The 57,671-nt window shown below is 39.8% G+C and carries 47 protein-coding genes and 1 pseudogene (1 of these 48 running past the window's edge); 23 read left to right on the plus strand and 25 right to left on the minus strand.

What is annotated here, in order from left to right; all coding sequences use genetic code 11:
• Both ACE1B6_RS29270 and nblR read right to left on the minus strand, forming a co-directional pair.
• A protein-coding gene (locus tag ACE1B6_RS29270; protein WP_413260830.1) for a DUF192 domain-containing protein crosses the window boundary here: on the minus strand, positions 1–619 show its 5' portion. Its footprint begins 68 nt before the window's first position; only the first 619 of its 687 coding nucleotides appear in the window; its start codon is at positions 617–619; the stop codon falls past the left edge of the window.
• 28 nt (positions 620–647) lie between these two features.
• Positions 648–1,343 carry a response regulator transcription factor NblR gene (gene nblR / locus ACE1B6_RS29275; RefSeq protein WP_413260981.1) on the minus strand — a complete coding sequence of 232 codons (696 nt, stop codon included), beginning with the start codon at positions 1,341–1,343 and terminating at the stop codon, positions 648–650.
• A gap of 139 nt (positions 1,344–1,482) precedes the next feature.
• Here nblR and ACE1B6_RS29280 point away from each other — a divergent pair, with 139 nt between their 5' ends.
• The 6 genes from ACE1B6_RS29280 (at position 1,483) to ACE1B6_RS29305 (ending at position 11,671) form a co-directional block, all read left to right on the plus strand.
• A complete protein-coding gene (locus tag ACE1B6_RS29280; protein WP_413260831.1) occupies positions 1,483–3,087 on the plus strand; it encodes an NB-ARC domain-containing protein in 1,605 nt (534 codons plus the stop codon).
• Positions 3,088–3,182: 95 nt separating this feature from the next.
• The gene (locus tag ACE1B6_RS29285; protein WP_413260832.1) at positions 3,183–6,029 is read left to right on the plus strand and encodes a tetratricopeptide repeat protein; all 2,847 of its coding nucleotides are present in this window, start codon (positions 3,183–3,185) and stop codon (positions 6,027–6,029) included.
• A gap of 55 nt (positions 6,030–6,084) precedes the next feature.
• On the plus strand, positions 6,085–6,834 hold the full coding sequence (locus ACE1B6_RS29290; protein ID WP_413260833.1) for a hypothetical protein: 750 nt from the start codon (positions 6,085–6,087) through the stop codon (positions 6,832–6,834).
• Between the two features lie 303 nt (positions 6,835–7,137).
• Positions 7,138–8,046, plus strand: coding sequence for a peptidoglycan-binding domain-containing protein (locus ACE1B6_RS29295; RefSeq protein ID WP_413260834.1), 909 nt, complete (start codon positions 7,138–7,140; stop codon positions 8,044–8,046).
• A gap of 141 nt (positions 8,047–8,187) precedes the next feature.
• Complete coding sequence (locus ACE1B6_RS29300; RefSeq protein ID WP_413260835.1) at positions 8,188–8,796, plus strand: DUF4231 domain-containing protein; 609 nt, start codon at positions 8,188–8,190, stop codon at positions 8,794–8,796.
• A gap of 61 nt (positions 8,797–8,857) precedes the next feature.
• Positions 8,858–11,671 carry a WD40 domain-containing protein gene (locus ACE1B6_RS29305; RefSeq protein ID WP_413260836.1) on the plus strand — a complete coding sequence of 938 codons (2,814 nt, stop codon included), beginning with the start codon at positions 8,858–8,860 and terminating at the stop codon, positions 11,669–11,671.
• Positions 11,672–11,737: 66 nt separating this feature from the next.
• Here the strand turns inward: ACE1B6_RS29305 and ACE1B6_RS29310 are convergent, their stop codons facing one another.
• The 3 genes from ACE1B6_RS29310 to petM form a co-directional block, all read right to left on the minus strand.
• Positions 11,738–12,655 carry an NAD(+) kinase gene (locus ACE1B6_RS29310; protein WP_413260837.1) on the minus strand — a complete coding sequence of 306 codons (918 nt, stop codon included), beginning with the start codon at positions 12,653–12,655 and terminating at the stop codon, positions 11,738–11,740.
• 50 nt (positions 12,656–12,705) lie between these two features.
• On the minus strand, positions 12,706–13,680 hold the full coding sequence (locus ACE1B6_RS29315; RefSeq protein ID WP_413260838.1) for an SDR family oxidoreductase: 975 nt from the start codon (positions 13,678–13,680) through the stop codon (positions 12,706–12,708).
• Positions 13,681–13,932: 252 nt separating this feature from the next.
• Positions 13,933–14,037, minus strand: a complete 105-nt coding sequence (gene petM, locus ACE1B6_RS29320) for a cytochrome b6-f complex subunit PetM (RefSeq protein ID WP_413260839.1) — start codon at positions 14,035–14,037, stop codon at positions 13,933–13,935.
• Between the two features lie 103 nt (positions 14,038–14,140).
• Between petM and pdxA the strand changes: the two genes are divergently transcribed.
• Positions 14,141–15,232, plus strand: coding sequence for a 4-hydroxythreonine-4-phosphate dehydrogenase PdxA (gene pdxA, locus ACE1B6_RS29325; RefSeq protein ID WP_413260840.1), 1,092 nt, complete (start codon positions 14,141–14,143; stop codon positions 15,230–15,232).
• A gap of 282 nt (positions 15,233–15,514) precedes the next feature.
• On the opposite strand, the gene upp is transcribed toward pdxA, so the two are convergent.
• The 3 genes from upp to ACE1B6_RS29340 all read right to left on the minus strand — a co-directional run bounded on the left by upp (position 15,515) and on the right by ACE1B6_RS29340 (position 18,815).
• On the minus strand, positions 15,515–16,147 hold the full coding sequence (gene upp, locus ACE1B6_RS29330; protein WP_413260841.1) for a uracil phosphoribosyltransferase: 633 nt from the start codon (positions 16,145–16,147) through the stop codon (positions 15,515–15,517).
• Between the two features lie 10 nt (positions 16,148–16,157).
• Positions 16,158–17,378 (minus strand): URC4/urg3 family protein, encoded by a 1,221-nt coding sequence (locus ACE1B6_RS29335; RefSeq protein WP_413260842.1) that lies wholly within the window; start codon positions 17,376–17,378, stop codon positions 16,158–16,160.
• Between the two features lie 171 nt (positions 17,379–17,549).
• A complete protein-coding gene (locus ACE1B6_RS29340; protein WP_413260843.1) occupies positions 17,550–18,815 on the minus strand; it encodes a GTP cyclohydrolase II in 1,266 nt (421 codons plus the stop codon).
• A gap of 307 nt (positions 18,816–19,122) precedes the next feature.
• On the opposite strand from ACE1B6_RS29340, the gene ACE1B6_RS29345 reads away from it, so the two are divergent.
• Together ACE1B6_RS29345 and ACE1B6_RS29350 are read left to right on the plus strand one after the other, a co-directional pair.
• The gene (locus tag ACE1B6_RS29345) at positions 19,123–19,854 is read left to right on the plus strand and encodes a gamma-glutamyl-gamma-aminobutyrate hydrolase family protein (RefSeq protein ID WP_413260844.1); all 732 of its coding nucleotides are present in this window, start codon (positions 19,123–19,125) and stop codon (positions 19,852–19,854) included.
• A 239-nt stretch (positions 19,855–20,093) separates the two neighbouring features.
• A complete protein-coding gene (locus ACE1B6_RS29350; protein WP_413260845.1) occupies positions 20,094–22,859 on the plus strand; it encodes an adenylate/guanylate cyclase domain-containing protein in 2,766 nt (921 codons plus the stop codon).
• A gap of 55 nt (positions 22,860–22,914) precedes the next feature.
• Here ACE1B6_RS29350 and ACE1B6_RS29355 read toward each other — a convergent pair whose 3' ends face one another.
• From ACE1B6_RS29355 to ACE1B6_RS29370, 4 genes are all read right to left on the minus strand, one after another.
• A complete protein-coding gene (locus ACE1B6_RS29355) occupies positions 22,915–24,354 on the minus strand; it encodes a bifunctional orotidine-5'-phosphate decarboxylase/orotate phosphoribosyltransferase (protein WP_413260846.1) in 1,440 nt (479 codons plus the stop codon).
• A gap of 304 nt (positions 24,355–24,658) precedes the next feature.
• Positions 24,659–25,039 carry a response regulator gene (locus ACE1B6_RS29360; protein WP_413260847.1) on the minus strand — a complete coding sequence of 127 codons (381 nt, stop codon included), beginning with the start codon at positions 25,037–25,039 and terminating at the stop codon, positions 24,659–24,661.
• Positions 25,029–30,296 carry a PAS domain S-box protein gene (locus ACE1B6_RS29365; protein WP_413260848.1) on the minus strand — a complete coding sequence of 1,756 codons (5,268 nt, stop codon included), beginning with the start codon at positions 30,294–30,296 and terminating at the stop codon, positions 25,029–25,031. The genes ACE1B6_RS29360 and ACE1B6_RS29365 overlap by 11 nt, the downstream gene beginning before the upstream one ends.
• Before the next feature lie 70 nt (positions 30,297–30,366).
• Positions 30,367–32,805, minus strand: coding sequence for a response regulator (locus ACE1B6_RS29370; RefSeq protein WP_413260849.1), 2,439 nt, complete (start codon positions 32,803–32,805; stop codon positions 30,367–30,369).
• A 445-nt stretch (positions 32,806–33,250) separates the two neighbouring features.
• Here ACE1B6_RS29370 and ACE1B6_RS29375 point away from each other — a divergent pair, with 445 nt between their 5' ends.
• On the plus strand, positions 33,251–33,445 hold the full coding sequence (locus ACE1B6_RS29375) for a hypothetical protein (RefSeq protein ID WP_413260850.1): 195 nt from the start codon (positions 33,251–33,253) through the stop codon (positions 33,443–33,445).
• Positions 33,446–33,512: 67 nt separating this feature from the next.
• Here ACE1B6_RS29375 and ACE1B6_RS29380 read toward each other — a convergent pair whose 3' ends face one another.
• Positions 33,513–33,635: a hypothetical protein gene (locus ACE1B6_RS29380; protein ID WP_413260851.1), complete on the minus strand. Its 123-nt coding sequence runs from the start codon at positions 33,633–33,635 to the stop codon at positions 33,513–33,515.
• A gap of 448 nt (positions 33,636–34,083) precedes the next feature.
• On the opposite strand from ACE1B6_RS29380, the gene aroF reads away from it, so the two are divergent.
• Positions 34,084–34,938 (plus strand): 3-deoxy-7-phosphoheptulonate synthase, encoded by an 855-nt coding sequence (aroF, locus tag ACE1B6_RS29385; RefSeq protein ID WP_413260852.1) that lies wholly within the window; start codon positions 34,084–34,086, stop codon positions 34,936–34,938.
• Positions 34,939–35,189: 251 nt separating this feature from the next.
• Here the strand turns inward: aroF and ACE1B6_RS29390 are convergent, their stop codons facing one another.
• The 4 genes from ACE1B6_RS29390 to ACE1B6_RS29405 form a co-directional block, all read right to left on the minus strand.
• On the minus strand, positions 35,190–35,873 hold the full coding sequence (locus ACE1B6_RS29390; protein WP_413260853.1) for a Uma2 family endonuclease: 684 nt from the start codon (positions 35,871–35,873) through the stop codon (positions 35,190–35,192).
• 106 nt (positions 35,874–35,979) lie between these two features.
• Positions 35,980–36,561, minus strand: a complete 582-nt coding sequence (locus ACE1B6_RS29395) for an NADPH-dependent FMN reductase (protein WP_413260854.1) — start codon at positions 36,559–36,561, stop codon at positions 35,980–35,982.
• Positions 36,562–36,635: 74 nt separating this feature from the next.
• Positions 36,636–37,016 (minus strand): hypothetical protein, encoded by a 381-nt coding sequence (locus tag ACE1B6_RS29400; RefSeq protein WP_413260855.1) that lies wholly within the window; start codon positions 37,014–37,016, stop codon positions 36,636–36,638.
• Between the two features lie 79 nt (positions 37,017–37,095).
• A complete protein-coding gene (locus ACE1B6_RS29405) occupies positions 37,096–37,794 on the minus strand; it encodes a pirin family protein (RefSeq protein ID WP_413260856.1) in 699 nt (232 codons plus the stop codon).
• Positions 37,795–37,903: 109 nt separating this feature from the next.
• Between ACE1B6_RS29405 and ACE1B6_RS29410 the strand changes: the two genes are divergently transcribed.
• Positions 37,904–38,233 carry a winged helix-turn-helix transcriptional regulator gene (locus ACE1B6_RS29410; protein WP_413260857.1) on the plus strand — a complete coding sequence of 110 codons (330 nt, stop codon included), beginning with the start codon at positions 37,904–37,906 and terminating at the stop codon, positions 38,231–38,233.
• A 106-nt stretch (positions 38,234–38,339) separates the two neighbouring features.
• On the opposite strand, the gene ACE1B6_RS29415 is transcribed toward ACE1B6_RS29410, so the two are convergent.
• Entirely contained in the window at positions 38,340–39,050 is a 711-nt protein-coding gene (locus tag ACE1B6_RS29415) for a hypothetical protein (protein WP_413260858.1), read from the minus strand.
• Positions 39,051–39,747: 697 nt separating this feature from the next.
• On the opposite strand from ACE1B6_RS29415, the gene ACE1B6_RS29420 reads away from it, so the two are divergent.
• A complete protein-coding gene (locus ACE1B6_RS29420; protein ID WP_413260859.1) occupies positions 39,748–40,653 on the plus strand; it encodes a pentapeptide repeat-containing protein in 906 nt (301 codons plus the stop codon).
• Positions 40,654–40,659: 6 nt separating this feature from the next.
• Here the strand turns inward: ACE1B6_RS29420 and ACE1B6_RS29425 are convergent, their stop codons facing one another.
• Positions 40,660–40,869 carry a DUF433 domain-containing protein gene (locus ACE1B6_RS29425; protein ID WP_413260860.1) on the minus strand — a complete coding sequence of 70 codons (210 nt, stop codon included), beginning with the start codon at positions 40,867–40,869 and terminating at the stop codon, positions 40,660–40,662.
• Between the two features lie 226 nt (positions 40,870–41,095).
• Here ACE1B6_RS29425 and ACE1B6_RS29430 point away from each other — a divergent pair, with 226 nt between their 5' ends.
• A complete protein-coding gene (locus ACE1B6_RS29430) occupies positions 41,096–43,573 on the plus strand; it encodes an ATP-dependent Clp protease ATP-binding subunit (protein ID WP_413260861.1) in 2,478 nt (825 codons plus the stop codon).
• Positions 43,574–43,808: 235 nt separating this feature from the next.
• On the opposite strand, the gene ACE1B6_RS29435 is transcribed toward ACE1B6_RS29430, so the two are convergent.
• Positions 43,809–44,834: a DMT family transporter gene (locus tag ACE1B6_RS29435; protein WP_413260982.1), complete on the minus strand. Its 1,026-nt coding sequence runs from the start codon at positions 44,832–44,834 to the stop codon at positions 43,809–43,811.
• Positions 44,835–45,324: 490 nt separating this feature from the next.
• Here ACE1B6_RS29435 and sppA point away from each other — a divergent pair, with 490 nt between their 5' ends.
• The 3 genes from sppA (at position 45,325) to ftsH2 (ending at position 49,098) form a co-directional block, all read left to right on the plus strand.
• On the plus strand, positions 45,325–46,146 hold the full coding sequence (gene sppA, locus ACE1B6_RS29440) for a signal peptide peptidase SppA (RefSeq protein ID WP_413260862.1): 822 nt from the start codon (positions 45,325–45,327) through the stop codon (positions 46,144–46,146).
• 189 nt (positions 46,147–46,335) lie between these two features.
• Complete coding sequence (gene aroH, locus ACE1B6_RS29445) at positions 46,336–46,731, plus strand: chorismate mutase (protein WP_413260863.1); 396 nt, start codon at positions 46,336–46,338, stop codon at positions 46,729–46,731.
• 474 nt (positions 46,732–47,205) lie between these two features.
• Positions 47,206–49,098: an ATP-dependent zinc metalloprotease FtsH2 gene (gene ftsH2, locus ACE1B6_RS29450; protein WP_413260864.1), complete on the plus strand. Its 1,893-nt coding sequence runs from the start codon at positions 47,206–47,208 to the stop codon at positions 49,096–49,098.
• Positions 49,099–49,221: 123 nt separating this feature from the next.
• Here ftsH2 and ACE1B6_RS29455 read toward each other — a convergent pair whose 3' ends face one another.
• Entirely contained in the window at positions 49,222–49,497 is a 276-nt protein-coding gene (locus ACE1B6_RS29455; protein WP_413260865.1) for a DUF6464 family protein, read from the minus strand.
• Positions 49,498–49,708: 211 nt separating this feature from the next.
• Between ACE1B6_RS29455 and ACE1B6_RS29460 the strand changes: the two genes are divergently transcribed.
• The 3 genes from ACE1B6_RS29460 to ACE1B6_RS29470 all read left to right on the plus strand — a co-directional run bounded on the left by ACE1B6_RS29460 (position 49,709) and on the right by ACE1B6_RS29470 (position 51,060).
• Positions 49,709–50,014 carry an RNA recognition motif domain-containing protein gene (locus ACE1B6_RS29460; protein WP_413260866.1) on the plus strand — a complete coding sequence of 102 codons (306 nt, stop codon included), beginning with the start codon at positions 49,709–49,711 and terminating at the stop codon, positions 50,012–50,014.
• Positions 50,015–50,251: 237 nt separating this feature from the next.
• A complete protein-coding gene (rpsU, locus tag ACE1B6_RS29465) occupies positions 50,252–50,428 on the plus strand; it encodes a 30S ribosomal protein S21 (RefSeq protein WP_413260867.1) in 177 nt (58 codons plus the stop codon).
• A gap of 155 nt (positions 50,429–50,583) precedes the next feature.
• Positions 50,584–51,060, plus strand: coding sequence for a DUF29 domain-containing protein (locus ACE1B6_RS29470; RefSeq protein WP_413260868.1), 477 nt, complete (start codon positions 50,584–50,586; stop codon positions 51,058–51,060).
• An 86-nt stretch (positions 51,061–51,146) separates the two neighbouring features.
• On the opposite strand, the gene ACE1B6_RS29475 is transcribed toward ACE1B6_RS29470, so the two are convergent.
• Entirely contained in the window at positions 51,147–51,542 is a 396-nt protein-coding gene (locus ACE1B6_RS29475; protein ID WP_413260869.1) for a helix-turn-helix domain-containing protein, read from the minus strand.
• A 167-nt stretch (positions 51,543–51,709) separates the two neighbouring features.
• On the opposite strand from ACE1B6_RS29475, the gene ACE1B6_RS29480 reads away from it, so the two are divergent.
• The 3 genes and pseudogenes from ACE1B6_RS29480 to ACE1B6_RS30195 all read left to right on the plus strand — a co-directional run.
• On the plus strand, positions 51,710–53,122 hold the full coding sequence (locus ACE1B6_RS29480; RefSeq protein WP_413260870.1) for a hypothetical protein: 1,413 nt from the start codon (positions 51,710–51,712) through the stop codon (positions 53,120–53,122).
• A gap of 235 nt (positions 53,123–53,357) precedes the next feature.
• Positions 53,358–53,861, plus strand: a complete 504-nt coding sequence (locus tag ACE1B6_RS29485; RefSeq protein WP_413260871.1) for a hypothetical protein — start codon at positions 53,358–53,360, stop codon at positions 53,859–53,861.
• Positions 53,862–53,875: 14 nt separating this feature from the next.
• Positions 53,876–53,998 (plus strand): annotated as a pseudogene (locus tag ACE1B6_RS30195) (DUF427 domain-containing protein); the annotation flags it as partial.
• A 37-nt stretch (positions 53,999–54,035) separates the two neighbouring features.
• Here the strand turns inward: ACE1B6_RS30195 and ACE1B6_RS29490 are convergent.
• The 3 genes from ACE1B6_RS29490 to ACE1B6_RS29500 form a co-directional block, all read right to left on the minus strand.
• Complete coding sequence (locus tag ACE1B6_RS29490; protein WP_413260872.1) at positions 54,036–54,800, minus strand: Uma2 family endonuclease; 765 nt, start codon at positions 54,798–54,800, stop codon at positions 54,036–54,038.
• 188 nt (positions 54,801–54,988) lie between these two features.
• Positions 54,989–56,776 (minus strand): aspartate--tRNA ligase, encoded by a 1,788-nt coding sequence (aspS, locus tag ACE1B6_RS29495; RefSeq protein WP_413260873.1) that lies wholly within the window; start codon positions 56,774–56,776, stop codon positions 54,989–54,991.
• 250 nt (positions 56,777–57,026) lie between these two features.
• Positions 57,027–57,617 (minus strand): hypothetical protein, encoded by a 591-nt coding sequence (locus tag ACE1B6_RS29500; RefSeq protein WP_413260874.1) that lies wholly within the window; start codon positions 57,615–57,617, stop codon positions 57,027–57,029.
• Positions 57,618–57,671 lie beyond the last annotated feature (54 nt).

Here is a 57,671-nt window from a genome sequence, read left to right on the forward strand (position 1 = left end):
CTTTAATCCCCAGTTCGGCTGCTCTACCGCCACGGAGTTCAATTACTTGATCTATGGTTCCGTTTGGGCCATAAGTAGGACAGGGATCTTGTTTACAGGGGGGGACGTTGGTGGCGATCGCTCTCACCACTCCATTCTGTAAAAAAATCATGTCCAAAGGAATGACCACATTTTTCATCCAAAAGCTGACTGGTTGCGGGGGAGAGAAGGAGAATAACATTCCGCGATCGTCCGGCAAACTTTGCCGATACATCAACCCCATCGCTTGCTCAGCGGGAGTGCGAGTGACTTCCAGCTGAATAACTTCACCATTCGCCAACTGAGCTTTAGCCGAAATCGGCAACATTTGTGGTGAATTCTGAGCTAATTCCTGATTATTAGAAGTTTTTGTCCGTTCTGTTGGGGTAGTTAAAGCTATATCTCCAGAATTTGCTGGTGCAGTTGTCGAACAACCAAGCAGCCAAATTCCCAACACTAAACCTAGTACAAGTCGGCAGAAATAATTGAGTGGTTGAAAATAGGTAAAAAGCTGAATATAAAAGCCTTCTACCCTTCTGCTTTCTGCTTTCTGACTTCTGACTTCTGAAGTTAGTAACTGAGGAGTTTTCCCGTTACTCATCCTTGTGCCACTTCTCCTATTGTCTGTTTTAGGTTTCCCGCAGTACGTAACCTACGCCTCTGACGGTTTGAATTAAGCGTCTTTCGTTTTCTTGTTCAATTTTCAGACGCAAGTAACGAATATACACCTCTATGACGTTGGATTCTCCCATAAAGTTGTCACCCCAGACATTTTCCAGAATTTGTTCTCTGGTCAGAACTTCGCGGGGATGTTCCATGAGATACTTTAATAAGTCATATTCCTTCATTGTCAGATCGATGACTCTGCCGTTACGTAAGGCGCGGCGCGTACCTAAATCTAGCACTAAGTCACAGAATCGTAATTGTTCCGAGCTATAGTTATCTGGCTGGAGATAGAGGCGGACTAACTTTAAGAAAGTTTCGGAACGATAAGGTTTGAGAAAGTAATCATCTGCGCCTGCTTCTAAACAAGCAACTCGATCGTCCACGCTGTCACGCGCCATCATTAGTAATAGTGGGGCTCTATTTCCGGCGCGGCGCAGGTTTTTACATACACCTAATCCAGAATCCCCAACTAACATTCGGTCTACTACAATTAAAGCTGGTTGGCGTTCCATTGCTTGCCGCATTGCGGTATTCGCATCGTAAGCTATAACTGGTTCATAGCCTGATTCTTTTAAGTCGAGGCTGACATTTTGTGCCAGGGTTTCATCGGTTTCGATGACTAACACACAAGGGCTGTTGTTGATGGTAATAGTATTCATAATCGGGGAATAAGCATTAATACTTGAGCTTACTGTAACATCTATCTGTTGTAGCACGTTTATTTCGTATTAGATTGATGAGAAGCATGAGAAACTAGAATTTTGGGGTGGTTTCTACAATTTGGGTGTCTTTCTACTAATGACAATTGAAGAAGCTTTAGTGGTTGTTGATTCAATTCTAAAACCTGGTTACTTAAACCATGTTCAAGAGCTAGTCTTACGCCAGTCTTGGGAAGGAAAAACTTACCCAGAAATTGCGGCTAGTTCTGCTTATGATGCTGAGTATGTGAAGAATATTGGCTATCAATTGTGGCAATCTCTGTCGGATAAGTTGGGGGAGAAAGTCACAAAAAGTAACTTTCGCTCTGTGTTAAGACGGCATAAGTACTCTACGGTTTTTCCAGAGCAGAGCATGGCGAGTGATGCTGTAAATGAGGTGGCTATATCTTCAGCTTTAACTGAGGAAGCGGTAAATCAACCGGAAGTAAATTCTGCTACAAGTTCTCAGACTTGGCTGGAAGCGAATGGGGAAAAAGCTTGGGAGAAGGGGAGAGCAAAAGAGCGAGAAATTATAGTTTCTGGTGAGGTTTGGCAGGAGCAAGGTTTAGCTTCTAGTTATCAATTTCCGCTTTATTCTTCGTCTTTCTATAATTTACGCCAAGATTGGGAGAAGGCGATCGATGTTGGCGATTTTTATGGCAGAGTTGGAGAGTTGGCGATTTTGCAAAAATGGATTGTGGAGGAAAAGTGCCGTTTAGTAGCATTGTTAGGTATGGGGGGAATTGGTAAAACGGCTTTATCTTTGAAGTTGGCGGAAAAGATTTCACCTAATTTTGAGTATTTGATTTGGCGATCGCTCAGTCATGCTCCTGCAATTAGAGAGATTTTATCTCACTTGTGGCAGTTTTTCTCGCCGAAATCGGAAGAGGTTGCTACTATTGATGAGCAGATTCAGGTGTTAATTAAGTTTCTGGAAAAACACCGTTGTTTGGTGGTTTTGGATGGTGTGGAAGCTATCTTATCTAGTGGCGATAACGAACAACAACCCGCTGGAGGTTACTATCGCAAAGGTTATGAAAGTTATGGTAAATTTTTTCAGCGTTTTGGGGAAGAGTGCCATCAAAGTTGTTTACTTTTAACCAGTCGGGAACAACCAAAAGAGTTGGGGGTTTTAGTTGGTAAGAAAGTGCGATCGTTTCAGCTTAAAGGTTTAACATACACCGATGCTCAGAAACTTTTCAAACAGATGGATAACTCAGTAGCAACAGAAAGTCTCTGGCAGAAAGTTATTCAAATGTATCAGGGTAATCCTTTAGCTTTGAAGATTGCTTTTACTACTATTCAAGATTTATTTGATGGCAATGTCGCTGAGTTTTTATGCCAAAATACAGCGATTTTTGGCAGTATCCGCGATTTATTAAATCAACAATTTGAAAGGTTGTCGGAGTTGGAAAAAGAAATTATGTATTGGCTAGCCGCAGAGCAGGAAACAGTTTCAGTGCAAGAATTACAGCAAAATATCAAAGGTAATTATGCAACTTCTTTGTTACTGGAATCTTTGGAGTCTCTGAAACGTCGCTGTTTAATTGAAACTAAATTCGGTTATTTCACTCAACAGCAAGTTGTCAAAGAGTATATTAAAAATCGCTTGTTAGCTGGAAGAGTCGATCGCGAGGCTAATGTTTCTCCAGAAACTATAATTAAGCGGTTACTTCAAAGTAAAAACACAGTGATTAATATCTAGGTTTGCTACTTATTTCAGAAGTAATCAAAATTAAGTAGAAATATTTTTATTTCTACGCTAAATTTTAGTCAGGTAATGCTCAAAGGAGCTAAGTTTTGCGTTACATTGTGCGCGAGCAGGGACAGAGTTTAATGGCTGATTTTGCCAAAGCTTTGCATCAAACTGATTCGCATCCCAGAGTTTTTTATATTTCAGGTAGTCGCGGAGTTGGCAAAACTACTCTGTTGGAACATTTAGAAATTAATTATGAAAATCAAGTTAATTTTATCACACTTTCTTTGGGAAACAATGAAACTTTGGAAATGCCATTAAGTCTAATGGATAAGATTATACATAAGATTTCTAAGCAATTGTTAAATGTTAATGCTTTTCAGGTTAATTCCTTTGAGGCTCTCTATGTTAGATATAAACAAATTCTAGAAGAATTAAATTTATCTCAATTAAGTTTACAAGAGTTAGAGAGTTTTTCGCTAGGGTTAAAATCAAGTGCTAGGAGAGATTTTTGGCAAAAAAAACTGGAACAACATCCGGTAACAAAAAACAAGCTAGAATTGCAGGAGTTATTACTTCAGCCTTTAGAAAGACTTACCCAAGCATTTGGAGAAACTTTAGTTCAATTAGCCAAATCACCCATAGTAATTGTATTGGATGATTACGAGAAGGTGGCTGAGGAAACTAATTTCTGGTTTTGGAATTATTTGCTGAGTAATACTGCTTTGCGATCGGCTAAACTCCTATTCATTTTAGCGAGTACAAATTTCTTAAATGTTGACAGTAAAAAATATTCTTTTGTTTATACATATCATTTAAAAGAGTTTAATAAACAGGAGGTACAGATATATTTAGAACAAATTAATGTAGGTTTACCTACAGAAATTAGACAAATTTATAAATTAAGTAAAGGCTTACCGTATTATCTTAACTGCATTGTGAGAAAAGCTAAAGAAAATTCCGAACTTGATTTTTCTTACCCTTACCAAAACATCATCGATCTATTATTAGAAAATTTGCCGATACAGCACAAGCAATTACTCTATTCTTTAGCTTGCTGTCGTTGGTTTAATCGTTCTTTGTCACGCTTTTTGGTAGAAAGTATTCCGTTAGAATTGTCATCCGAAGCCAAGGATGAATTTAGATATTTTGATTGGTTAAAACAACAGGGTTTTGTAAAATTAAAGCAAGGGCATTATTATTTAAATGAACTGCTGAGGCATGATTTACGGTTATTATTATGGCAAGAAGATCCAGAGGAATTTTATCGAATTAATGCTAGTTTAGCTAGTTATTTTATCCAATTAGCAGAAACGGAAATATTGCCGGAGATGCCTATTGCTAGCCAATATGAAAATGCTGAATGGTGCGCTTATACAAATGAATCTTTATATTATAGTTTATTTTCCCATTCTCAAGAATACCAAGTGCAGTTAATTGATAAGTTATTAACTTCACAGTATTTAGGAAAAAGCCGGATTTTCCAGAAGGCTTTAAATGCGATCGCCTGGGAAGAAAATTTATCCGATCATCCACTATTACCTTACGGAGCAAAAAAATTTATTGCTGCGATTCAACCAGTGGTAGAATATGGTTCGGCGATCCTTGAATCAGATGAGATAGATTTTACTTACTTGCAAGAGAAAGGGATTAATCCAGCACAAGTAGAAGTAGCATTAAATCTGTGTTTCCAACAAATTCCTGCCTTAGATGGGTTGGCGAAATTTGCGGCAATTTCTTATAAAATTAAACGTTGCGTTCCCCAAGAAAGAAAAGATTGCTTGCAACTTCTGTTTGCTCAAGCAGAAAAGATTACTGGAAAATTAGAACCTGAATTTAGCAGAGATTTATTTTTAAACAAATTAGGTAAACTAGCTGATGATTTAGGCTATTATGAAGTAGCTCTTGCCAGTTATGAACGAGTATTAAAATATGCCCCTAATAGTAGTAAAGCTTGGTATAAAAGGGGTGTCGCTATGCGGAAAATGGGATTTTTCCAAGAAGCGATTTTGAGTTTTAATAAAGCTTTAGAGTTACAAAATGATGATGCAGATATTTGGTATGAAAGAGGGATTGCCCTGCGGAAACTAAAGTTTTATGAAGAAGCGATCGCTAGTTATCGCCAAGCTTTAGAATTACAACCAGATAAACAGGAAGCTTGGAATAATTGTGGCATAGCGTTACGAAAGTTAGGGCGATTAGAAGAAGCAATTTCTAGCTACAATAAAGCTTTAGAAATTCAACCAAATAATGCAGTAGTTTGGTACAACAGGGGGATTTCCCTAGATGAAATAGGGAATTGGGAGATGGCAGTTGCTAGTTACGACAAAGCTTTAGAATTGCAAGCCAATGATTACGAAGCATGGTACAACCGAGGCATAGCATTACGAAAATTAGGGCAGCTAGAAATGGCTTTATCTAGCTATGAAAAAGCTCTAGAGCTAAATCCAGAAGATGCCGCATCTTGGTACAATCGGGGCTATGTTTTGGATGATTTAAGAAGATTTACAGAGGCGATCGCTAGCTACGATAAAGCTGTAGAATTAGAACCGGAAGATTCAAGTACTTGGTACAATCGCGGTTTAGCACTAGGAAAATTAGGGTGTTTCTCAGAGGCGTTAGCTAGTTTCGATAAAGCATTGGAATTACAGCCAGATAAGTACCAAGCTTGGCACAACCGAGGTCAAATTCTACGCCAACAAGGAAATTTGCAGGAGGCGATCGCTAATTATGATATAGCTATTGAACTAAAACCAGATTATGCGATCGCTTGGTATAACAAAGCCTGTTGTTACGCTTTACAAGGTAATACGGATTTAGCTTTGTTAAATCTAGCACAAATAGTTGAGCTTAATGCTGTAGAATATCTGTCAAAGGCAAAAACTGATCCAGATTTTGAAAGTATCCGGGCTAACCAGCAATTTCAAAGTTTACTAACTGCTAACAGCTAGTAACTGGGCGAGGAAAACCAACATACCTTATAAAGATAAGTTATCAATCAGCAAGATGTGTCAGCCTTGCGTTTCCAACGTCACTCATATTTCCAGCCCTCTTGCCATTGAAATCAGTCAGGCTAGAGAGTTATCCGATGCTTTAGAGCAAATAGGATTAACAGAAACTCGCCCTACTTTAGTCATAGTCGGCGGTGCGAGTGGATTAACTCAAAATTATTTTACCCGTCTCCAGAGATTATTTGAAGAAAAAATAGTTCCTTTAGTAGAAAAATTAAAAGCTTATGTAGTAGATGGGGGTACTGATGCTGGAGTAATGCAGTTAATGGGAAAAGCGCGTTTAAAGTTAGGTGGAACATTTCCCTTAATTGGTGTAGCGGCGATCGGCACTGTCATACTTCCCGATCGGGAAAACACATTTGCTGATGCTGCACCTTTAGAACTAAATCATACCCATTTTGTATTAGTTCCAGGTAATAATTGGGGCGATGAATCTCCTTGGATCGCTGATGTAGCAAGTACTTTAGCTCAAGGTTCACCTTCGGTAACAATTTTGATTAATGGTGGAGCAATAACTTTAAGAGATGCTTGTAATAGTATCAGAGTTAATCGACCATTAATTGTAGTTGCTGGTAGTGGAAGAACAGCCGATCGAATTGTCGCAGCTTTAGAAGCAGAAGATGCCGATCGGCAAGTAAACCAAGTTGCTCAATTTGAGAAATTAAGTATTGTGGAACTAGAAAATGACTTTCATTCTATTGGCAAAGCGATCGCAGAAAAACTTTCCTCTCCATCGTCACAATAAGTTAGCCAATATTGCCTTTTAGACTTGAGAAGTTAAATTTATTTTTTATAACTAAAAAGTGACTTTTTGTTGCTTTATTGCGTAATTTCACTTATACTTTCTTCGGCAAGAATATGCAATAGAGATAACCAAGCTTTCCAAGTTAGTGGTTTTACTGAAGGTTGAGGAATTTTAGCTAAATATTGAATTTAGCTTTGAATTACTTTGTAATGACTGTCGAATATATGACATTTTAATCGCTGTCAATGCTGAATAAATCCCATAGATTGAAGATGTTCAGTTGCATCTACAGCAGGAAGAGAAATGAAATTACAATACTTGTTGCAAAACAACATTAACTGGGAATTCAGCAAAATTAACGAAGACAAAGAATTAGCAAAACAAATTCAAACCCGTCTGATCGACTTAGGAATATTAGAAGGTTCTGCGGACGGAGCATTTGGCCCGATTTCCAAATTAGCTTTAACGAAATTCCAGCAATTAACAAAAACTAATGAACCAGGTTATATTGGCTCGGTTACTGCCAGACATTTGATTCAAGTTAAACCGGAAGACCTAGCGCAACCAGTTTTAAAATTAGGTAATGATTTAGCCAGCCGAATTGTTAAATATATGCTGGCTAAGAAATACAAAGTTTTCACATATTCCCAGTACTACAACATTGTTTATGTTGAGGGAATGAATACTAGTGGAACACTTAATAATGATGCTCCTAATCGCTTCAATGATATCAGGACTGTAATTGCTTTTGAAGATGGTGTTCCAAAAATTGTAGGGATTTGGGAAGCTACTACTGAACCGGGTGCTAAATACACTTATCGCCCTATGAATTCTAAAGGTGCTGCCAGAATTCACTTTGGTCAATATAAAGCTTGGTCTGTAGGAATACATGGTAATAGTAATCCTCATGAAGCTTTAATTCAAGTTGGACCTGTTACTGTTTGGCGAGATCTAAATAAGGATTTTATTCGACCTAGCGATCGCAACGAAACTGGTTTATTTGGCATTAATCAACATTGGGGTTATGACTTTCCCAAAAACGACATTGGGGTGGCTAGTGCTGGTTGTTTAGTAGGTCGTACCATCCAAGGACATCGCCAATTTATGACTTTAATTAAGCGAGATAAACGCTACTTAACTACCAGCGGATATGTCTTCACTTCCACGATAATCCCTGGCGACGATTTAGTGAAAAGTTTTCCAGCCACTTAAAGGAAAGAGGAAAGAAAAGTAAAGGGTAAAAGGTAAAAGATCAAGGGCAAAATTCTCCACATCTCCCTTTTCTTATTACCAGTCTCCTTGTGTCAATGCAGATCGCAAACGATTAATTACGAGGAAAGAATTGGAGTAGCTATGAAGAATACATCTTCCGGTAATCAGGTATTTAAACAAGAAATGGTGGAAATCATTAATGATTTAGATATGCCTGAATCGCAAAAGCGGTTTATGAAATCCCGTTGGTTAGATCAAGTATTGTGGTTAGAAAAACGGGCAACAAGTTCTCGCGATCGCTTTTATCAATTACGCATGGCAACAATTATTGGCGGAGTAGTAATCCCAGCATTTGTTAGTTTGAATATTGGTGGTAAAGCTGGAGATACCTTGCGTTGGGCTACCTTTGGTATTAGTCAGTTAGTAGCGATTAGTGCCGCGGTGGAAGAATTTTTCCGCTATGGTGATCGTTGGCAGCAATACCGGAACACAGCAGAAGGATTAAAAATTGAAGGTTGGCAATTTTTCCAACTCAGTGGCCCTTATCGAAATTCTCAAAGCCATTCTCTTGCTTATAACGCTTTTGCTACTCGTGTAGAATACATCATCAGAAAAGATGTATCCGTTTATATTTCGGAAATTCTTGAGAAGAAAGACAAGAGCGATGATAAGGAACAGAAAGAAGAGAAAGACAAAAAAGAAGAGAAAGAAGTTGTCTTTTCAAACGGCTTAAAAGCTGGAAATTCATAGGGATTACTTGAGTTAATTAGAACAGCAGATTTTCTTACTGCTGTTCATTTTTGGAGGGTGTATGACTGACATTTTTATTTCCTATTCCCGGAAAGATAAGGAGTTCGTTAAGTCTCTACATGAAACCTTGATGAAACTCCGACGGGATGTTTGGGTAGACTGGGAAGATATTCCTTTAACAGCAGATTGGAAACAGGAAATTTATGTGGGAATTGAAGGAACTGATAATTTCCTGTTTATTTTAAGCCCAGATTCTATCAATTCTCAGTACTGTAATGAAGAGTTAGAGTACGCAATTAAAAACCACAAAAGACTAGTACCTATTCTTTATCGGGATGTTAATCCCGAAGATGTACACCCAACTTTAGCGGCGCTGAATTGGATTTTTATTCGCAATGAAGATGATTTTCACAGTAACTTTCAAAAGTTGCTAGATGCGATCGATACGGATTTAGATCATGTCCGAACTCATACTCGGTTATTGAAGCGTGCGATCGAATGGTACAGCAAAAAATATGACTCTAGTTTCTTACTGCGAGGAACAGATTTAAAAGCCGCATTAGAATGGTTAACAGAGAGTCAAGAACAACAACCATCACCAACATTTCTCCACAAGCAGTATATTATCCAAAGCAATCAAGCTGAAAGCAAACGCAACAAAAGAATTCTTACTGCCATCAGCTTTGGCATGAGCATTACCACAATATTAACCGTGCTATCTTTTGGCTTATATCAAAGAGCCGAAGAACTGCGGTTACAAGCAGAAAAAGAAAACTTATTTGCCCTCAGTAAAACTTCCGAAGCATTATTTATTTCCGAACAAAGATTTGATGCTTTAGTTGAAGCGATCAGAGCAGGTATCAAACTCAAACAAAGTACTTGGGCAATCAAAGATAAACAAGTGCAAAACTTGATTCTTACCGAACTCCAACAAGCAATCTATTGGGTAATAGAATCCAATCAAATAGAAGGACACATTGATAGTGTGCAAGCTGTCGCTTGGTCTCATGACGGCGAATTAATAGCCACAGCTAGTGAAGACAAAACAACAAAAATCTGGCGACGTAATGGTGCTTTAGTTACTACTTTAGAAGGACACAAAGGTACAATTTGGGCAGTGGATTGGTCTTATGATGGTAAATTAATTGCCACAGCTAGTGACGACAATACAGTAAAAATTTGGAACCGAAAAGGGGAACTTATCACTACCCTAAAAGAACACACTGCACCAGTATATGCTGTAGTTTTTTCTCGCAACAATATTATCGCTACTGGTGGACAAGATCGAACAGTAAAACTTTGGAACAGTGAAGGAAAACTATTGCAAACCTTGCAAGGACAAAATAGCGAAGTTTGGTGGTTAAGTTGGAGTGGCGATGGAAAAAAGTTGGCTACTGCTGGCAAAGATAAATTAGTAAGAGTTTGGGATTTATCGAATCCCAAAGCACTCAATCCTATCTTCACTTTAGCTGGGCATACGAAAGAAGTAAACGCGGTTAGCTTCTCGCCTGATGGCAAAATTTTAGCCAGTGGTAGTGCTGATAAAACTGTTAAACTCTGGAATTTAGCCGGGAAAAAACCGATTTTACTCCACACTCTTTCCGGGCATACAGAACAAGTTTATGCTATTAGTTTTGCGCCTAATGGTGAAACTATAGCCACAGGAAGTTTTGATAATACTGCCAAAATTTGGAAAAGCGATGGCACATTAGTTAAAACTCTTAAGGGACATAAAAGTGAAGTGTACGGTGTGGCTTGGTCTCCCGATAGTAAAATGTTAGTTACTGGCAGCTTTGACAGTTCTGTAAAAATTTGGCAGTTAGATAAAACTGTGCCAAAAGTTCTTTTTGGGCATGAAGATGCAGTAAGTGCAATTAGTTTTAGTCCAGATGGACAAACTATTGCTTCCGCTAGTTGGGATAAGTCCGTTAAAGTTTGGCAACGAGATGGTAAATTAATTAACACTCTCCAAGGGCATACTAAATTTGTGCGGAGAGTGAGTTTTTCGCCTGATGGTAAAGTCCTGGCTACCACCAGTTTTGATAATTTAGTTAAACTGTGGAATCAGGAAGGAAAAGAATTAAATACTCTGATTGGACATGAGGATGTTGTTAATGGTTTGGCTTGGTCGCCCAATGGCAAATTTATTGCTTCGGCTAGTAATGACAAATCAGTAAAAATTTGGGATGTTTCTGGGAATAAGCCTTTCGTAGTACATAGTATTATTGCTGCTCATAAAGCTGCTGTTTTAGATGTAGCTTTTAGCCCAGATGGAAAGACTTTAGTCACTGCTAGTGCCGATAAATTGATTAAGCATTGGACTGTTAGTGGCAAGCTTTTAGCTACGTTTACAGGACATACTGATGTGGTAAATAGCGTGAATTTTTCCCCAGATGGTCAACTTATTGTTTCCAGTAGTGATGACAAAACTGTAAAAATTTGGCAAATTCAAGGGAAGCTTTTAAGGACTATGAGAGGACATAACGATCGCGTTTGGGAAGCCATCTTTAGTCCCCAGAAAAAATCCACTCTACCTGTTGCCAAAACTCAGAAAAATACAGACAATAACTTGATTATTGCTTCAGCAAGTATCGATCGAACCATAAAAATCTGGCAACTTGATGGTACAGAATTAGTTTCGCTCAAAGGTCACAAAGATGGGGTAATCAGCTTAAGTTTTAGCCCTGATGGAAAAACGTTAGCTTCTGGAGGTTTGGACAACAATATAATTTTATGGAATTTACAGCAAATAGGAACTTTAGACAAGTTACTCGTCAAAGGTTGTCGGTGGATTGGGGATTATTTGCAGAATAATCCTAATTTGGAAAAAAGCGATCGACGATTATGTGAAAGCTTATTCACAATTAAAAACTAGAAGGCAGAGGTGGGGAAGTGGGGAGGTAGGGAGATAAGGACTCCCCACTGCCTCTGCCTAAACTAACTAAGGCAACTCTACAGAAGTAGGTTTCGCAACATGAGGCAAACCCCAACCTAATTTTTCGCGTAAAATTCGGAAAAATTCTGGTAATTGTAAACGAATAAACCGGGCGTAGTAGGGAGACTTTTCTACCTGAACACGATCGGTTGGTAAAACATAACACCCAGCATTGCCATCTACTACCATCACCAATCGTTCTAAATTTACCGGAAAAATCGTCACAGGCTCAGTGTTAGCAAACACCAAAGCACGGGAAGCCATCGAATGAGGGCAGATAGGTACTAATTGTAATACTTCTACATCAGGCGTAATTACTGGCCCACCAGCACTTAAAGCATAAGCAGTAGAACCAGTAGGAGTAGAAATAATCACCCCATCTGCGGCAACATCAACCAGTGCGTGTTTACCCACTTTAATTTCAAAGTGGCACATACTAGTCAGTGGTTCCCGATGAATCACCATTTCATTTAAACAAAGTGCTTCCCATAACAGTGAATTGTCCCGAAAGACTCGTACTGCGATCATGGTTCTCTGTTCAACTTGATATTCCCCAGCCATTACCTTTTCCATTGCTAAAGGCAAATTATTCAGGTATGTCTCGGTTAAAAATCCCATGTGACCCGTATTCACTGTCAACAGGGGAATACCAAGGGATGCCACTTGACGGGCTGCTGATAGAACTGTGCCATCTCCACCTAAGACTACGGCAAAAGATATTTCTTCGTCGAATTCTGGAGGCTTTAAAAAGTCGATCGGTGTGTGGCAAACTGGGCTTTCGGGAGTAGCATAGCCAAGAATACCGCCTGCACCTGTGGTGATGACAACATCCCACCCAGCAGCTTTTAGCTGGTCTTTTAATTCGCCAGCAACACGACAAGCTACAGGTTTAACGTCGTTATAAATAATCCCAGCTTTGGGCACGCGAAAAAGTCCGTTTTTTGGTCAATATGATAAACGATTTTAGTCAGAATCTAAAATCTTAAAGACGTTTTTTTCTTTTGATTTTTTGTTTTAGTTGCTTGGTAATCTAACTCTTTGAGCTTCTTCAAAATTCGACTAAAGTAATCTTGTAAGTAAGCTTCCAAGGTAGTTGTTTCTTCTGGATTCAAGCCAAAAACAGGATAAACTGTTTCCATTGAAGCATTTAATGGTTTATCTGTCGCTAAAACTTCGGCAAAAGCTAATCGATCGGCTAAATTCCACCCCCATTGGAAAAACCGGGCAACTCTACGGGCTGTACGCAGTAAGTTCATTGGTAAACGAGTAACTTTGGCTTCCTGTCCAGATAAACGTTCGCACAAGCGAATGATTTCCTCTGCTGTCCAGGCTTTTGTTCCCACAATGGGAAAGCTGTTTTTTTCCGTTTCGGGAACAGAGAGGGCGCGAACGGCAAATTTAGCGACATCTTGGGTATCCATGTAAGCAATGGGGGCACTTTGCTGAGTTACCCAAACTGCTTGTTTGTCTAGGATGGGAACTGCATACTGACCAATTAAACCCTGCATAAAACCACAAGGGCGGAGAATGGTGTAGTTTAAACCTGATTCTGCCAAGAATAGTTCCGTACAACGTTTAATTTCCATCAGTGGCACTTGGGGATATTTTTCCGCATCCAAGATGGAAAGGAATATGAAACGTTCTACTCCCGCAGCTTTGGCAGCTTGAATTAATGCTACTTTGCCTTGCCAGTCTACCTGTCTAATGCTTAGGGAGTCTGTAGGACGCGCCGTAGCAGCATCAATGATTGCGGTTACACCTTCTAAGGCGGGGGGTAAGCTTGCCGGGTCACACAAGTCACCAGGAACTAATTGTGCGCCCCATTCTTTTAAAAAAGCTGCTCTTTTAGAACTTCTGACTAAACAGCGAACTTGGTGTCCTTCATCTAGGGCGCGACGGGCTATCTGCCTTCCCAAGGTGCCTGTGGCACCGACGATTAATAAGCTCATCCAGAATTTTAGTAAAGAATCTTAAACTTTCTATAAGATGTTATCAGAATTTGCTCAGTAATGCTTACCCTTCTGGGGGGCAGAGGGGCAGGGGGGCAGGGGGGCAGGGGGGCAGAGGGGCAGGGGGGCAGGGGGGCAGAGGGGCAGAGGGGCATAGGAGAGTTTAACCTTTCCCCTTTCTTTCCTTCTGCGTTCTGCCTTTTACCTTTTACCTTTTACCTTTTACCTTTTGCCTTTTGCCTTTTGCCTTAATTACTCTTCTTTGCCTTGGATTTTTAATAATGCAAAGCCCATTGATAAGCCTACTAGTACTAGGACGATCGATAAGAATGCTGCATTAAAGATTTCACCGCTCATTAGTTAAGTGCTCCTTTGCCTTTGTGATGATTTCAAACCTGCAAAGTTAGTATAAAACAGCGAGGGGTATCTCTCCCTACAAGAGTTGGGGTGGATGAGAAAAATGAAAACAGAACAAAGTTTCTTTACAGAAAGTGGTACGATACTCAGAAATGATGACTTGCGTCCTTGTTTGGCGGTGACGTTGGGCGATCCTGGGGGTGTGGGGCCAGAGGTAATTTTGAAGGCTTTGGCCGATCCTTCGGTGACGGAAAGTTGTCGGGTGACTGTGGTGGGTAGTCGATCGCTACTGCTAAAAACCTATTCTCAGTTACGGGAAATTTTGCCTGGGGAATGTCTGGCAGATCCAGATTCTCTGTCTATGTTAGATGTGGAAGTTCCCAGTGTAGATGGTGAAATTACTGTTGGTTGTGGTAATGCTGCTAGTGGGGCGCTGAGTTTTGCGTTTTTGGAGACGGCGATCGGGAAAACTTTAGCGGGTGAGTTCCAAGGTATTGTGACTGGACCGATCGCAAAGTCGGCTTGGCAAGCGGCAGGACATGATTACCCGGGTCAAACTGAACTTTTGGCGGAACGGGCTGGTGTGGAACGGTTTGGGATGTTGTTTGTGGCGCGATCGCCTCACACTGGCTGGACTCTTCGCAGTTTGCTTGCTACCACACATATTCCTTTAAGTCAAGTGCCGGAACTGCTGACACCGGAATTGATGAGTCGGAAGTTGGATTTGCTGGTAGAGTGTTTGCAAAAGGATTTTGGGATTGCTAAACCAAGGGTTGCGATCGCAGGTTTGAATCCGCACAGCGGGGAACAGGGACAGTTAGGTATTGAGGAGAAGTATTGGTTGATTCCTTGGTTGGAGTGGGAGAAGAAAAGGCGATCGGATTTAGTTTTAGATGGTCCGATTCCGCCGGATACAATGTGGGTTAAACCTGGTCAAGCTTGGTTTGGTAATCATGGTAATTCATCTTTATTTACTCATGATGGATATCTGGCGCTTTACCACGATCAAGGTTTAATTCCGGTTAAGTTGATGGCGTTCGATCGAGCAATTAATACTACTATTGGTTTACCTTTTGTTCGCACTTCTCCCGATCATGGTACGGCTTTTGATATTGCTGGTAAAGGTATTGCTAATCCTACAAGTATGAAAGCTGCTTTACAGTTAGCAGTGGAGTTGGTGAAACAGCGAAGTTAACAGACAGAAGGAAAGGAAAAGGTAAGTTGTTGTGCTAAAGCGCAACAACTTATTTAGTTTTAGCGGTGATAAGATTGAATGGGTAAGCTGTTAAGCATTTAAATCACTTATTAACGAGTAGGGTGCGTCAGACGGTAAAGCCTATGTAGAAAGGAAAATATCTAAATCTGACGCACCCTACAATATGACTTTTAAATGCGTAACAGCTTATAAAGTTATCTGAGTCAGAAAGTATGAACCATTCAGATCGAGACTTGTTTAATTAAGGTGGTTTTTCTAACCCTATTTTGTGCCGTAAAGTCGATCGCCTGCGTCACCTAAACCAGGAATAATATAACCATGTTCGTCTAAATATTCATCAATTGCTGCGGTGTAAATTGGTACGTCGGGATGTTGTTCGTGAAAATGGGCAATTCCTTCGGGGGCAGCTAATAAACACAAAAATTTTATTGATAATGGATTGAGTTCTTTTAATCTATCTACTGCGGCAACTGCTGAATTTCCTGTTGCCAACATTGGATCGACAATTAATACATCTCGATGTTCAATATCATGGGGCATTTTAAAGTAATATTCTATTGCCATTAATGTTGTGGGATCTCGATATAATCCAATATGTCCGACTCTAGCTGAGGGCATTAATTCCAAAATTCCATCTAAAATTCCCTGTCCTGCCCGCATAATTGAAACAACTACCATCTTTTTTTCTGCTGCTAACATGGGTGCAGACATGGGGGAAAGAGGCGTTTTAATTTCTACATATTTTAGGGGTAAGTCTCTGGTTACTTCATAAGCTAATAATATGCCAATTTCTCTTAAAAGGTTACGAAATTTTGCGGTGCTGGTGTCTGTTTGCCGCATTAATGTTAGTTTATGTTGAATTAATGGATGGTCAATTAAAGTAACTTGTTTCATTATTTACCTTTTAAAATACGGTTCCGTCGCTGTCGATTTTGAGTGGAGGAATGCCACCAGTTCTTAATTCTAAAGCGATTTTTCTGCCAGCAGTCCAAGTTCCGCCTTGCAAAACTTTGACTAATGGTAATTCAGTTGCAGTCATGTTGAGTTTTTCTCTAATTTTGCTGGCAATGCGATCGAGTAAACTAACGGTTAACGCTCTCCATTCTACAATTAATTCCGATCCTACAGGATGAGTTTTTTGCAAATCTTCGGAATTTTTCAATTGTAATAAACCCAAATCTAAAAATAAACCGCCGTTGCGATATTCCGGTAAACCTGTTAATTGATTTAATTGAGTAATTTCTACCCCTAATTCTTGTAATGGTTCTAATAAGGAATAGGTTAACCATTGGGAGAGTTTGTGAAAGGGGATGAGGCGATCGCTTTTTTCGGTTTCTTCTAAAGCAGAATGAATCCAAACATCACCTAAATTAACACTATCAATTGTTAATCTTCCGGGCCAAATTTCGCCTAATCCTGTTAAAACTGCTTTTAATACTTGACTAGCAGTTAACTGATGATTTCCCTGATTTAATAAGTAGTTTACCATATTTCCAGGTCGGGGATTTTCTTGATCAAAAATTTCGGGTTTTTCTGTTAAAACTTTTCCCAAAGTTTGCAATAATTTTAATCTTCCCTCTCCTCCAACTAAAGGATTATTGTCAGTTACTTGAAATCCTTGTTGCAAGGTTGTTAAGCTTAAACTTTGTAATCCTTTTGCATCTGCTTGCCAAGGAAAGTTTAGGTTACTGGAAAAAGCACCTTGCATAAACATCCGAAAACTTGCTACCGCTAACCCTTCAGAACGGCGGAATACTTGTGCAGTTTCCGGTTCAAAATATTGCCAATTTGCGCCAGCGCCAGCATCTAATAAAACGCTAATAATTGCCAAATCAAATTTAACTTTCGCTTTTTCCAGAGGTGAAACTTCTGCTAAAGCTGCATCTAATTTAGAGATGCGGGAAACATTACCAACTTCAAAATGTCGCCAACGACTATGGAAGGGAATTTCTAAATTAGGATAATCATCGCGCATTACTTGGATAACATAATCAGCGCAGTTTTCCAATTTAGTTAAATCAACCCGAAAGTAAGGTAATTTATCATCTAATGCTAAATTAAAAAGGCGATCGCACCTTTCCCGAATTGCCTCTGGACTTTGCAAATAATCAATCAAATTCTTCATCTGCGTTCATCTGCGTTCATCTGCGGTTTAAAAATCAAATCCTCTACTTTCAGCAAAAACTTAATATTTCTCTTCATCTGTGTTCATCTGTGTTTATCTGTGGATATCTGTGGTTAAAAAAAATTTAGGTAGTAGCAAAGAGATTATATCTCAAAATCTACTACCTATTATTTATTCTGACAAAGTTCTACCTTTAATTTGAGAAAGAGCGATCGCATCAGGAACAGTATTAGGAGTATAGTAACCAGCAGCTTGTTTCGCCGCAATTTCTACTTGTGCATCTTCAGGAATTCGATCGTCAGGAATAGCGATTCTTTCGATTACTTGAATTCCCGAATTAACCATTGCATTGTACTTCATATCGCTCATGGAAACTAAGCGATCGATCCGGGTAATTCCTAACCAATGTAACACATCTGGCATTAATTCTTGAAAGCGCATATCTTGGACACCAGCGACACATTCAGTGCGGGTGAAATAGGCATCTGCGCGATCGCCACCTTCCTGACGTTTTCTAGCATTATAAACTAAAAATTTAGTAACTTCTCCTAATGCCCTACCTTCTTTTCTTAAATAAACAATTACTCCCACACCGCCAGCTTGTGCAGTTTGAATACAAACTTCAACTCCATGTACTAAATAAGGACGACAAGTACAAATATCCGACCCAAAAACATCCGATCCATTGCATTCATCATGTACCCGAACTGCTAATAATTTATCAGGGTCAGTAATAGCTGCGACATCGCCAATTATATAAACAGTATTGCCGCCAATTGGAGGTAAGAAAACCTGCAAATCTGGGCGAGTTACTAATTCGGGAAACATTCCACCAGTTTGTTGGAAAAGCACTTGCCGCAGATAGCTTTCTTTCACATTTAATCTTTTAGCAATTCCCGGTAAATACCAAACTGGATCGACGGCTATTTTAGTGACTACTAAATTGCCGTTTTCTTTCAAAATTTTGCCATCAACTTGCAAAATTCCTTGATTTACAGCATCCTGCAATTCTGGCATATTAATATGTGCTTTAGTAATTGCAATAGTGGGGCGAATGTCGTATTCTTTTTGATAGTATTCTTGGAAAACTTCACCGACTACTGCACCAAAAGGATCGAGAGAAACTATTTTATCTGGATCGGACCAACTGGGATAAGGACCAATATGAACTACTGGAGAAGTATTAGTAAAATCTGGACGATGATTTGCTTGCAGTGAGCCAGAAGCGATCGCCAAAGCACGATAAACTGAATAAGAACCAGAATGAGTGCCAATCACATTTTTTTGAGCAGGATTTGTTAAAGTTCCAATAATTGGACCGCGTTTCATCGCGTCAATTTCTCCCCAATGAATTGGCACAGGTTTTTGACTAGTTCTACCCGGATGAGATGTGAGAACAATATGTTTGTATTTAGATGTTGTTGTGGGTTTTTCCATAAAGCTGACTCTGAATGATAAACCAATATCATAGCAAACCAAGTTTAAAATTCGCGTGTTCTAGACAGCATAATTGATAAATTTACGATGTAATTTCCCCTAGCAGTGAAGTTTTTATTTATTCTCTTTCTTTGGAGTTGATGTTTTTAATTATTTAATTTTATTGCTGAGTATCTCTCGATACAAAAATCTCAGCAGTTGCTCATTTAGAATATACACTTTCCTAAATCCTGATGAAAATTCCCCAATTTTGGGAATACTAAACTTAAAGGAAAAAACTTAGTTACCTAACTTAAAGAAAACTTACATGAAATTTCATCCACCTTTAATTGGCGTTACTACCTCTATTCAAAGTAAAACAAATGACTATTGTCTGCGTCACGAATATATAACAGCAATTCGTTTAGCAGGTGGTTTACCGATGTTAATTCCACCGGGCGAACCTAACTTGAATAGTGTTCTAGAATGGGTTGATGGTATTCTATTTTCTGGGGGTGGCGATCTCGATCCTGCTACCTACAATGGTGTCGATCATCCAGAGATTTATAATGTAAATAGAGAACGCGATCGCTTTGAATTATCCCTAGCTCAATTTGCCTTAGAAACAGATATTCCTATTTTAGGAATTTGCCGCGGATTAGAAATATTAGTAGTTGCTAGTGGCGGTAAATTAGTATCACATTTACCCGATGAATTTGGGGAAGAAATCATTCATCGCCAAGCCCAAAGTCGCCCTGCTGAACATAACGTAGACATTCTTCCGGGAACTCATTTAGCTAACATTATTGGTGTCGGAGAAACAAAAGTTGTCTCATGGCATCATCAAGCGGCTAGTAATATACCTAGAGGTTGGCGTTTAGCAGCAACGGCAGCGGATGGAGTTATTGAAGCATTGGAACATGAAGATCATCCTTGGGCTTTTGCTATTCAATGGCATCCCGAAATTTCATTAAATGATGCCCGCCAACAGCGAATTTTTCGCGCTTTTATTCATACCGCACAGCAACGCCAAATGATGCTTTCGCAAAAAGCCAGTTAAGCGTAATTATTAAAGTTGACTAGAGATAAAAATATTGTAGAGTAGAGATGTTTAAGAAAACATCTCTGATTTTTCCTGTCATGGTCATCCATAGTTACAATTAGGTAGTTTTTCCTTTAAAATAATCGATAAATCTTTTTTTTGTAGATGAGCATAATTTAGCAAGTGTCTTAATATTTACATCCCAATCGTAGCCAAAAGTTTCATCATTCCGAGCAATCTTGAAAATCTTAATCAATATGAACCTCAACAAAAGCCGATCGCTGCGATTATCTAAATCTAGTAAAATTGGGCAATATTTAGCCAAAATTACTTTAGTTGCTGTTGCTTACTTTCTCGGAGGAAAACTGGCTGTTTCTCTTCCAGGTGTCGATCTCTTAGGTTCTTCAGTATGGCCTCCCGCAGGAATTGCTCAAGCTGCATTATTATTATTAGGAATTCGTTACTGGCCTGGAGTAGCTTTAGGAACATTTTTCTTTGAGATTTTAGGTATTAAACCCTCATTAATGCTAGCATTACCCGCTGCTTTTGGTGCTACATTACAAGCAGTATTTGCAGTTGGGGTATTACATCGCTTAGGTTTTCATACATCCCTAAGTCGCCTCAAAGATGCAATTAATTTTCTCGTTTTTGGGGTAATCATTTCTACCCAAATTAATTCCACTTTGGGGCCACTGCGAATGTGTTTAATGGGATTAGTTTCGTGGAATCAGTACTGGGAAGTGCGCTGGAATTGGTTTCTCGGAGATGCAATGGGAGTGTTAATATTTACGCCATTATTATTAGTTTTGTTTCAGTTCAAATGGGAAATAAGATATCCCAATTTAAATTTAAAATATTGCAAAAATTGCTTGGTATCGATCGCTTTACTAATTTTATTATTTACAGTAAGTTGGATTGTTTTTACCGCCAAAACAGAAGCAGCAATCTCCCGTTATCCCTTAGAATATTTACCTTTTCCGTTTATAATTTGGGCAGCAATTCAATGGGGTCAGTCTGGTGCTGTTTTGACTTCCTTTCTGATTTCTTGTATTGCTATTTTGGGAGTAATTAACGGCGGAGGCCCTTTCATTGCTAAAGGCGCGACTATTAATCAGGCTATGCTATTTTTACAAGCCTTTTTAGGAGTAATTACTACGACTTCTCTGTTATTAGCTGCTACAGTAACCGAAGGTGCTTTAGCAGAAGATTTACTGCGAAAAAGTGAAATAAAATATCGAGAATTAGTAGAAAGTGGAAACAGTATTATCCTCAAATTAGATACTCAAGCAAAAATCAGTTTTTTTAATGAATTTGCTCAACAATTCTTTGGTTTTTCCGAAAAAGAAATTCTGGGCAAAAGTCCCATTGGTACTATTCTTGAAAAGAACAGCACGGCAGAAAAAACGATCGCTGCCATGATGACGAATATCTTAAATAATCCTGAATTGTACCAGCAAATTGAGCAAGAAAATCTCCGCAAAAATGGGGAAAAAGTTTGGGTTTCTTGGTCAAATAAAATGTTAGTAGACACCCAAGGTAGTTTTATTGGGATTATAGCTATTGGGACAGATATTACCGAACGGAGAAAAGCTGAATTGGCCCTAGAAAACCTGAATGAAGAATTAGAAATTAGAGTTGCCGAAAGAACAGCTACCCTAGCAACAACTGAAGCAGAACTGAGAGCTTTATTTGCAGCAATGACTGATGTAATATTAATAGTCGATCGCCAAGGATATTGCCGCAAAATTGTTTCTACAAATCCAGCACTCTTACTCAAACCTTTATCCGAACAAGTAGGGAAAACTCTACAAGAAATTCTCCCAGCAGCACAAGCTGATATTTGTTTTCATCATGTACAAACTGCTTTAATAACGCAACAAACTGTCAATTTTGAATATAGTTTATTGATTAATAATCAACAAGTTTGCTTTTCGGCAAATATTTCACCTTTGTCTGAAGAACAAGTAATTTGGGTAGCTAGAGATATTAGCGATCGCAAAATTTTAGAAGACAAATTACGCGATTCGTACTCTCAATTAAATGCCTTTTTAGAATCAATGACTGATGTCATACTAGTAATTGATTCTCAAGCCAATAATATCAAAGTTGCACCGACAAATCCCCAACGTTTATACCCACCGGAAATTGATATTATCAGTCCCACTATAGAACAATTTTTAGTTGGGGAAAACACGGAAATTTTCTTAAGTCAAATTCACCAAGCACTAGAGACAAAAGAAATCGTAACTTTTGAGTATAATTTGCCTATTGATGAAACAGAATATTGGTTTTCTGCTAGTATTGCACCCCTTTCGGAAGATTCAGTAATTTGGGTAGCCAGGGATATTAGCGATCGCAAACAAGCCGAAGCCGAATTACGTTTAGAAAAAGAGCGATCGGAACAACTCTTACTCAATATTCTACCAGAGCCCATAGCCAACAGACTTAAACAAGATAGCAGCGTGATTGCCGAAAGCTTCAATGAAGTAACAATTATGTTTGCCGATCTTGTTGGCTTCACCTCACTTTCTACTAAACTCCAACCTATTGAATTAGTTAACTTACTCAATGAAATCTTTTCCACCTTTGACCAACTAGTAGAAGAATTAGGCTTAGAAAAAATTAAAACAATTGGTGATGCTTACATGGTAGCAGGAGGATTACCAATTCCGCGAATCGATCATGCAGAAGCGATCGCAGAGTTAGCCCTAACTATGCTCAATATAATGCAGAAATTTCAACTGCAAATCAACGAAGAATTACAAATTCGTATTGGTATAAACACTGGAATTGTTGTTGCTGGAGTCATTGGCAAGAAAAAATTTATTTATGATTTATGGGGTGACGCAGTTAACGTTGCTAGCCGGATGGAATCTCACGGAATACCCGGATACATTCAAGTTACAGAAGCCACATATCAAAGGTTGAAACATAAATATTTATTTGCAAAACGGGCGGAAATTCATGTTAAAGGCAAAGGCAAAATGACAACCTATTTTCTCAGAGGTAAAAAGCCTATTTAGACTTTAGATCCCCTCTCAGATCCCCGACTTCTTCAAGAAGTCGGGAATCTGAGAATCAGAAAAGTTCAAACTGTGAATCATCAATCCTACCAGCTTGATGTAAAGTTTCAGCTATTTCGGAAATAGTTAAAACTGCATGACTTTGATAACCATTTTCCTTTAACTTATCCTTTACTCCTTTTTCATGGTCGATAAATACTACAATATCTTCTACTTTTAAACCAGAGATTTGTAACTTTTCCGCACCTTGCATCACGCTTTTACCAGTAATCAAAATATCATCCACTACAACAACTTTTTCTCCTGGTTGGTAATAACCTTCAATTACTCTTTGAGTTCCGTGTGCTTTCACTTCTTTTCGTGGATAAATCATTGGATGGTGTAACCGCAGGGATAAACCTGTTGCAGTGGGTAAAGAACCGTAAGGAATTCCCGCTATTCTGTCAAATTCTAAAGTTTCCAAAATTTCTGAGTAGGCGCTCAAAATTTGGTGGAAAATTTGGGGTTTAGAAATAATGATTCGCAAATCAATGTAATAGGGAAAAACTGCACCGGAAGCTTGAACATGATCCCCGAAAATGATGCAACCAAGATCATAAAGTTGCAAAATTAAATCTTGATGAGGATGAGAAACAGAAGGCAAAACATCAGGAAGCCAGAGATTGCAGGCGGGGCTTTTTTGGACAATCCTTTGTCTTTCCTGATTGACTAAATCGCGTAATTCTTTTACAGATTCGCTAATATTTTGCCCAGATTCTTCAGTAATTTCTGGTGGTACAGGAATTAATAATCCTTCTCCTTGGGCATCTAAACCAGCTGCTAAAATATCCGGCAAAGCAAAATTTTCGGTTACACCTTCTTGCAATAAAATTAATCTCTCCGGCGCAGCTTGACGAATATTAGCTAAAATATCCAATTTTGCCACACCTGCTTTTAATCCCAATTGTTCGGGAGTTCCCCAATTTTTTGCTTCCTGCACTAAATGTAAATAAAAAGGACGATTCCGATCGGGAAATTCTTGCAATGCAGCTGCACTAGCATTAGCGTTAGTGCATTGGATAAACACGGCTTTGTCTGGATAAACCAAAAATGGTGCTACATGATCCATTCCCGCTAAAGGAGTCAAGGTGACAGCATCTACTTGCCATTGTTCAAACACCATTTTGGCAAACACTGTACTGGTGTGAACATCGCTGTGTTTCGCGTCCAAAATTACCGGAATTTCTGGGGGAATTTTCTTCAAAGTGCGCTTGAGTAGTTCTAATCCCAAAGTTCCTAATGCCCGGTAAAATCCTAAAATTGGCTTGTAAGCACAGACTAAATCGGCAGTTTGTTCAATAATATAGTCCAATCTTTCCCACACTTGTTCTAACAAGCGATCGTGATCCTGACCATTTTGCCCAATCACTACTTCGTCTAAATCGGGATCGAGGGTTACGTACAGTAAGCTTTGGTTCCGTTCGATCGCATACAGCAACTTATCAAAAAACTGCATTGGTTAGCCTTTCTCAACTTGGGTTCTAATAAGAATTTAATGCTACTTTGTTAGGTTTAGGTGTAGTAGCTAGCGGAATGGTAATGGCACGTCGCCGCAAAGCTGGTCAGTCAGCCTAGAATTTCGGCTAGGCACCGAAACACTTTGTCTCGGTGCCGCAGTTCTACTAAAGTAAATAGAATTGACGCACTCTACGGAATATAGGTTTCGATCGATCTAAGAACCTCCTAGTTGATTAGTTTTCTAAATTTAAGTCGTTACAGGTTAAAAGCTGTAGCGACTTACTGCTTTTGGGCTTTTTTCGCTACTCTTGCCAGTGCAACAACGATCGCATTTGCTGCACCAAATCTGAGGCTCTGAAAGGTTTAGTAATTACACCTGCTACTTGTAATTTGGCAAATTGTTTTTGTTCATTCGGTTGTGCTTTAGCAGTTAACAAAATAACTGGGATTTCTTGAATGGTAGGATTTTGTTTAATTTGCCCTAGTGTGGTGATTCCATCCATTCCTGGCATCATCACATCGAGTAAAATTGCATCTGGTTGTTGGGTTTCGGCGATCGTAATTCCTTCCATTCCCGAAGCTGCAATTAATACATCCCAACCCGCAACTGTTTCTAAAGAAATTTGCACGATTTTGCGAATTCCCAAATCATCATCAATAATCAAAACTCGTTTAGTCACCATTGCAATTTTCCTCCCCGATTGGCAAGGTAAAATAAAATGTGCTGCCTTTACCTAAAACACTTTCCACCCAAATTTTTCCCCCATGTTGCTGAATAATGCTACGGCTAATGGCTAAACCTAAACCAGTTCCACCTTTTTCGCGAGAATCAGAAGCATCTATTTGATGAAATCGCTCAAATATTGTTTCTAATTTATCAGAGGGAATTCCTCTACCTTGGTCTTTAATACTAAACTGAAGTTGAGTAGAAGATAAGGTTTTTTCGGGGGTTTGAATTCGTTTTATTTTCAGCCATACTGTACTATTCTCGATCGAGAATTTAATGGCATTACTCAATAAGTTAATTAAGACTTGCAGTAGGCGATCGCCATCAGCATAAATTGGGCAACTGTCAATTTTTGTGCTTAATTTAACTCTCTCCTGATTCGCCATTTCTTGCATTTGGTCGATCGCTATTTTCACTATTTGTGCAGGATCGCAGCAGCTTTTTTCTAAGCGAATTTTTCCAGATTCTAGTCGCTCTAAATCGAGAATATCATTCACTAACCGTACTAAACGCTCGACTCCTTCAGCGGCGATTTGAATTACGTTTTGTCCGGTTTCGGAAGTGGGATCGACAATATTTTCTGAGAGCAAACTGAGAGCAGCTTGCATAGAAGTTAAAGGAGTGCGGAGTTCATGACTGACTATTGACACGAATTCACCTTTCATCCGTTCTAGTTTATAGCGTTCCGTAACATCTTCCCCAATGCTGATCAAGCCGATCGCATTACCTTGTACATCATGCAATAAAGTGTTACTCCAAGCAATCATCCTCTCCTCACCGAGTTTTGTCAAAATGGGATTGAGCACATAACTATGAGTGTTCACTTCTTGGATAATTTCCTGAATAACTTTATGGATTTCTGATTTTCTAGTAGATGGGAGAAATTTGTCAACCCAGAGTTTTCCCAAAACTTCTGCTTCGGTATATCCAGTGAGTTTCAGGAAAAAGGGGTTAGCATATTCGATTAACCCTTGTCGATCCAAACCAATAACTATTAGTTGTATATTATCTAGAAGGGATCGCCAACGACGATTTTTTTCTTTTAAGTCTGCTTCGGTGTTTTTGCGATCGGTAATATCTTGAATTTGTCCAATAAAATATAAAGGTTTTCCTTCTTGATTTCGTAACAACGAGACACTAAGCAAACCCCAGACAGGATAACCAAGTTTGTGAAGATAGCGTTTTTCGATTTGATAAGTTTTTAACTCACCCCTGAGAGTTTGCTGCATATAATCAATATCGAGATCCAAATCATCAGGATAGGTAATCGCCTGAAAATTAGTTGCCAGTAACTCAGTTTCGGAATAGCCAACAAACTCGCAAAAAGCCGCATTAACTCGTAAAAATTGACCATCAAAAGCAGCCAGCGTGATTCCTGTAGCTGCATCATCAAAAGCACTGCGAAATCTAGCTTCACTGTTGCGTAAGGCTTGTTCTGCCTGGACATTTTCTGTAATATCTTGAGCAGTACCGTAAAGACGAATTAACTCTCCAGCGGCATTATATCCGACTCTTCCAATGGCTTGAATATAGCGAATTAAATTATCTGGCAGCACAACTCGTAAGATTAATTTGTAAGGTTCACCTGTGGTAATAGCTCGTTGCACTGCTTGATGCAATTTTCCTCGATCTTCAGGATGATAAAGCTGTAAATTTTCCTGATAGTTTGGTTCTCCTAATGTGCGATCGCGGTTATGAATTTGAAATAATTTTTCTGTCCAAGTAATTTCTCCGGTAACTAAATCGTAATCCCAATTACCGATGTGGGCTACTCGTTGGGCTTCTATTAGTCGATCTTGATTTTTTCGTAATGCTGCTTCTGTTTCTTTGCGATTGTTAATATCATTGGAAATTACAATTGCTGCGGAAATTTCCCCATCTTGCCAAATTGGAGCAATTCGCGTTTCATACCAAGCTAAATTTCTTCTTTGAGCATCTTTATAGCCTAAAACTTCAAAAGTAGTTGCTTCACCTGAGAGAAAAACTTGCTCAACTGCGGCTTTTTGAATTGGCTGATATTCGGGGATCACATAGTCATAAACACTCTGTCCAATCACAGTTTCTAGAGAAAATTCGGGTAAGACTCGATTAATAAATAAAATTTTGCCTTCGCGATCGAGCATCAGCACAAAACTAGGGGCATTTTCGACTAAACTGCGCCATTTAGCTTCACTTTCTCGTAAGGCATTTTCGATGCGTTGACGCTCTCTAATTTCTTGTAACAAATCTGCATTAACTTGAGATATTTGTGCGGTTCTTTGTGCTACTCTTTGTTCTAATTCCGCAGTGAGTTCAAAAATTTCTAATTCGATTTTTTTGCGATCGGTAATATCCAAAGTTACGCCAATCATGCGATAAGGTGTACCATCTTCTTTATAATAAGCTTGTCCTCTTGCCATTAACCAATGAACGCTACCATCTGCCCAAATACAGCGGTATTCTGCCTCGTAGCGACTATGTTGTTCTAAAGCTTGACGAACAAATGCTTGCATGATTGCTCGATCGTGCGGGTGAATCAATTCTTCAATTAATTGACGATAGCTAAGTTCATCTTCTGAAGAAAGTCCAAGATTTGCTTTATATTGATCCGAAGCAATTAATTCCTCTGTGAGCAAATTCAATTCCCAAGAACCTGCTTTTGCTGCTTCTAATGATAATTGCAAACGTTGTTGGCTTTCTTGCAGTTGCAATTCAGCTTGTTGGCGTTGCTGTAGTGTAATTTGCTGTTCGGTAATATCTAAAGCCGTACTAATTACTAACCTCCTGCCATCAGGAAGTTCGCCTAAGAAAGCTGAAGAAAAATTCCAAATGCGAGTTTTTTGAGATTTAGTAGCGATCGTATATTCGCCTTGGGAAACTCTTTTTCTTTGGTTGTAAAGTTGCTGAATTTCGGCATTAAATTGGTTACGTTGTTTTCGATAAGCTTTATTGATCCAACTAGTTATTGTGGGAATTTCGGATTTAGTATAACCAGTAATTTCTGTCCAGACTTGATTAATTAATAATACTTCGCCATCTTCAGCATGAAGCATAATTGGCATGGGAGCATTTAAAATTGCGTTACGGAAATGAGCTTCACTTTCTTGTAATGCAACTTCTGCTTCCCGACGTTCTTTAAGTTCTGTTTGTAGTTGAATAACTAGTGCTGCTTGCTGAATACCAATGCTAACTTGAGTAGCTAATTGGGATAAAAAATCGATTTCTGTATCTTTCCAATGTCTAGGTGCTGTACAATGATGAGCTATTAGTAAACCCCAAAGGTTTTCTCCAGGTAAAATCGGAACTACGAGGTTAGCTCGGACTTGAAAATTAGATAAGAATTCGATATGACATGGATGGATATTAGTAGTGGTGTAAATGTCTTCGATCGCCCGAACTCGCCCTTGACGATAAGCTTGAATCCAATGTTCTCGGAAGCAATCATCTTTAATTTCCCATCCCAACATCGAAAAGGCAGGATCGGCAACAGATTCTACTACAATAGTTCCACTAAAATCGGGTTTAAAGCGATAAATAATTACGCGATCGCAGTCGAAAATGCGTCTTACTTCATTAACTGTAGCTGCCAGAATTTCATTTAAATCTAAAAACTGACGAATATGCAAAGCTGTAGTAGAAACGAGTTGTTCCTGTTCTTGTTGCTTTGGTTGTTCTTGGCTTAATTGTATTCTTTCTAAAACACTCTTGACAGTTTTATGTAATTTTGTAGCAGTAAGTTGGCTTTTATTTAAATAATCTTGTGCGCCACTTCTCAATAATTCAACTATAATTTGTGCATGATCGTTAGCAGTAATTACAATTATTGGTAATGGTTTTTGTTTAATCCGTTTACCTAGTTCAATGAGAAATTCTTGAGCAGTCATATCTGGTAACAAATCGTCAACCAAAAGTAAATCTGGCATCAGCTGTTCGCACCTTTCTAATGCTGCTTGTGGGTGGGAAAATTCTAAAATTTGGTAGTTGTATTCTTCATCTTGATTGAGATAGTTTTGATAAAGAATGCGATCGCTTTCTTGTGGTGCAAGTAACAAAACAGTGCAAGATAATTTGGTATTGAGAACTTTGGGTAAATTTAGCGATCGATTAATCTGTTGGGTAACATCTGCTAAGAGACGATCTTGTTCGATTTGTTCTGCTAATTGCGCCCCAGTTTCTTTCACTTGTCGTTGCAATTCCCGATTACAAGTTTGTAACAACTGGATATTTTCATTTTGCAGGCGATCGACCTCTTGGCGTAATAGTTGAATCACAGTATATGCCTCAGCGGGATTCATTGCTTGCAAAATATTGCTCTGAGTTAAAATACCCTCTAAGCTACCCTCTTCATCACATACAACTAACCGCCGAATTCGATAGCGATTCATTAATTGATATGCTTGTAATAAGGAATCTTCTGAGGAAATTGGCAACAATGGCGTACTCATTACCATTGCTGCTTGAGTTTGATAAAAGTCTAGTTTTAAAGTATGAAACCTCACAATATCTCGTTCAGTGATAATTCCCACAGGTAAAACTACTTCCGTGTTATCTGTTTGAGCAATTACCACACAACTAACTTTTTCCTGTGCCATTAATCGCACAATTTGAAATAAGCTAAACTTAGGAGGTGCATAAGTTACCTGTCGTACCAACACTTCTTTAACTCGCCGCAAGCGTAACAAATCGCTTGGTTGCAGTGACTCCCGCAGAGTCTTCATCGTAATTAATCCGTACATCAACCCAAATTTATCTAATACTGGAAGATGGCGAATTTTTTGTTCTTGCATTAAGTTAAATACGCTGGCAGCATCTTGTAATTCTGTTAAAGAAATGGCAATCAACTGCCGAGTCATAACTTCAGCAATGGTTAATTTATCTAAGGAAATTCGTTGAGAAATTAGCTTGACTAAATCCCGTTCTGTAAAAATTCCCACTAGTAATTTGCGATCGACAACTAACACGCTACTAGAGTGTGTTTGCTCCATTTGCTGAATCACTATTGGAATTACTGTATCAGAAGTAACGGTGAGTGGATGACGATTAATTGCTTGATAAACTGCTCCTAATTCAGGAGATAAAGCTATTCGACAAACTTCTGGTATATCAGTTAGATCGGAGTTATCTGAGATACAAATTGGAGCAGAATTTTTTCCCTGTTTCAGGGCAGCAATTTCTGCTCTTAGTTGCTCTAATTCAGCAATTAATTGATTTTTAGTTTTATGGCGATCGCTCATCTCCTGTTTTTTCCTACATTAGACTTGAGATTTTAGATCTTTGAACTAATTAATAGAGAATTAAAAGATTTTAATTCAAAAATTGCTTTCCGAATTCAGTTGCTAATATTCGATTTCTCCCTTGAATTTTAGCTTGATAAAGTGTTCGATCGGCAGAACGGTAAAGCGTTTGTAAATCCTCTCCATCTTCTATAAGTTGAGAAATTCCAGCACTAAATGTTACTTGAAATTCACTGCCATCTCTGGCGGTAAATTTAATTTTTCTTAGGGTATTGAGCATTTTAGTTATCCGTTTTACGCCATTTTCCTTAGAAATTCCATACATTCCTACGACGAACTCTTCTCCTCCCCAGCGCCCAACCACATCTTCCCGACGAAATGATTGACTGAGCAATTGCCCAAAATAGTTAAGAACGCGATCGCCCATTTCATGTCCGTACCGATCGTTCACTAACTTGAATTGATCTAAGTCTAATACAGCTAAACTAAAAGGTTGTTGCTGACGAACCGCTAAACGCAATAAACGAGTAATATCTTGCATAGATTTGCCACGATTACTCACTCCTGTTAATGAATCTAATTCAGTTTGGCGGCGCATTTTTCCCTGTTCTAACCTTTTTCTCACCCGAATTAACAGATTTGTAGGCACAATTGGTTTATGTAGGAAATCATCTGCACCCGCCTCAAATCCCTGTAAAACTGTTTCGGAATCAGTATGAGCAGATAAAAACAGAATTGGTAAATTGTGCCATTGGGGATCGTTTCGGATAATTTGGCAAAGGTCAAAACCATTTAATTCCGCATTTTGAGAAGTTCCATTACTTGTAGGACAACCATGTAATTCTACATCGAGAATCAACAAATCAGGAACAGTTTGTTCTAAAATTTCCCAAAATCTTAAGGGATTGTCTAAGAGGATTAAATCATAACCTTCCGGTTCGAGAAAATTTTGTAATATTTTAAGGATTTGGGGATCGTCATCAACAATTAATAGTTTGGATAGAGCTTGATGGGATTGTTGCAAAGTTTGGCTGATCGCTGCTAATACTTGAGAAGGTGCGATCGGTTTTTGTAAAAAGCCCTTACTACCTAATCTAGCAGCTTGGACGCGATCGTTCAATTGATCCCTAGCCGTAAATACAACAACCGAAATCTCTGGATAATCTCTGTGCAATTCCGCCAGAAAATCTAACCCACTTTCGTCAATTTCTGCAAAGTTTAAATCCAGTAACACAACATCTGGTTCTTGCTTTAAAATTAAATTTTTCGCTTGCTGTATATTAGTTGCTACTTCCGCCTGAATTCCCCAAGTAACCGCCTCCGATGCTAAATTTTGAGCCAATATTAAATCATCATCAACTATCAGCAAATTAGCCGAAGCAGAGTCAACATAAGCAGTTTTATTTTTCGGGATTTTCTGAGTTATTTCTATCTTATAATCTCCAGTCATTTCCCCGCGTAATTTCTTCAATAATCCTCTTAATTGTTTAGCTTCAGAATTTCCTAAAGGTGATTCTTGTTGGAAAACTTGCTGGATTTGGCGAGATATTTGGGAAGCTTCTTCCAAGCCGAAACTACCTAACGAGCCAACGAAAGTATGTGCTTCTCTTTCTGCTTTCTGTTGTAATTCCTTGGTCAAATTGCCTGTTTTTAATGCTGTTACCGCTTCTTCGATAATGGTAAGGCGATCGATATAAGATTCGCGACATTCTTGCCAAATTTCCCAAAGATCTGAGGAAGGAAAATTAACAGATGCAGCCTTAGTAGCAGCAGGAATTACAGGTAAAGAATTCTGCTGATGATTATTATCGGGATGTGGTCGCAGTAATCGGTATCCTAACTTATAAATTGTTTCAATAATATCTTTAACTCCAGCTTGCTTCAACTTTTGCCGCAAACCTTTAATTTGCGCCCGTACCGCATTTTCCGTTGGCGTTTCATGCTGTCCCCAAAGTTGTTCAATCAATCTACTTTGACTAAATATTTGATCGGGATAACGTAAAAATAATTCCAACAATTGATATTCTTTCAGAGTCAGAGAAACTGGATTTCCAGCAACTCGCACATCACAGTTTTTCGGATACAACTGCAAATCTCCCCACTGTAATGTAGACGATCGCTGCACCTGACCTCGCCGCCCCAAAGCCCGAATTCGTGCTAACAACTCATCTAAATTAATCGGTTTTACCAAATAATCATCTGCCCCCGCATCTAAACCCATAACTTTATTAGTTACCGTATCTACTGCGGTCATTAATAACACTGGAGTTTCTTGATTAGGAAGATGAATCGCAAAATTTCCTCCCGTCCGTAACTGTTGGCAAAAAGTAATTCCATCAAGTTTAGGCAACATTACATCCAGTAAAATTAAATCATACTGAAACACCTCAGCTAACTCCCATCCTTGTTGACCATCAACCGCCGTATCAACTTGATACTGCTGCCAGTTTAATGTTGTTTGTAGCAAGTTAGCCAAGCTTTGATCGTCCTCTACTAAAAGAATCTTCACAAATTTATTTACTCCAATTTGTCTGCTTGATTCAGTAGCTAAAAGCTTGATTTATTAATTTTCTATGCCATAATTTTGTTTTGACGCAGATGTGGAAGCAATTTGTAAGAATGCACCAAGCTTCCAGCTTACTGAAGGTTAGTAAGAATTTGAATGATTCTAAGCTATCAAAAATATGTAAGAAATTTATGTGGTTTTTGTGAAAATTAAGAATAACTGCTAAAAACCGCTAAATCTCTGCTATTAAGTGCTTCCGCATTTTTTCGTTCGCTCGCAGTAGGTAAAATTACAGGTATTTAACTTTTGTATAAGAATGTTACAGATTCACAGATATTTCACAAATTTTTCAGACTCTAAAACCGTTATCAATTTTCTTTACAAACTTATCCAGAAAGTTCAGTTCCGACTCATTAGTTGCTTTAATTTTTTTAGGTAACAAACTACTATGAATAACTGTCCTTGTTGTTCCCACAAAATGCTTCGCCACGTCCGAAACCATCAAGTTTATTGGTTTTGTCGCCATTGCTGGAGTGAAATGCCCTTACTAGAACAAAAAGTTCCCAGTTTGATTCCATCTCTGGGTAGAGATTTGTTAGTTGCATCTTTAAAGCCTTCATTTAAAGAGTGTTTAACGGCATAAAAATTTAGTGAGTGTCTTCTACAAAAAGTAAAATCATGAGTCAGACAATCGATCGCATCTATCACAACTATTTTTTACCGAGAAAGCCTGCCTCTTGGCGTAAAATTGCCAAAAAATGGGAAACCCGACTAAAGTGGAAGTCGAGAAATGTTTGGTTAACTTTAGAGCGATCGTGAATTATTTCCATCATCCTGGGAAATTCCCGGAAAAAAACTCATTTCTAGCCAAAATGAATAAATTCCCCATAGGAGCTTGACGCTGACAAACATCTCTGCTAACTTCATAGAGTAAGCATTTATATTTCAGTTTCGAGCCAAGTATCTCAAAGCAAACAAAATGTTAAACAAATCTTATTACTTTTATTTTTGGTATCCAGCGGTTCACCGAGAGTGATCCAAGAACGCTTGGAACCAACCCGGTGAACCGCAGATCAAAAAATCTGCGGTTTTTTGTTTATTGCAGGACAGTTCAATCACAATGACTACATCACTTTTCAGTTGGTTTTATGGATTTTATTTTTGGCCCAGAAACAGTTCCGGGTAAATAAGTCCTGTCGCCAACTTGACAACCACCCCCGGAACATGAAATAAGGTTCCGGGTTTTTTATTAACCACACTTTTTCATTAAGGAGAAAACCAATGTTCAACGCAACCCTAGCATCCCAAACCGAACTCAACCAACAAACCATTGTCAAACTAACAGATGAAGTACAAATAGGCGGCAAAGAATTAATAATTATTGGTGGGCCATGTGCAGTCGAAAATTTAACCCAAATGGAACAAGTCGCCAGTCATTTAGTTAACTCAGTGCAAGCATTACGCGGTGGAGTTTACAAACCTCGCACCTCCCCCTACTCCTTCCAAGGTTTAGGTGAGGAAGGATTGAAAATATTCACGCAAATTCGAGAGCGTTATAATTTACCAGTTGTCACCGAAGTAATGTCAATTAGTCAAATTGAAACCGTCGCCGCTTATGCCGATATGCTGCAAATTGGCAGCCGAAATATGCAAAACTTCGACTTATTAAAAGCATTAGGACAAGCTGGAAAACCAATTTTATTAAAACGAGGTTTAGCCGCAACAATTGAAGAATTCATCAACGCCGCCGAATACATTTTAAGTCACGGAAACCCCGACGTAGTACTTTGTGAAAGAGGTATTCGCAGCTTCGACAATTATACGAGAAACGTCTTAGATTTAGGAGCAGTAGCCGCACTAAAACAACTAACTCACTTGCCCGTAATTGTAGACCCATCGCACGCAGTTGGAAAGCGGGAATTAGTTGCGCCTTTAGCGAAAGCTGCGATCGCTTGTGGTGCAGACGGATTAATCATAGAATGTCATCCAGAACCCGAAAAATCCGTTTCCGATGCCCGTCAAGCCCTTTCCCTAGAAGACATGGTGCAACTAGTAAAAAGTATAAGACCTGTAGCAGAAGCGATCGGCAAAAGAATCCCAACCTCAAAAAACCAACCACAACTTTTAGCAGCATAGAAATAGGATAGGCAAAGTCTATCCTATTTTTATTTCGTAACTTTCAGAAACCCGGTTTCTTCAAGAAACCGGGTTTCTTTCACTGAACCTAAATCTGTCGTAAAAAGCCAAATTTCAGACACCAACCAATAACCCCATCTGTGTTTATCTGTGTTTATCTGTGGACATCTGTGGTAAAAAAAGCCAAATCTCAGACACCAACCAAAAATCCCATCTGCGTTCATCTGCGTTCATCTGCGGTTAAAAAAAGCCTAAGCTATTTTCAAACTAGCAATTTGTTGAGCAAACCAAGCCGCAGCACTACCATTAGTTCCCTCTTTCAACCGCCCCAAAGTTTGCGCTAACAAAGAAATAGGTAAACCTGCCAAAGCCAAAGAAGAATCACATTCCCGATACTTCCCATTTGCATCCAACTGAAACGCAAAAACCCTTAAACATTGAACATCAATCACCCAATATTCAGAAATTCCCATATCAGCATAAAGCCTTTTCTTCTGATCCAAATCCGTTGCCAAAGTCGTATCAGAAACCTCGCCAATTAAATTAGGTACTCGCCACCGATTCAAATCAATTCGACGCGGTTCACCTTCTGTCCATCGCGGATAATCATCACCCAAATAAAGCACTAAATCTGGCGCACCTGCTTGTTTTGGCGCTTTTTCTAATAAGCAACCTCCTAACGAACTAAATATCTGTTCTGGTTTTTGGATAAACCAGAGAATGAATAACATAGAAAACAGTTCATTGATAGTAGCGTGATTGATTCCTTCCCAACCCATATCAATTACCAAAATATAGTTTTCATGGAAAAATAGCCGCATCCTGTTATTAGTTCGATCGTCCCGATAAAGTAAATAATCTTCCCAAGTAGCGGGTTGCCAATGATGCAGAATTTTTGCATTTTTTTCGCTGACTGTGGTAATTGATGCAGTCATGGTACTAATATTGAAATGGTTTTAGTAAATTATAGCTTATTTTATATATCAGTTCGTAGTAAACGCTTCAGCATTTTAGCACTGAAGTGCTTACTACAAACCTAAATCATGCTTTTAATTTTGCGACTACGTTGGCGACATTTGCGCCGAGTTTTTCCACTGATTCTTGTTGTTTTGGATCTACCAAACTGCCATCATAATTGAAAGCTTCATAAGCTTTTGGAACAGCGATTTGATCGGGGAGAACAATTACTTTAATGTTACCTAAGATCGATCGCACAGTCACCAACCCCCGCAAACCCCCCAAAGCACCAGGAGAAGCACTCATAATCGCCGCTACCTTATCCACAAAAGCCGCCAAAGGAGGAGTATTTTCCCCAGGACGCGAAGCCCAGTCGATCGCATTTTTCAAAACCGGAGTAATCGAACTATTATACTCAGGACAAGCAATCAAAAGCCCATCATGAGCAATCATTAACTCCTTAAACTTTCGCGCACTTTCCGGTGTTCCCTCCTCCTTTTCTAAATCTTCATCAAACAGCGGCATTGGAAAATCACGCAAATCAATATAAGTCACCTCCGCACCCACTGAACGCGCACCATTAGCAGCAACTTGGACTAATTTCTTATTATAAGAATCCGTGCGAGTGCTACCTGCAAATGCCAAAATTTTGGGCCTATAAGCCATAAATCCTATTCCTTTGCGATCGGTTTGTGAGTGAGTAATTTTAAATTACCCAGAGCAATTATACTATAATCAAATCATCGCCTTTGGCGAGAATTTTGAATAATTTGTTGCAATTGTTGTACCAACTTAGGATTCTGCTGTAACAACCGAATTAGTTGCTGATTTTGACTTCCCACCTGTTGTACAAGTTGCGGATTACTTTCAAGTTGTTCAAGCAACTGTGGGTTTGATTCTACTAATTGTTGCACCAACATTAGAACTAACTCTGGATTTTCCAGTAGTAACTGTTGTGCTTGTTGAGTTAAAGCAGGATTTTGTTGAATCAGCTGTTGTACTTCTTGTAAATCAGTAGTTTGAGCAATTAAATCAGCCTTAGCGAAATTTCCCAGAGTTAAAACACCCCAAAAACTTCCCACTAAAACAGTAGTTAAACCTAACTTAGTAAATTGCATCATTTTTGTTAATCCCGTGAAAAATAGTAGACTGAGGTACGTTGTTGCGCTTTAGCGCCAAAGCGCAACAACGTACCTAATCTTAGGCTAAATCAAATAACAAAAATTCAACAGAATTGGTTGCCTCAATAGCCACACGATTTTCCTCGCTAATAGCCGCACCATCACCAGCTTTCAAAGGTAAATCATTGAGCATAATTTGCCCTTTGATTACTTGTACCCAAGCATGGCGCTGTGGTTCCAGATTATGCACCACCTGTTCGCCCGATTCGAGTAAACTAGCGTAGAGATCCACATTTTGGTGAATGGTAACAGAACCATTTCTACCATCGCCAGAAGCAACTAAGCGCAGTTGAGCACGCTTTTCTTCATCAGCAAACATTTTTTGTTCATAACCTGGTTTTAAACCTTTTTCATTCGGCAAAATCCAAATTTGTAGAAAATGCACAGGCTCAGTTTCAGAATGATTGTACTCGCTGTGAGCAATTCCAGTGCCCGCACTCATTCTTTGCACTTCACCGGGACGAATTACCGAACTAGTACCGATCGTATCTTTGTGTTCTAATGCACCTTCAACCACATAAGAAACAATTTCCATATCTTTGTGAGGATGCGTACCAAAACCCATTCCCGGTGCAACTCGGTCTTGATTTATCACTCGTAAATGACGAAATCCCATAAAATTAGGGTCATAGTAAGAAGCGAAAGAAAAAGAGTGATAACTATCAAGCCAGCCGTGATTTGCGTGTCCTCTTTCCTCTGCTGGGCGGATGGTAATCATAGTAATTTCCTGTTACTTACTGCGTTTTATTTCTATATCTACTTTAGAACCTATAACGCTAGAATGAAAAGTATGCACTTTAAAGTAAGATAGTTCCCAAAAAGTTACTATGGAAAGTTTAGATACTTCAGAAAGGTTATCTTGTTCGGTAGAAATCACCTTAAAAGTGATAGGCGGACGTTGGAAAGTATTGATTTTACGAGAACTTTTTACTGGTATCAAAAGGTTCGGAGAACTACACCGAGCTTTGCATGGAATTACTCAGAAAATGTTGACACAGCAGTTAAGAGAATTAGAGCAAGATGGAATTATTAATCGTCATGTTTATTTACAAGTGCCGCCGAAAGTCGAGTATTCGCTGACCGAATTGGGGGAAACATTAAAGCCAATTCTTGATGCTATGCACGAGTGGGGGTTGAAGTATTTGGAGAAGAGATAGTAACGAAGATAATAAAATACTTATGTAGCATAATACTTATTTATGCCTACTTTATCGCTATCTCCTAGTAAACAACTTGAAAATTTGTAACTAGTGTCTACATTTTTCAAACTTCTGTTTGGTAAAAGATAAAACTACCATCATCATCTGAAGTTATAACGCAGAGTTCACAACCTTGGAGAGGTTTAGGAGCTAGGGGATATCGGTTTTTGGTTTTATACTGTTTGGAGCCAATTTCGTCTGTGTAAAATTCTGCTATCCAATTGTCTATAGCTGTTTCTAAACTTTGGATTTCGTCAGAATGTTGTTCTTTATTAGATACTTTGTCATAGAACTTTTTAGAAGTCTTTTCATCAACTTGAGCAAATTTAATACAGGTATTCATACCTGGAGCTACTCCCAATATAAACATTATATATAATATCCTTGACGCTTTTTCTCTAGCTCGATTATATGTAAGATACATTTTAGGATGATAAGGTTTTTCAGGTTTTGGACGGTAGCAGAACACTTCAAAGCCTGAAAAAATTATTGTAGGCTTATTATTATTGATATTGAAATCCATCAACATTTCTTTTAATTTTGAACCTTTGAAATTAATCATTTCAACATAGTTTCCTTCAGTCTCAAAATCAATTTTATGAATCCGAACCATTAGAGTTGGTTGTCCTCGGAAAACAATCAGTCCTATCTCATCACTTCTGATGATTTCGCCAACAAATATACAAAGATTATGAAGAAAACCTTGAATTGGATCAGTATCTATCAATTTGTTGAAAGCCCATTTAATGTCCGTTGCTTTTATTACTTTAGCCATAGTTCATTGTTCTGTGATGACAATTTTGAGTTACCCTTCCACACTTAGAGAGCATTGGAAGAAAAACTTTTATTACTGTTATAAGCCTAAAAACAGTCAGTGTGGGGGTAAACTGAAGGAAAGTTTTCGTTTGCGCTAATGTCCTCATCACAGGTTCCCCCTAGATCATCTCCACCGAAGAAGCACCTAACTCCACGCAAAAAGACAGAGAAAGTCTTAGCCGTAATCTTTGATCCTATTGATGTCATTGGCAAGGCTGTAATGGGAGATCTATGGAAAACTCTATGTGAATCTATACGGGATGCGATCGCACTCAGTTTGCTACTCCAGATTCCAAGCTTAATTGGAAAATGGATTCTGGGTAAGGAGTTTTCAGGGTTTGATGCTTGTATGCTCGAAAGCCCGTTAGGAGTTAATCGTTATGCGTGTTTCATTATCGTTGCTTCAGACTTTTGCCTTTGGTTCGTTCTGGCAGGTCGGATCATCAGTCGCTTTTTGACAGATTTGAACCAACTTTTTATCAAGAAGGGAGGTAAACGTGCGGGTAATCCCTAACTTACTAATGTTTCCGTGGCTTCAATCTTTAATCAGGCAGATACTCTTTGTTTTTTTAGGCTTTATAGTTCTTTTATTAGTAACCAAGGGTTCCCCACCATCTTCTTGGTTAGCTACTTACGCTTTTTTTAGTGTTTTTTTGGTGGCTCTGGATGAGTATAGGCAGAATTTTCAAGGCTCAGATACCAACGAGGAATTTGATGAATTAACAGAGGAAGAATTAGCTCAACAGAGGCGCACTCTAATAACCAAAGATGCTCAATTAGAAATTCTTCGACGAAGTGTTAGCGAATGGAATGAGTGGAAACAAGAAGCAAGTTTAGAAATAGATCTTAGTCGAGCTAACCTACGAGAAGCTAACCTCTTTGGGGTTGACCTCTCTGAGGCTAACTTGCGTGGAGCTAACTTGCGTGAAGCTAATCTTATGAGTGCAGATCTTACGTATGCAGACCTCCGACATTCACACCTTAGTAGAGCTAGCTTGCAGGAGGCTAATCTCACTGGTGCTAATCTTAGCAGAGCCAACCTTAGCGAGACTAACTTCAGCAGAGCCAATCTCAGCGAAGCTAATTTTAGTTGGTCACACCTTAGTGGAGCAGATTTCAGTGAAGCTTACCTGATTGAGATTGAGGTTAACTTTAGCAGATCTCACCTTAGCGAAGTTGACTTCAGCAGAGCCAAGCTTAATGACTCTAATTTTTTGTTGGCTGAACTTACTGGAGCTAACTTTCGCGGAGCAGACTTTAGTGGAACCAACTTTATGGGGGCTGACATTAGCGGAGCAGACCTTCAAGAAGCTAATCTCAATGGAGTTAACCTAAATAGGGCTGACCTTTGTGGGAGCAATCTTTTTAACACCATTCTTAGCTACGCTAACCTTATTGGTGCTGATCTCAGCGAAACTGACCTCAGTAGCGTGATTGTAGAAGGAGCAATCTTTGGAAACAACCGTGGGTTAAAGGAAGAAGACAAGACAAATTTACGTAGTCGTGGAGCTATTTTTCGAGACTTGCCAGACTCAGATGTTCCGGCTTCATTACAAAAATAATTAAAATTACATTCTGTCTCTGCTGTCAGCAGCAAATTCTAAACACGCTCTGATATCTTCTTCAGTCAACTCAGGAAAATCATCCAAAATTTCTGCATGAGACATCCCTGCTGCTAACCAACCTAAAACATCATAAACTGTAATTCGCATTCCTCTAATGCAGGGTTTTCCACCACGCTTGCCTGGTTCAATGGTAATGATGTTGCGATAACTCATAACAAACTTAACTTTAATTTTTTTCCTCAGTTTAGCCTTTCTTGTCTTCCCTTCTGCCTTCTGCCCTCTACCTTCTAGCTTGCGGCAACTACCCTGATAACATACGGTTCTCACGACTGCTATTCCTCAGCCCAGAGAGCTAACCTTTAATCAGTACACAAAAGTTCACACAGCAGGATGAAGATTCATCCATAATTATTGAACGCTCGGCGAGGTAAGCCCACTTATGTTTGAGTACTTTACAGACAAAGCAGTTAAAGCAGTAATGCTAGCTCAGGAAGAAGCGCGTCGCCTGGGACACAACCTCGTGGGAACCGAGCAAATTCTCCTGGGGTTGATTGGAGAAGGAACCGGAGTACCTGCTATAGTCCTGAAAGATAATGGCGTTACTCTGGAAAAAGCACGTAGAGAAGTAGAAAAAATTCTTGGTCGGGGTAGTCGTTTCGTCCCCAGAGAAATTCCCTTCACCCCAAAGGTTAAGCGGGTTTTTGAGCAAGCTTATCAAGAAGCTCGTCAATTAAGACATAATTACATTGGCCCTGAACACTTACTGCTGGCAATTATTCAGGAAGAAGCTGGAGTTGCAGTTAAAGTGTTGGAAAATTTGGGTGTTGACATTGCCATGCTTCGCAACGAGATTATCAAGATGCTGGGAGATGTAGCTACCGTTGCTCCTGGTGGTAGACAGCAAGGATTTTCTCGTGGTAGAACGAAGACTGCAACCTTGGATGAATTTGCAAGTAACCTAACGAAATTAGCCGCTGAAGGTAAGTTAGATCCGGTTGTTGGTCGGGAAAAAGAAATTGAACGCGCTGTGCAAATTTTAGGTCGTCGGACTAAGAATAATCCAGTTTTGATTGGAGAACCGGGAGTTGGTAAAACTGCGATCGCAGAAGGTTTAGCACAACGCATCGCTAACGAAGATATCCCGGAAATGCTGCAAGACAAGCAGGTTTATAGTTTGGATATGGGTTCTTTAGTTGCGGGAACTCGTTTTCGCGGTGATTTTGAAGAACGCATCAAAGCAATTCTTGATGAAGTTCGTCAAGGTGGAAATATCATTTTGGTAATTGACGAAGTTCACACTTTAGTAGGTGCAGGTGGTGTGGAAGGCGGTATGGATGCTGCTAATTTACTTAAACCTGCATTAGCAAGAGGTGAATTGCAATGTATGGGAATGACAACTTTAGATGAATATCGCAAGCATATTGAAAGAGATGCTGCTTTAGAACGTCGTTTTCAACCAATAATGGTCGGCGAACCTTCTGTAGAAGAAACGATCGAGATTTTATATGGTTTGCGTTCTGCTTATGAACAACATCATAAGGTAAAAATCTCGGATGAAGCGTTAGTTTCGGCGGCGAAATTTTCCGATCGTTATATTTCCGATCGCTTCCTTCCCGATAAAGCAATTGATTTGATTGATGAAGCTGGTTCTCGCGTTAGATTCAGAAATTCTCAATCTTCTGGAACTAAGGAATTGAAGCAAGAATTGCGGCAAGTTACCAAAGAGAAAGAAGAATTTGTCAGACAGCAAGATTTTGAGAAAGCTGGCGAATTGCGCGATCGGGAAATGGAGTTAGAAGCTCAACTAAAAGCGATCGCTGACAACAAAAATCAGCCAATTCATCCTGAAGCAATGCCGATCGTAGATGAAGAAGATATCGCCCAAATCGTAGCAGCTTGGACTGGTGTTCCGGTTAGCAAACTAACAGAAACCGAATCCGAATTGCTGTTACATTTAGAAGATACTTTGCATGAACGTTTGATCGGTCAAGATGAAGCGGTGACAGCAGTTGCGAAATCGATTCGTCGCGCTAGAGTTGGGTTGAAAAATGCTCAACGTCCGATCGCCAGTTTCATTTTCTCAGGCCCTACCGGAGTTGGCAAGACCGAATTAGCCAAAGCATTAGCCGCTTATTTATTCGGTTCTGAAGAAGCGATGATTCGCGTCGATATGTCCGAATATATGGAAGCTCACACTGTTTCTAAATTAATTGGTTCGCCTCCAGGTTTCGTCGGTTACGATGAAGGCGGTCAATTAACCGAAGCAGTACGCCGCAGACCTTACTCGGTGGTGTTGTTTGATGAGATTGAAAAAGCTCACCCCGATGTCTTCAATACCTTGTTACAACTGTTAGATGATGGTCGTTTAACCGATGCCAAAGGTCGCACGGTAGACTTCAAGAATACCTTGTTAATTATGACTTCAAACATCGGTTCTAAGGTGATTGAAAAAGGTGGTGGTGGAATAGGTTTTGAGTTTGCCGAAAATCTAGGTGAAGCGAATTATAATCGAGTTCGCAATTTGGTAAATGATGAACTTAAGCAATATTTCCGTCCTGAATTTCTCAACCGAATTGATGAAATTATCGTCTTCCGTCAGTTAACTAAGGATGAAATTAAGCAAGTTGCTGGCATTATGTTGCGCGAGATTTCTTCTCGGTTAAGCGAACAGGGAATTAGCTTGAATGTGACTGAGAGATTTAGCGATCGCTTAGTCCTAGAAGGTTACAATCCTGGTTACGGTGCCAGAGAATTAAGACGGGTAATTATGCGACTTTTAGAAGATAGTTTAGCGGAAGCAATGCTATCAGGTCGCGTTCAAGACGGTGATACTGCTGTTATTGATATTGGCGAAGATGGCGAGGTAGTTGTCACCGCAGAGAAACAGCGTAATTTAGTTCTGCAACCTGTTGGTTAAAGCTTTGCACTGTTAGTTTCCCCCTGGTAGTAGTACTGGGGGATTTTTTGTACAAATAATTATCCCATCTGTGTTCATCTGGGTTTATTTGTGGTAAAAATTCAGTCTTATTTTGAACCGCAAAGAACGCAAAGAACGCGAAGAGAAGAAGAAGAAGGGGATAAAATCACCAAGAAAGGCAAAAAAAGATGACCTCTTTACTAGATAATTTACTGGATTTAGCAGGAAGTACGGGTTAAAAAGTTTCCTTATTTCCTCCTACCTTGTCCTCTATCTCCGTAGCAGGTTGAAGTTTTAGCAACTTACTCAATTTATCTCGCTGATTTACTAAGTAAATACTCACTAAAGTTAAGCTAACACCTAACCATTGATGAGGTTGTAGCATTTCGGAAAGGAAAAGATTACCAAACAATAATGCAAATACCGGAGTTAGAAAAGTTAGCGAACTGAGACTAGTTAAACTACCACGAGAAGCAAAGTAGAAGAATAGACCATAAGCGATCGCACTACCAAAAATCGTCGCATAACTCAAAGCCATCCAACTAGAAAAATCCAAATTTTGCCACTGCTGAGTTTCCCGAATAGCCGAAAGCGCAAACAAAGGTATACCACCTAAAATCATGTGCCAACCCGTCGCTACCACAGGATCGACATGGCGACTAACAAACCGAGAAATTACTGTTCCCATCGCCATCGACAACGCCGCTAGCAGCATCAACCACAAACCTCGATCGAACAAACTGGAGATTACAACTTTAACGTCAGTAAATTCTTGAGGGAAATCAGCCAGCATCCCTAATCCTAAATCTTTATTAGCAGGATGCAACAGCCCCATAATCCATTCATTCGGCAAACCAATTAAACTAATCCCAAAAACCCCTATTCCCAAACCCAACCAACCCCACAAACCAATCTTTTCCCCAAAAATCAACAGCGACAAAACTGCCACAGCTAAAGGTTGGGAATCAATCATCACCGAACCTAAACCCGCATCAGTGCGAACTAGACCTGCCGCCAAAAAACCTTGAAACAACGCCGCATCAACAAACCCAAACAAAGTAATCCATAACCAAGCTAACAAAGTCCGCGGTTGAGATCTGCCAGTAAACAAACAAAAAAGTAACACAAACACCCCAGCCGGCACTAACCGCACTCCTGCCACAAAAAAAGGTGTCGTCTGCGGCATTACACCTTTCATCGCCACCATTGCCGTCCCCCAAAGGAAAAAAGGCGCAATCAGCAGCAAAGAAGCAAACGGCATTCTAAATCGGTTGATTTCTCCTTTTAAAACGGTTTCTCCACGATCCGTCACCGTGGGAGATTCTAAATTAAAGCCTTTTTCTAAATCAATTTGCGTTTCTTTTAAATTCATTTCTGGATTGGGAGATCTCTAATAAATATCTTGATTGTACAGAATTGTATAGTTCTGTTAAGCAGATTACAAAGAGGCAGAAGAAAGAGTTGTAGGGGCGGGTTTAGTAGAGAAATCTCTGGTCATAAGCTGTTACGCATTTAAAAGTCATATTGTAGGGTGCGTCAGATTTAGATATTTTCCTTTCTACATAGGCTTTACCGTCTGACGCACCCTACTCGTTAATAAGTGATTTAAATGCGTAACAGCTTAGCAGAAGAATTAACAACAAAACCCGCCCCTACAGAGTTTTGAGTTTCCCCAATCCCCCCAATCCCCCGGTTTCTGCTTAGACTGAAGATAGGAAGTAACTATCATCACCAATAAATCTTAATTACTCATGATTTGGCCGTTTAAGCCTAAGTTTCGCAAACAAATAGCCCGGATAGAAGTTTCAGGTGCGATCGCAGGTGCAACTCGCAACAGAGTGCTAGAAGCCCTAAAAGTCGTAGAAGAAAGGCGTTTTCCTGCCCTACTGCTGCGAATTGACAGTCCTGGGGGTACAGTGGGAGATTCCCAAGAAATTTACAGTGCCCTGAAGCGTTTACAAGAAAAAGTCAAAATTATCGCCAGTTTTGGCAATATTTCCGCCTCTGGTGGCGTTTATATCGGCATGGGTGCCCAGCATATTATGGCTAACCCCGGTACAATTACTGGTAGCATTGGCGTAATTTTGCGGGGAAACAACCTAGAACGCCTGTTGGATAAAATTGGTGTTTCCTTCAAAGTGATTAAATCTGGCCCTTATAAAGATATTTTGTCCTTCGATCGCGAACTCACCGAACCAGAAAAAAATATCCTCCAAGAACTAATCGATACCAGTTACCAACAATTCGTCCAAACCGTTGCCGAAGCAAGGCAATTAACAGTAGACTCAGTAAAAACTTTTGCTGACGGTCGGATTTTTACCGGACAACAAGCCGTAGAATTAGGCATTGTCGATCGTTTGGGAACCGAAGAAGATGCCCGTCGCTGGGCAGCAGAATTGGCAGGACTTGACCCAGAAAAAACTCGCTGCTACAACTTTGAAGAAAAGAAACCCTTGTTCAGTCGTTTAATTTCTGGGGATAGACAGGAAAGCACCGCTTTATCCGCAGGCATGAATTGGTTAGAATTTGAGCTAAAGACAAGTGGTCAACCCTTGTGGCTATATAAACCATAAACTTAAACAATTTGGTACTTTGTAGGTTCAATCTCAGGTTTTGTTAATATTGCTGACGGCACTGCTGACTTTTCGGCAGTGCTTCAGTCATGATGAGAAAAATAAGCGATCGCTATTTTCTGCGATCGTCAACTTTAAAAAAAATGTTTGTCTACTTTGTTCGTTTCGATAATTAAGGAGGATTTTTGCGTGGAGTGGCGAGTTAAGGCAATTCGTGGGGCGACAACTGTCACCGAAAATACCGTGACAGCAATTAGCGAAGCAGTAACAGAACTATTGGACGAATTAGAAGCGCATAATAATTTTGACCCTGACGATATTATTAGTGCCATTTTCTCCGCTACACGCGATCTAGATGCCATTTTCCCAGCTGCGATCGCCCGTCAACGCCCGCACTGGCAAAACGTCCCCCTCCTAGATGTCCAGCAAATGCACGTCGAAGGCGGACTAGAACTCTGCATCCGCTTCCTAATTCACGTCAACGTCCCCCATCCCATCGAAATTTACCATCCCTACCTCCGTCAAGCCAAAAGCCTCAGACCAGACTGGAGTTTAAGGAATTCGCTGTTGAGTGCAGAATTTTAGGGACTGGGGACTGGGAAAGTTTTGAGTTTTTAGCTTCGTTTTTTGAGTTAATTAATTTCCCTTTGTCTCCTTGTCCCAGTCCCCAGTCCCTAATCCCCAATCCCCAGCTTGCCCTAATTATGATAAATAAGTTAAATTTAATTAAGATTTGTTTGCTGTTACACGCTTTCGTTCTAAGGAAAGCCTTTTAACTCTGACAAGACATTAGTGCCGGACAGCGGATGTACAGATCGCAGTCAACAGCTTTTCCAAGCTTATTTACAGCCTTCTGCCTTCTGCTAAAGCATCAACTACCGTAGGGCATACGGAATGTTAAGCCTGTGGAGAGTGAGTAAGACTCGTTGGTACTTGTATCAGAAAGCATTGCTCGTTGAATCAGGAATCTCCCATTACAGCGCCAGCTTGACGGTGAGAGTGTCAATCGTGTAATCGAGAACCTATTTTGTTTAAATTGCATTTAGAGGCCACCCAACTATGAAGTCTTCCTGGAAAATCGTAGTACTGTGGATGTTGCCTGCGTTACTCATAGGATTTTTCCTGTGGCAAGGGGCATTCTCATCATCGGCGATCGATACAGGCAGAAATACTGCCAGTACCCGCATGAGCTATGGGCGATTTTTAGAATATTTAGATTCCGGTCGAGTTACCAGCGTTGACCTCTATGAGGGTGGTCGGACAGCTATTGTTGAAGGAATCGACCCAGAACCAGTTTTGGGCTCCCAAGTACAACACTGGCGAGTAGATTTACCTTCTAATGCTCCAGAATTAATAGCCAAACTCAAAGAATCCAACATTAGCTTCGCCGCCCATCCCATGCGAAACGATGGCGCAATTTGGGGATTATTAGGTAACTTGGTATTCCCGATTTTATTGATTGCCGGATTGTTCTTTTTGTTCCGTCGTTCCAGCAACATTCCCGGTGGGCCAGGACAAGCGATGAATTTCGGTAAATCTCGCGCCCGCTTCATGATGGAAGCGAAAACCGGAATTAAATTCGATGATGTCGCAGGCATTGAAGAAGCAAAAGAAGAACTGCAAGAAGTTGTTACTTTCTTGAAGCAACCAGAACGCTTTAGTGCTGTTGGTGCGAGAATTCCCAAAGGTGTACTCTTAGTTGGCCCTCCGGGAACAGGAAAAACTCTGTTAGCTAAAGCTATTGCTGGGGAAGCTGGGGTTCCTTTCTTCAGTATTTCCGGTTCTGAGTTCGTGGAAATGTTCGTCGGTGTGGGTGCTTCCCGTGTCCGTGACTTGTTCAAAAAAGCGAAAGAAAACGCTCCCTGCTTGGTGTTCATCGATGAAATTGATGCCGTCGGGAGAATGCGGGGTACGGGTATCGGTGGCGGAAACGATGAAAGAGAGCAAACTTTAAACCAGTTGCTCACGGAAATGGACGGTTTTGAAGGTAATACAGGTATTATCATCATTGCCGCTACTAACCGCGCTGATGTACTTGATTCAGCTTTGTTGCGTCCGGGACGTTTTGACCGCCAAGTAACTGTGGATGCTCCTGATATTAAAGGACGTTTGGAAATTCTGGAAGTTCATGCCCGGAATAAGAAGTTATCTGATGAAGTTTCTTTAGAGGCGATCGCTCGCAGAACTCCAGGGTTTACAGGCGCAGATTTGGCGAATTTGCTGAATGAAGCGGCAATTTTGACCGCCAGACGGCGCAAAGAAGGCATTACCATGTTGGAAATCAACGATGCGGTTGACCGTGTGGTTGCTGGAATGGAAGGTACTCCTTTGGTAGATAGCAAAACTAAACGGTTAATTGCTTATCACGAAGTTGGTCACGCTATTGTTGGGACTTTGTTGAAAGACCATGACCCAGTACAAAAGGTGACTTTGATTCCTAGAGGACAAGCTAGAGGTTTGACTTGGTTTACTCCTAGTGAGGAACAAGGTTTGATTTCTAGAGCCCAACTGAAGGCAAGAATTACTGGTGCTTTGGGTGGTCGCGCTGCGGAAGAAATTATTTTCGGAGATGCAGAGGTGACTACTGGTGCTGGTGGTGATTTGCAACAGGTCGCTGGCATGGCTAGACAAATGGTAACTCGTTTGGGTATGTCTGATTTGGGGCCGTTGTCTTTGGAAGGTCAAAGCAGTGAGGTATTTTTAGGACGGGACTTGATGAATCGTTCCGAATATTCTGAGGAAATTGCTTCTCGTGTGGATGGTCAAGTAAGAGCGATCGTCAGTCAATGTTATGAAGATGCTAAGCAAATTATGCGCGATCATCGCTCGGTTATCGATCGCTTGGTAGATCTTCTGGTCGAAAAAGAAACGATCGAAGGTGAAGAGTTCCGCCAAATTGTTGCTGAGTACACTGTTGTTCCTGAGAAAGAAGAATACGTTCCTCAGTTATAAAGTTTGAAGCTCTAGGTGAATAAATAGGGATGATGGAAGTCATCCCTATTTTTTTTTATTTTGGGGATCGGGGTTTCAGGCTGAGAGTGCGTAAGTCCTAAAAACTTTCCCAGTCCCCAGTCCCTAATCCCTCATCTGATAATGAATACAATCTTCACATGGCCCATGAGGATTGATGGCACAGCGTAAATGGGGCGATCGCGCATTAAATTTACAGCTGGTGTCACCAATATAATCTTGATTTTCCGGTTGGGGCGGCACAATTAAGGCAGTAAAAGAGGCTCTTTCTATAGCCACTCTCAACCTTTCTCGTCCTCTAGCTTCGGCTTGGCGGATTACCCAGAGGGAGATTATGGGCGGAATTAAACCTATGAGGAATATTATCAACGTTTGGAACACGCTACCAGCCTGCCATTTTCAAATTGGCTCACTTTTAGGATATTTTGCCGAAAAAATTGCGGTCTGGGAAGAGTTTCCCTTGACAAATTCACACATATCATGTGCTAAAATATCGGTCGATGATGAAATTCGGTGACACTGTTTGTTGTTAGTACTCACAAGCGACTCTCCGAATCGTAATCTCTGCAATACCTGATTCAGGAGAGAACCAATGTCTATTTATGTAGGGAATTTATCCTACGAAGTCACAGAAGCCGACCTTAATAGCGTATTTGCTGAATATGGCGCGGTAAAGCGGGTTCAAGTACCTACTGACCGTGAAACTGGTCGGATGCGTGGCTTTGCTTTCGTGGAAATGTCATCGGAAGCGGAAGAAACTGCTGCCATAGAAGCACTAGATGGTGCGGAATGGATGGGGCGTAGCTTGAAAGTAAATAAAGCTAAGCCTCGTGAAGACCGTGGTAGTCGCTATGGCGACAACCGTCGTGGCGGATTTAATAATCGTAATCGCTACTAAGGTAAAAAGCTAATCAAGCTTTTATTAAACTAAAATTTTCTGTTCAGGGGCATTTCGTTTGCGCTTCTGATTTTTCAGATAAGTATAGCAAGACGGAATGCTTCTCCATTTTCAGGTTTTGATAAGTAAGTGGGTTTCTTTAGTGTAGTCACAAAAATCTCTTTTTTCTCCCATTTACGCCGATCAAGGATGCTAAGTAAGTGTCTGATAATTCACCGAAGCTTAGGAGTAGTCAGGATGACCCAAATTATTGTAGGGGAAAATGAAGGGCTGGAATCGGCGTTGCGTCGGTTTAAGCGTCAAGTCTCCAAAGCCGGAATTTTTTCTGATATTAAGCGTCTGCGTCACTTTGAAACGCCTCCAGAAAAACGCAAGCGCAAGGCTGATTCTAGAAGACGGAAAAAACGGTTTTAGTTAATACTTTTTGGTTAATTAATTGTAGTCACGCACTCTCTGAACTGGAAAATGGTTGTTTGGAGAGTGCGATCGTTTTTTGTGCAAAACCAGGAAACACTCTAGCGATTTCTAAGTAGAATTAAATAGGTATAAAGCCATCTGAGGAAGAAAGTATGAAGCTTCCACTTGTCAATTTATACGAAACTGATTTTTATGCTTGGACGCAAAAACAGGTAGAGTTATTGCGTCAAGGTGATTTAAATAATCTTGATATTGAGAATTTGATTGAGGAAATTGATTCTTTGGGGAAACAAGAGAGGCGAGAATTAGTAAATCGGTTAATAGTTTTAATTGCACATTTATTAAAGTGGGAATATCAAACTGATTATAGATCTAGAAGTTGGTATTTAACGATTCGTGAACAACGTTGTGCGATTCGGCGACTTTTAAAAGAAAGTCCCAGTTTAAAGCCTTATTTACCAGATGCGATCGCAGATAGTTACGAAGATGCCGTGATTTTAGCTGCTAAAGAAACAGGAATGAAACTTCGAGATTTTCCCACTGAAGTTTCTTACAAATGGGAAGAATTAGAAAACCCTGATTTCTTACCGGGAATTCTACTGGATTCTGATGCAGATTTGTTGAATTGATGTGTGCTTTTGGGGGAGAGTGCGATCGCGTAGCGTGTGCGTAGCACGTATCGTTTTCTTGCTGAAAATTGAGAATAATACACTCGCTAACCTGGAAAAAAGACAGCTGGCGAAACATGAAAGAATTTGGCTAATTCTTCTATGTGTCTAGTGGTTAGTTGTCGCTTTCCACTGAGTACATCAGAAACAATAGACTCAGTTTTAAAAATTGGTACAAGATCTTTTTGCCGTAAGTCGAATTCTTCTAGCAAAACCTTAAGAAGTTCTACTCCATAAATATCGGGTATGGGTTCTTGTTTTTGTTCGTAGTCATATACTAACGCAGCTAATACATGAAGATAATCGCGTTCTTCCTTACTCAATTTCCCCTTATCTAAAAGCGAATCAATAACTTTCTGAGTTTCCCTTAATTCCTCTTCAGAAGTTATGGGACGCGGGGGAAAAGATTTAAGTAATTCGATGTAATCATTTGAAATCAGCATTTGAGTATTCTATCAATTCTGCGGGCGGGTAGTTTGTGGGTAAGTTGGTGGAGGATAGTTTCTTTTTGCTGAGATTTGGGAATACTACCAAAGAGGGATACAGGAATTCCTCAGATATGAATGTGGGGCAAATGCACCACTGAAATGGAAGTGATTTGGAAAAGAATATGGACGCAGTTACAGTCAGCTTTACACTTGGTAGTTGGATTGTGAAAGGTCTGATGAGTGGAGAGTTTGAGCGATATGGCGGTGTAATTAGAGAAGTTGCAACCGGGCGAATTGTCACTATGCTACGAGAACTAACTTCTGGTACTGCTCCAGCATCACCACCAAATAGTGCTTCTCCTAATTTACTTAACCTTGTTTTTTCAGGTGCAAATCTAGCTGGTTTAGTGGCTAATACCACTTTTACAGGTAAAGGTTTAGCTAATGTTAGTCAGCAATTAGATGGTATTGCACAAGTCAGTTTAGGAAATGTTGCTCTTTCTGGAACCAATTTAATTGGTTTGATAGCTAATACTGCCTTCACAGGCAAAGGAATAAATAATGTCAACCAACGTATAGGTAGCCTTGAGCAACAATTAGGAAATATTGAGCAAAATTTACAACAAGCTTCAGGAATTTTGCAGGTAACTACTGCTGCTAGTGTTCTTAGTTTAGGTGTCTCAGTAATGGGATTTGCTGTCATAAATCAGCGTATCACAGAATTAGAACAAAGGCTCAAAAAAGTCGAGGAACTTTTAAACAAAATTAATCGCAAAATAGATCTTGGATTCTATGCAAATTTTCATGCAGCCATCAATTTAGCAGCTAATGCCTTTACAATGAACAAAGCTGAAAAACGAGAATCTAGCGCAATGCAAGCTATCAACCGCTTCCTAGAAGCTGAACCTGTTTACACTAATTTTGTGGATCAGGAAATAGAGTTACAAAGCCCAATTACTGACGAGTTTTTGTTGACTTTATCTTTAGCTTACCTTGCTGAAGTACGTTGTTACCTAGAATTAGAAGAATATGATACAGCACTTAGACGCTTTCAAGAAGGTGCAGCTGTTCTTCGCGATCGTACTAGGAAATATCTTGATATTTTACTTACTTCTAACCCCGCAGTATACTTACATCCTCAGTTCAAAGGTGAAATTGATTTGCGTAGATTAACCAGAATTTATCAATGGATTGATCCCATTTTGGATGAAAATGCTGTTTTTGAAAATCAACGGGAAAATCTGGTTAACTTAATAGAGAATCCTAAGCAATGGTTGTCCTCTTTACCACCAGCAATTATAGATCGTAGTGAGATTAAATGGGGACTATTTGGAGCAAATCCCACTCCATTAACAGGAAGATTTGAGAAAGAAGCTTACAAACGCCTTCCTCAAGCTTTAGAAGTTATGGAATCTATGGTGGAAACTAATCGCCGTTTTGAGTCTTATCAAACAGAAATTCAAGCTATTAGTCAACTAGGAATTAGTTTTCATGATTGGCTAAAATTAACTCCTGCTAATGAAGATAAACCGGAAGGTGCAGAGTTAATGTTTATTGTTCCGAGTGAACCTTTGGAATTGGTAGCTGTTAGTTAAAGGTAGGTGCGATCGCTTTTTCCCCACATTTCTTTTGAGCGATCGCATTCTCTTAACTCGAAAATGGTTGGCGGGACACTCAAGTTTATTAATTATAGTTAACTTGTATAACTTAAAACTAGACAAAATAGACTACAAGGATGTAATTTTTGTTTATTATAGATAAATTCGTTCTGTGAAACTACTTATCTATTTTCGTCATTTTATACGCTTTAGTTATGGAGTGAGTATGGGAATGCTAGCTAACTTACACCGAATTGGGGCTGTTGGTATTCTAACGATCGTTGCTGTTTCTCCATCCTGGGCACAGAACTACACACGCGAACAGAGGGGAAACTGGTGCAAAAATGAAGTCATGAACCGTTTTGATACCAATCGTGCAGACGTTTCAATTACAGCAGAACAAGGAGCATATCTATCTTGGCGTATTAGGAGTACAGGCCAGTCTGGACGCTGCTTTTTCAATTCCCGGAATGTTTTCGTCCGGTTAGAAGAGACTCCTCGGCAATCTGCTTACCGGAGAACAGGACAGATTTATTGGAATGCACAAGCACGCAAATGGATTGCACCCGATGGAAGAATTTGTAACACCTGTACGCCTGCCAATGGTTTTCCAAATCCACCTAGAACCCGAAATGGATTCTTTTATTTGCCCAACGACGGGAAATGGTATGATCCTGATGGTCAAGTCTGTAATAGCTGCACTCCTCGAAACGGTTTTCCAATTTCACCCAGATAGTTCACCATTAGACTCTTCCATCAATTTATGTTGATGACAAATTAGTTCAACCACAAGCGGGCGGGTTCTATGGTGGATGGATAACCAAAGATATTGTAGGCCCATTTAAAGGAGAACCGGGAACAATGGGTTGGTAGATTGTAGAGACATTGTATAACGTCTCTACAATCTTAATTAAACCTCTGGTTCAACTCCCAAAGCACGCAATTGTGCAGCTAATCTTTCCGCACGTTGATGTTCCTGTTCAGCGCGTTGACTTTCTTGTTCAGCACGTTGACTTTCTAATTGCGCTCTTTCGTCACCAGTTAATAACAAATTACCTTGATTATCCCACCAACGTAACCAAGGCAATTCAGTATTTTGATATTGACCTTGCCAAATTCCCAATTCTACATTTAAATGAGGAATCGGAAAATGTCCGCGTTCGTTAGCAGATATTAATTGATAAAAACCTGCTCGTAACTCATAAACTTCTACTCTAGCTAATCTCACTTCATAAATTGCATAAAAAGGCACTCTAATTGCTTGTTCGTAAACCCAAAATTTCCCAGTAATCGGAGTTCTATCTCTTTCTTCTGCACCATCACCAGAAACAAATTCGATCGCAATTAAAGGCGCAACATACTCTTGCCAAAGTACGTAAGAACGGCGCATTTGTCCATTTAAATTCGGTGGAACATTTGGCACATAAAACCAATCAGGTGAAACAGCGCCTCTTAATGGTTCTTCTGTGATTCGCCAATAAATTCCGCTATCTTGACCGATGCAATATTGCCCATTAGGATGTAAATTTTGTAAGACAGGTGTAATGGAGTCAGTTAGTAGAATACTTTGGGGATGTTCCTGAAAGTTTTTTACAAATGTTCCGTCAGATTCAGGTAACTGTGTGTGATCTGGTAAAAATTTTGGTAGATTTAAAGAAGCATAAGTTTCAGTCATCTTAACCCCCAGTATTAAGTAATAATGCAAAAGGTTCGATCCCCCCTAACCCCCCTTAATAAGGGGGGAACCGGATATCCTCCTTATTCAGATTAATGGGGGAACCGGATTGAAAATCTTTCTGTTTGGGTTTGAGTAAATCGAATTCAAAGTCCCCCTTAATAAGGGGGATTTAGGGGGATCTAAAATTAAGTTTTCGGTTTGTAAGTTGATTGCACTTGCAATTCTTTCAATTGTTTGGCATCAACACTAGATGGTGCATTGGTTAACAAACAACTTGCTTGTTGTGTCTTCGGAAATGCAATTACATCGCGAATTGACTCCTCGCCAGCTAATAGCATTACCCAACGATCTAAACCGTAGGCAATTCCTCCGTGAGGCGGGGTGCCATATTCAAATGCTTCTAGCAAAAAGCCAAATTTATTTCTTGCTTCTTCGGGGGATAAACCGATCGCTTCAAACACCTTTTCCTGCACATCCCGCTGATAAATCCGGCAACTTCCACCACCAACTTCTACACCGTTGTACACCAAATCGTAAGCTTGTGCTTTGGCATTTTTCAAATCATTTATATCTTCCGGTTTTGGTGCGGTAAACGGGTGGTGTAATGCTTCTAAACGCTTTTCTTCTTCGTTCCATTCAAACATCGGGAAATCTGTCACCCAAAGCAGGTTAATTTTATTTTGATCGATTAAACCTAACTGTTCTGCAATTACCTGACGTAACCTATCCAAAGTTTTATTTACTACCGCAGTTTTGTCAGCAGCAAATAATAATAAATGACCGGGTTTTGCATTGGTGCGTTTAAGTAATTCTTGCTTTTGTTCTTCGGTCAAGTTATCTTTAATTGCGCCAATGGTGTCAATTTCTCCGTTATCGCGGACGCGGATATAAGCTAAACCTTTTGCACCTGCTTCGCTTGCTTCTTTAAACAAGTCGCCACCGGGTTTAATTCGCACATTAGAAATGGCATCATTTCCCCCTGGAATTGGCAAAACTTTGACCATTCCGCCAGATGCGATCGCACTCGCAAACACCTTAAATCCCGAATCTTTAAACAAGTCGGAAACATTTACTAACTCTAAATCATAACGAGTATCGGGTTTATCACAACCATAACGATCCATCGCTTCGGCATAAGTTAATCTGGGGAAAGGACGAGATAATTCAATTCCTTTTACCGTTTGGAAAACATCACAAACCAAATCTTCATTTAGTTGGATTATTTCATCTTGCGACATGAAACTCATTTCCATGTCTAACTGAGTAAATTCTGGTTGTCTGTCGGCGCGTAAATCTTCATCCCGAAAACAACGCGCAATTTGATAGTATCGATCGAACCCCGAAACCATCAACAACTGTTTAAATAATTGCGGAGACTGAGGTAAAGCATACCATTCACCCGGATTAACGCGACTGGGCACCAAATAATCTCTGGCACCTTCGGGAGTGGAACGAGTCAAAATTGGGGTTTCAATTTCAATAAAACCCTTTTCATCTTCTAAATGACGACGAATCGCTTTGACAACTTGATGCCGAAGTTGTAAATTAGCAGTCATGCGATCGCGCCGCAAATCCAAATAGCGATACTTCAACCGCAACTCTTCCCGGACAGCTTCTTCATCTGCTGTAGAAACCTGGAACGGCATCTGCTTATATACTTGATTCAGTAACTCAAGTTCATCAGCGTAAACTTCTATCTCACCTGTGGGAATCCGTGGATTCAAAGAATCTTCTGGACGCGGCGTTACCCGACCAGTCACTTTTACCACATATTCGTTCCGCATCTTTTCTGCTAGCTGATATGAATTCGGAGTGCGTGCTGGATCGCTAACAATTTGGATAATCCCAGAGCGATCGCGCAAATCTAAAAATATCACACCCCCGTGATCGCGGCGACGATCCACCCATCCATACAGAGTGACAGTTTCTCCCACATTGTAACTTCGGAGTTGACCGCAATAATGAGTTCGCATACCTGTTGATGTAAAATTCAGACACTAAAAATTGGAAAACTTCACCATTATGCACTATTGCGGGGGTGAGTGGGGACTGGGGACTGGGGACTGGGGACTGGGGACTGGGGACTGGGGACTGGGGGAAGTTATTTAAGTTAAAACTCTGCAAGGCGGGTTTTGTCGTTCATTCTTTTGCTTTGAGTCAAAAATTTTCTGCTAAACCCGCCCCTACAAATCAAAACTTTCCCCAGTCCCCAATTCCCATTCCCTAATCCTTGGGAACAGAAGACATTAAATCGTTCCAGGCTTTTTTTGCTGCATCTGTTAGCTGAGTTCCTAGAGATTCGATTTCGCTGACGAATACTTGCCAGTTTTTATCTGTTTGTTGTTGTAAATCTTCTACGGTTTTTTCAACTCGTTCTTTTTCAATCAGTTTATTTTGTTCAACTGATTCTCTCGCTTTCCGTACAGATTCTAAATATTTTTCTCGGCTAAGTTGACTCCATTCTTGAGTCATTTCCATCGCCTTATTTCTAATCGCTTCAAACGCTTGCCAGTTTTTATCTGCTTCTTTCTGGACTAATTGACTTGTTTGTTCGATGCGGTCTTTGGCTTCCGTTTGATTTTGTTCGATCGCGTTTTGTGCTTGGGAAACAGCTTTCAGATAACTTTCCCGAATTAATTCGCTAGCAGTTTGCCATTCTTGTTCTGCACGCTTTTTAATCGCTTCAAACAGTGCGGTTGTTTCTTTAATTACGTCATCGCTGGGATCGGGGGTTTCTGTTTTTACCAAATCATTTGTTTCTGGACTAACTTCGACGATCGCAGATTCAGGAGGAATTTTTTCTTCTCTGTTCATGGGTTGTTGCTCCTAAAACTTTATTTTATCGGAATTTCTTCGGACTTCCTTTCA

This window comes from Floridaenema fluviatile BLCC-F154, assembly GCF_041929135.1.
Classification (GTDB): Bacteria; Cyanobacteriota; Cyanobacteriia; order Cyanobacteriales; family Aerosakkonemataceae; genus Floridanema; species Floridanema fluviatile.

Coding starts and splice junctions, on each gene's coding strand:
- nblR (WP_413260981.1), bottom strand. CDS start 1,343: ATGAATACTATTACCATCAACAACAGCCCTTGTGTGTTAGTCATCGAA.
- ACE1B6_RS29280 (WP_413260831.1), top strand. CDS start 1,483: ATGACAATTGAAGAAGCTTTAGTGGTTGTTGATTCAATTCTAAAACCT.
- ACE1B6_RS29290 (WP_413260833.1), top strand. CDS start 6,085: ATGTGTCAGCCTTGCGTTTCCAACGTCACTCATATTTCCAGCCCTCTT.
- ACE1B6_RS29295 (WP_413260834.1), top strand. CDS start 7,138: ATGAAATTACAATACTTGTTGCAAAACAACATTAACTGGGAATTCAGC.
- ACE1B6_RS29300 (WP_413260835.1), top strand. CDS start 8,188: ATGAAGAATACATCTTCCGGTAATCAGGTATTTAAACAAGAAATGGTG.
- ACE1B6_RS29305 (WP_413260836.1), top strand. CDS start 8,858: ATGACTGACATTTTTATTTCCTATTCCCGGAAAGATAAGGAGTTCGTT.
- ACE1B6_RS29315 (WP_413260838.1), bottom strand. CDS start 13,680: ATGAGCTTATTAATCGTCGGTGCCACAGGCACCTTGGGAAGGCAGATA.
- petM (WP_413260839.1), bottom strand. CDS start 14,037: ATGAGCGGTGAAATCTTTAATGCAGCATTCTTATCGATCGTCCTAGTA.
- pdxA (WP_413260840.1), top strand. CDS start 14,141: ATGAAAACAGAACAAAGTTTCTTTACAGAAAGTGGTACGATACTCAGA.
- upp (WP_413260841.1), bottom strand. CDS start 16,147: ATGAAACAAGTTACTTTAATTGACCATCCATTAATTCAACATAAACTA.
- ACE1B6_RS29335 (WP_413260842.1), bottom strand. CDS start 17,378: ATGAAGAATTTGATTGATTATTTGCAAAGTCCAGAGGCAATTCGGGAA.
- ACE1B6_RS29340 (WP_413260843.1), bottom strand. CDS start 18,815: ATGGAAAAACCCACAACAACATCTAAATACAAACATATTGTTCTCACA.
- ACE1B6_RS29345 (WP_413260844.1), top strand. CDS start 19,123: ATGAAATTTCATCCACCTTTAATTGGCGTTACTACCTCTATTCAAAGT.
- ACE1B6_RS29350 (WP_413260845.1), top strand. CDS start 20,094: ATGAACCTCAACAAAAGCCGATCGCTGCGATTATCTAAATCTAGTAAA.
- ACE1B6_RS29355 (WP_413260846.1), bottom strand. CDS start 24,354: ATGCAGTTTTTTGATAAGTTGCTGTATGCGATCGAACGGAACCAAAGC.
- ACE1B6_RS29360 (WP_413260847.1), bottom strand. CDS start 25,039: ATGGTGACTAAACGAGTTTTGATTATTGATGATGATTTGGGAATTCGC.
- ACE1B6_RS29365 (WP_413260848.1), bottom strand. CDS start 30,296: ATGAGCGATCGCCATAAAACTAAAAATCAATTAATTGCTGAATTAGAG.
- ACE1B6_RS29375 (WP_413260850.1), top strand. CDS start 33,251: ATGAATAACTGTCCTTGTTGTTCCCACAAAATGCTTCGCCACGTCCGA.
- ACE1B6_RS29380 (WP_413260851.1), bottom strand. CDS start 33,635: ATGATGGAAATAATTCACGATCGCTCTAAAGTTAACCAAACATTTCTC.
- aroF (WP_413260852.1), top strand. CDS start 34,084: ATGTTCAACGCAACCCTAGCATCCCAAACCGAACTCAACCAACAAACC.
- ACE1B6_RS29390 (WP_413260853.1), bottom strand. CDS start 35,873: ATGACTGCATCAATTACCACAGTCAGCGAAAAAAATGCAAAAATTCTG.
- ACE1B6_RS29395 (WP_413260854.1), bottom strand. CDS start 36,561: ATGGCTTATAGGCCCAAAATTTTGGCATTTGCAGGTAGCACTCGCACG.
- ACE1B6_RS29400 (WP_413260855.1), bottom strand. CDS start 37,016: ATGATGCAATTTACTAAGTTAGGTTTAACTACTGTTTTAGTGGGAAGT.
- ACE1B6_RS29405 (WP_413260856.1), bottom strand. CDS start 37,794: ATGATTACCATCCGCCCAGCAGAGGAAAGAGGACACGCAAATCACGGC.
- ACE1B6_RS29410 (WP_413260857.1), top strand. CDS start 37,904: ATGGAAAGTTTAGATACTTCAGAAAGGTTATCTTGTTCGGTAGAAATC.
- ACE1B6_RS29415 (WP_413260858.1), bottom strand. CDS start 39,050: ATGGCTAAAGTAATAAAAGCAACGGACATTAAATGGGCTTTCAACAAA.
- ACE1B6_RS29425 (WP_413260860.1), bottom strand. CDS start 40,869: ATGAGTTATCGCAACATCATTACCATTGAACCAGGCAAGCGTGGTGGA.
- ACE1B6_RS29430 (WP_413260861.1), top strand. CDS start 41,096: ATGTTTGAGTACTTTACAGACAAAGCAGTTAAAGCAGTAATGCTAGCT.
- ACE1B6_RS29435 (WP_413260982.1), bottom strand. CDS start 44,834: ATGCCGTTTGCTTCTTTGCTGCTGATTGCGCCTTTTTTCCTTTGGGGG.
- sppA (WP_413260862.1), top strand. CDS start 45,325: ATGATTTGGCCGTTTAAGCCTAAGTTTCGCAAACAAATAGCCCGGATA.
- ftsH2 (WP_413260864.1), top strand. CDS start 47,206: ATGAAGTCTTCCTGGAAAATCGTAGTACTGTGGATGTTGCCTGCGTTA.
- ACE1B6_RS29460 (WP_413260866.1), top strand. CDS start 49,709: ATGTCTATTTATGTAGGGAATTTATCCTACGAAGTCACAGAAGCCGAC.
- rpsU (WP_413260867.1), top strand. CDS start 50,252: ATGACCCAAATTATTGTAGGGGAAAATGAAGGGCTGGAATCGGCGTTG.
- ACE1B6_RS29470 (WP_413260868.1), top strand. CDS start 50,584: ATGAAGCTTCCACTTGTCAATTTATACGAAACTGATTTTTATGCTTGG.
- ACE1B6_RS29475 (WP_413260869.1), bottom strand. CDS start 51,542: ATGCTGATTTCAAATGATTACATCGAATTACTTAAATCTTTTCCCCCG.
- ACE1B6_RS29480 (WP_413260870.1), top strand. CDS start 51,710: ATGGACGCAGTTACAGTCAGCTTTACACTTGGTAGTTGGATTGTGAAA.
- ACE1B6_RS29485 (WP_413260871.1), top strand. CDS start 53,358: ATGCTAGCTAACTTACACCGAATTGGGGCTGTTGGTATTCTAACGATC.
- ACE1B6_RS29490 (WP_413260872.1), bottom strand. CDS start 54,800: ATGACTGAAACTTATGCTTCTTTAAATCTACCAAAATTTTTACCAGAT.
- aspS (WP_413260873.1), bottom strand. CDS start 56,776: ATGCGAACTCATTATTGCGGTCAACTCCGAAGTTACAATGTGGGAGAA.
- ACE1B6_RS29500 (WP_413260874.1), bottom strand. CDS start 57,617: ATGAACAGAGAAGAAAAAATTCCTCCTGAATCTGCGATCGTCGAAGTT.